Source organism: Antribacter gilvus, assembly GCF_003946865.1.
Taxonomy (GTDB): Bacteria; Actinomycetota; Actinomycetes; order Actinomycetales; family Cellulomonadaceae; genus Antribacter; species Antribacter gilvus.
In genome coordinates this window covers 115,343-171,738 of sequence record NZ_QXTH01000008.1, presented here as the reverse complement: position 1 = coordinate 171,738, position 56,396 = coordinate 115,343, and the positions used below count along the sequence as shown (strand labels likewise).

At 72.7% G+C, this 56,396-nt stretch carries 53 protein-coding genes and 1 tRNA gene (2 of these 54 running past the window's edge); 27 read left to right on the top strand and 27 right to left on the bottom strand.

The genetic code is table 11. The features are described 5' to 3' along the window. The 3 genes in view from rsgA to D1350_RS14915 are tightly spaced (at most 26 nt apart) and all read right to left on the bottom strand, a layout consistent with a single transcriptional unit that may run on beyond the window. A protein-coding gene (rsgA, locus tag D1350_RS14925) for a ribosome small subunit-dependent GTPase A (RefSeq protein ID WP_125776820.1) crosses the window boundary here: on the bottom strand, positions 1-514 show its 5' end (the start). It extends 554 nt beyond the left edge of the window; only the first 514 of its 1,068 coding nucleotides appear in the window; the start codon lies at positions 512-514; its stop codon lies off the left edge, out of view. 10 nt (positions 515-524) lie between these two features. Then, a complete protein-coding gene (gene aroA, locus D1350_RS14920; RefSeq protein ID WP_125776819.1) occupies positions 525-1,847 on the bottom strand; it encodes a 3-phosphoshikimate 1-carboxyvinyltransferase in 1,323 nt (440 codons plus the stop codon). A 26-nt stretch (positions 1,848-1,873) separates the two neighbouring features. After that, entirely contained in the window at positions 1,874-2,377 is a 504-nt protein-coding gene (locus D1350_RS14915) for a DoxX family membrane protein (protein ID WP_125776818.1), read from the bottom strand. Between the two features lie 93 nt (positions 2,378-2,470). Between D1350_RS14915 and D1350_RS14910 the strand changes: the two genes are divergently transcribed. Beyond that, on the top strand, positions 2,471-3,286 hold the full coding sequence (locus tag D1350_RS14910; protein WP_276313754.1) for a sigma-70 family RNA polymerase sigma factor: 816 nt from the start codon (positions 2,471-2,473) through the stop codon (positions 3,284-3,286). Further along, positions 3,283-3,579 (top strand): mycothiol system anti-sigma-R factor, encoded by a 297-nt coding sequence (rsrA, locus tag D1350_RS14905; RefSeq protein ID WP_125776817.1) that lies wholly within the window; start codon positions 3,283-3,285, stop codon positions 3,577-3,579. Before D1350_RS14910 ends, rsrA begins: the two co-directional genes overlap by 4 nt. A gap of 78 nt (positions 3,580-3,657) precedes the next feature. Here rsrA and D1350_RS24925 read toward each other — a convergent pair whose 3' ends face one another. After that, positions 3,658-3,732, bottom strand: a complete 75-nt coding sequence (locus D1350_RS24925; protein WP_098459088.1) for a 50S ribosomal protein bL37 — start codon at positions 3,730-3,732, stop codon at positions 3,658-3,660. A gap of 181 nt (positions 3,733-3,913) precedes the next feature. On the opposite strand from D1350_RS24925, the gene D1350_RS14900 reads away from it, so the two are divergent. The 3 genes from D1350_RS14900 to D1350_RS14890 are packed head-to-tail and all read left to right on the top strand — an operon-like array spanning position 3,914 to position 6,194. Continuing rightward, positions 3,914-4,732, top strand: coding sequence for a DUF4097 family beta strand repeat-containing protein (locus D1350_RS14900; RefSeq protein WP_125776816.1), 819 nt, complete (start codon positions 3,914-3,916; stop codon positions 4,730-4,732). Beyond that, positions 4,732-5,397 carry a PadR family transcriptional regulator gene (locus D1350_RS14895; protein ID WP_125776815.1) on the top strand — a complete coding sequence of 222 codons (666 nt, stop codon included), beginning with the start codon at positions 4,732-4,734 and terminating at the stop codon, positions 5,395-5,397. Before D1350_RS14900 ends, D1350_RS14895 begins: the two co-directional genes overlap by 1 nt. Next, on the top strand, positions 5,397-6,194 hold the full coding sequence (locus D1350_RS14890; RefSeq protein WP_125776814.1) for a DUF4097 family beta strand repeat-containing protein: 798 nt from the start codon (positions 5,397-5,399) through the stop codon (positions 6,192-6,194). The genes D1350_RS14895 and D1350_RS14890 overlap by 1 nt, the downstream gene beginning before the upstream one ends. A 91-nt stretch (positions 6,195-6,285) precedes the next feature. On the opposite strand, the gene D1350_RS14885 is transcribed toward D1350_RS14890, so the two are convergent. The 3 genes from D1350_RS14885 to D1350_RS14875 all read right to left on the bottom strand — a co-directional run bounded on the left by D1350_RS14885 (position 6,286) and on the right by D1350_RS14875 (position 9,326). After that, entirely contained in the window at positions 6,286-7,515 is a 1,230-nt protein-coding gene (locus D1350_RS14885; protein WP_125776813.1) for a HupE/UreJ family protein, read from the bottom strand. A 122-nt stretch (positions 7,516-7,637) separates the two neighbouring features. Beyond that, entirely contained in the window at positions 7,638-8,243 is a 606-nt protein-coding gene (locus D1350_RS14880) for a GDSL-type esterase/lipase family protein (RefSeq protein ID WP_240644118.1), read from the bottom strand. Positions 8,244-8,381: 138 nt separating this feature from the next. Beyond that, positions 8,382-9,326, bottom strand: a complete 945-nt coding sequence (locus D1350_RS14875) for an aldose 1-epimerase family protein (RefSeq protein WP_240644117.1) — start codon at positions 9,324-9,326, stop codon at positions 8,382-8,384. Between the two features lie 129 nt (positions 9,327-9,455). Between D1350_RS14875 and D1350_RS14870 the strand changes: the two genes are divergently transcribed. Continuing rightward, positions 9,456-10,451 (top strand): aldo/keto reductase, encoded by a 996-nt coding sequence (locus tag D1350_RS14870; protein WP_125776942.1) that lies wholly within the window; start codon positions 9,456-9,458, stop codon positions 10,449-10,451. Positions 10,452-10,539: 88 nt separating this feature from the next. On the opposite strand, the gene D1350_RS14865 is transcribed toward D1350_RS14870, so the two are convergent. From D1350_RS14865 to D1350_RS14855, 3 genes are all read right to left on the bottom strand, one after another. Next, positions 10,540-14,304 (bottom strand): multifunctional oxoglutarate decarboxylase/oxoglutarate dehydrogenase thiamine pyrophosphate-binding subunit/dihydrolipoyllysine-residue succinyltransferase subunit, encoded by a 3,765-nt coding sequence (locus D1350_RS14865; RefSeq protein WP_240644116.1) that lies wholly within the window; start codon positions 14,302-14,304, stop codon positions 10,540-10,542. Positions 14,305-14,679: 375 nt separating this feature from the next. Further along, positions 14,680-15,765 carry a sensor histidine kinase gene (locus D1350_RS14860; RefSeq protein WP_125776810.1) on the bottom strand — a complete coding sequence of 362 codons (1,086 nt, stop codon included), beginning with the start codon at positions 15,763-15,765 and terminating at the stop codon, positions 14,680-14,682. A gap of 34 nt (positions 15,766-15,799) precedes the next feature. After that, entirely contained in the window at positions 15,800-16,567 is a 768-nt protein-coding gene (locus D1350_RS14855) for a response regulator transcription factor (protein WP_125776809.1), read from the bottom strand. A 156-nt stretch (positions 16,568-16,723) separates the two neighbouring features. Between D1350_RS14855 and D1350_RS14850 the strand changes: the two genes are divergently transcribed. The 3 genes from D1350_RS14850 to D1350_RS14840 all read left to right on the top strand — a co-directional run bounded on the left by D1350_RS14850 (position 16,724) and on the right by D1350_RS14840 (position 20,292). Next, on the top strand, positions 16,724-18,109 hold the full coding sequence (locus D1350_RS14850) for a hemolysin family protein (protein WP_125776941.1): 1,386 nt from the start codon (positions 16,724-16,726) through the stop codon (positions 18,107-18,109). Continuing rightward, the gene (locus tag D1350_RS14845) at positions 18,106-19,203 is read left to right on the top strand and encodes a hemolysin family protein (protein WP_125776808.1); all 1,098 of its coding nucleotides are present in this window, start codon (positions 18,106-18,108) and stop codon (positions 19,201-19,203) included. The genes D1350_RS14850 and D1350_RS14845 overlap by 4 nt, the downstream gene beginning before the upstream one ends. Positions 19,204-19,452: 249 nt before the next feature. Further along, positions 19,453-20,292 (top strand): M15 family metallopeptidase, encoded by an 840-nt coding sequence (locus D1350_RS14840; protein ID WP_125776807.1) that lies wholly within the window; start codon positions 19,453-19,455, stop codon positions 20,290-20,292. A 20-nt stretch (positions 20,293-20,312) separates the two neighbouring features. Here the strand turns inward: D1350_RS14840 and D1350_RS14835 are convergent, their stop codons facing one another. Beyond that, entirely contained in the window at positions 20,313-20,966 is a 654-nt protein-coding gene (locus tag D1350_RS14835; RefSeq protein ID WP_125776806.1) for a CYTH domain-containing protein, read from the bottom strand. Between the two features lie 137 nt (positions 20,967-21,103). On the opposite strand from D1350_RS14835, the gene D1350_RS14830 reads away from it, so the two are divergent. Further along, positions 21,104-21,610 (top strand): NlpC/P60 family protein, encoded by a 507-nt coding sequence (locus D1350_RS14830; protein WP_125776805.1) that lies wholly within the window; start codon positions 21,104-21,106, stop codon positions 21,608-21,610. Positions 21,611-21,841: 231 nt separating this feature from the next. Here the strand turns inward: D1350_RS14830 and D1350_RS14825 are convergent. Next, a tRNA-Arg gene (locus D1350_RS14825) sits at positions 21,842-21,914 on the bottom strand. 161 nt (positions 21,915-22,075) lie between these two features. On the opposite strand from D1350_RS14825, the gene argS reads away from it, so the two are divergent. Together argS and lysA are read left to right on the top strand one after the other, a co-directional pair. After that, positions 22,076-23,764 (top strand): arginine--tRNA ligase, encoded by a 1,689-nt coding sequence (gene argS, locus D1350_RS14820; protein ID WP_125776804.1) that lies wholly within the window; start codon positions 22,076-22,078, stop codon positions 23,762-23,764. Then, positions 23,761-25,140: a diaminopimelate decarboxylase gene (lysA, locus tag D1350_RS14815; protein ID WP_206074553.1), complete on the top strand. Its 1,380-nt coding sequence runs from the start codon at positions 23,761-23,763 to the stop codon at positions 25,138-25,140. Before argS ends, lysA begins: the two co-directional genes overlap by 4 nt. 84 nt (positions 25,141-25,224) lie before the next feature. Here the strand turns inward: lysA and aceB are convergent, their stop codons facing one another. Together aceB and aceA are read right to left on the bottom strand one after the other, a co-directional pair. After that, positions 25,225-26,967, bottom strand: a complete 1,743-nt coding sequence (gene aceB / locus D1350_RS14810; RefSeq protein WP_125776802.1) for a malate synthase A — start codon at positions 26,965-26,967, stop codon at positions 25,225-25,227. 67 nt (positions 26,968-27,034) lie between these two features. Then, positions 27,035-28,414 carry an isocitrate lyase gene (gene aceA, locus D1350_RS14805; RefSeq protein WP_240644115.1) on the bottom strand — a complete coding sequence of 460 codons (1,380 nt, stop codon included), beginning with the start codon at positions 28,412-28,414 and terminating at the stop codon, positions 27,035-27,037. A gap of 167 nt (positions 28,415-28,581) precedes the next feature. Between aceA and D1350_RS14800 the strand changes: the two genes are divergently transcribed. After that, on the top strand, positions 28,582-30,153 hold the full coding sequence (locus tag D1350_RS14800; protein ID WP_240644114.1) for a helix-turn-helix transcriptional regulator: 1,572 nt from the start codon (positions 28,582-28,584) through the stop codon (positions 30,151-30,153). Positions 30,154-30,225: 72 nt separating this feature from the next. Here D1350_RS14800 and D1350_RS14795 read toward each other — a convergent pair whose 3' ends face one another. The 3 genes from D1350_RS14795 to D1350_RS14785 all read right to left on the bottom strand — a co-directional run bounded on the left by D1350_RS14795 (position 30,226) and on the right by D1350_RS14785 (position 33,148). Beyond that, on the bottom strand, positions 30,226-30,828 hold the full coding sequence (locus D1350_RS14795; RefSeq protein WP_125776801.1) for a hypothetical protein: 603 nt from the start codon (positions 30,826-30,828) through the stop codon (positions 30,226-30,228). 103 nt (positions 30,829-30,931) lie between these two features. Continuing rightward, positions 30,932-31,687: a PDDEXK family nuclease gene (locus D1350_RS14790; protein ID WP_125776800.1), complete on the bottom strand. Its 756-nt coding sequence runs from the start codon at positions 31,685-31,687 to the stop codon at positions 30,932-30,934. A 207-nt stretch (positions 31,688-31,894) separates the two neighbouring features. Next, on the bottom strand, positions 31,895-33,148 hold the full coding sequence (locus D1350_RS14785; RefSeq protein WP_125776799.1) for an extracellular catalytic domain type 1 short-chain-length polyhydroxyalkanoate depolymerase: 1,254 nt from the start codon (positions 33,146-33,148) through the stop codon (positions 31,895-31,897). 166 nt (positions 33,149-33,314) lie between these two features. Here D1350_RS14785 and D1350_RS14780 point away from each other — a divergent pair, with 166 nt between their 5' ends. Genes D1350_RS14780 through D1350_RS14720 form a run of 13 tightly spaced genes read left to right on the top strand, consistent with a single transcriptional unit; the run spans position 33,315 to position 45,575 of the window. Next, positions 33,315-34,523: a substrate-binding domain-containing protein gene (locus D1350_RS14780; protein ID WP_125776798.1), complete on the top strand. Its 1,209-nt coding sequence runs from the start codon at positions 33,315-33,317 to the stop codon at positions 34,521-34,523. A gap of 1 nt (position 34,524) precedes the next feature. Continuing rightward, a complete protein-coding gene (locus D1350_RS14775) occupies positions 34,525-35,286 on the top strand; it encodes an ABC transporter ATP-binding protein (RefSeq protein ID WP_125776797.1) in 762 nt (253 codons plus the stop codon). Continuing rightward, a complete protein-coding gene (locus D1350_RS14770; RefSeq protein WP_240644113.1) occupies positions 35,283-36,026 on the top strand; it encodes an ABC transporter ATP-binding protein in 744 nt (247 codons plus the stop codon). Before D1350_RS14775 ends, D1350_RS14770 begins: the two co-directional genes overlap by 4 nt. Next, positions 36,023-36,895 carry a branched-chain amino acid ABC transporter permease gene (locus D1350_RS14765; RefSeq protein WP_125776795.1) on the top strand — a complete coding sequence of 291 codons (873 nt, stop codon included), beginning with the start codon at positions 36,023-36,025 and terminating at the stop codon, positions 36,893-36,895. Before D1350_RS14770 ends, D1350_RS14765 begins: the two co-directional genes overlap by 4 nt. After that, on the top strand, positions 36,892-37,947 hold the full coding sequence (locus D1350_RS14760; RefSeq protein WP_125776794.1) for a branched-chain amino acid ABC transporter permease: 1,056 nt from the start codon (positions 36,892-36,894) through the stop codon (positions 37,945-37,947). Before D1350_RS14765 ends, D1350_RS14760 begins: the two co-directional genes overlap by 4 nt. Beyond that, positions 37,944-39,521, top strand: coding sequence for a class I adenylate-forming enzyme family protein (locus D1350_RS14755; protein ID WP_125776793.1), 1,578 nt, complete (start codon positions 37,944-37,946; stop codon positions 39,519-39,521). Before D1350_RS14760 ends, D1350_RS14755 begins: the two co-directional genes overlap by 4 nt. Further along, a complete protein-coding gene (locus D1350_RS14750) occupies positions 39,518-40,150 on the top strand; it encodes a TetR/AcrR family transcriptional regulator (RefSeq protein WP_206074552.1) in 633 nt (210 codons plus the stop codon). The genes D1350_RS14755 and D1350_RS14750 overlap by 4 nt, the downstream gene beginning before the upstream one ends. Next, the gene (locus tag D1350_RS14745; protein WP_125776792.1) at positions 40,147-41,085 is read left to right on the top strand and encodes an alpha/beta fold hydrolase; all 939 of its coding nucleotides are present in this window, start codon (positions 40,147-40,149) and stop codon (positions 41,083-41,085) included. Before D1350_RS14750 ends, D1350_RS14745 begins: the two co-directional genes overlap by 4 nt. Beyond that, positions 41,082-41,849, top strand: coding sequence for a 3-hydroxybutyrate dehydrogenase (locus D1350_RS14740; protein ID WP_125776791.1), 768 nt, complete (start codon positions 41,082-41,084; stop codon positions 41,847-41,849). Before D1350_RS14745 ends, D1350_RS14740 begins: the two co-directional genes overlap by 4 nt. After that, positions 41,846-42,640 carry a CoA transferase subunit A gene (locus D1350_RS14735; RefSeq protein WP_420807815.1) on the top strand — a complete coding sequence of 265 codons (795 nt, stop codon included), beginning with the start codon at positions 41,846-41,848 and terminating at the stop codon, positions 42,638-42,640. The genes D1350_RS14740 and D1350_RS14735 overlap by 4 nt, the downstream gene beginning before the upstream one ends. A gap of 3 nt (positions 42,641-42,643) precedes the next feature. Further along, positions 42,644-43,312, top strand: coding sequence for a CoA transferase subunit B (locus D1350_RS14730; RefSeq protein WP_125776790.1), 669 nt, complete (start codon positions 42,644-42,646; stop codon positions 43,310-43,312). Beyond that, positions 43,309-44,391, top strand: coding sequence for an alpha/beta fold hydrolase (locus D1350_RS14725; protein ID WP_206074551.1), 1,083 nt, complete (start codon positions 43,309-43,311; stop codon positions 44,389-44,391). Before D1350_RS14730 ends, D1350_RS14725 begins: the two co-directional genes overlap by 4 nt. Beyond that, positions 44,388-45,575, top strand: a complete 1,188-nt coding sequence (locus D1350_RS14720) for an acetyl-CoA C-acetyltransferase (RefSeq protein WP_125776789.1) — start codon at positions 44,388-44,390, stop codon at positions 45,573-45,575. Before D1350_RS14725 ends, D1350_RS14720 begins: the two co-directional genes overlap by 4 nt. A gap of 23 nt (positions 45,576-45,598) precedes the next feature. Here D1350_RS14720 and nhaA read toward each other — a convergent pair whose 3' ends face one another. Beyond that, on the bottom strand, positions 45,599-46,876 hold the full coding sequence (gene nhaA / locus D1350_RS14715) for a Na+/H+ antiporter NhaA (RefSeq protein ID WP_206074550.1): 1,278 nt from the start codon (positions 46,874-46,876) through the stop codon (positions 45,599-45,601). 166 nt (positions 46,877-47,042) lie between these two features. Continuing rightward, positions 47,043-47,603 (bottom strand): DUF1697 domain-containing protein, encoded by a 561-nt coding sequence (locus D1350_RS14710; RefSeq protein ID WP_125776788.1) that lies wholly within the window; start codon positions 47,601-47,603, stop codon positions 47,043-47,045. Positions 47,604-48,062: 459 nt separating this feature from the next. On the opposite strand from D1350_RS14710, the gene D1350_RS14705 reads away from it, so the two are divergent. Continuing rightward, entirely contained in the window at positions 48,063-49,322 is a 1,260-nt protein-coding gene (locus D1350_RS14705; RefSeq protein WP_240644136.1) for a PhoH family protein, read from the top strand. An 87-nt stretch (positions 49,323-49,409) separates the two neighbouring features. On the opposite strand, the gene D1350_RS14700 is transcribed toward D1350_RS14705, so the two are convergent. The 8 genes from D1350_RS14700 to D1350_RS14665 all read right to left on the bottom strand — a co-directional run. Next, positions 49,410-50,162 (bottom strand): GOLPH3/VPS74 family protein, encoded by a 753-nt coding sequence (locus D1350_RS14700; protein ID WP_125776786.1) that lies wholly within the window; start codon positions 50,160-50,162, stop codon positions 49,410-49,412. Positions 50,163-50,230: 68 nt separating this feature from the next. Continuing rightward, a complete protein-coding gene (locus D1350_RS14695) occupies positions 50,231-50,722 on the bottom strand; it encodes a YxiG-like protein (RefSeq protein WP_125776785.1) in 492 nt (163 codons plus the stop codon). Beyond that, entirely contained in the window at positions 50,719-51,351 is a 633-nt protein-coding gene (locus tag D1350_RS14690) for a hypothetical protein (protein ID WP_125776784.1), read from the bottom strand. Before D1350_RS14690 ends, D1350_RS14695 begins: the two co-directional genes overlap by 4 nt. A gap of 25 nt (positions 51,352-51,376) precedes the next feature. After that, positions 51,377-51,670, bottom strand: a complete 294-nt coding sequence (locus D1350_RS14685) for a helix-turn-helix domain-containing protein (RefSeq protein ID WP_125776783.1) — start codon at positions 51,668-51,670, stop codon at positions 51,377-51,379. Between the two features lie 124 nt (positions 51,671-51,794). Further along, positions 51,795-52,517 carry an ABC transporter ATP-binding protein gene (locus tag D1350_RS14680; protein ID WP_206074549.1) on the bottom strand — a complete coding sequence of 241 codons (723 nt, stop codon included), beginning with the start codon at positions 52,515-52,517 and terminating at the stop codon, positions 51,795-51,797. After that, positions 52,517-53,452, bottom strand: coding sequence for an ABC transporter ATP-binding protein (locus D1350_RS14675; RefSeq protein ID WP_125776782.1), 936 nt, complete (start codon positions 53,450-53,452; stop codon positions 52,517-52,519). Before D1350_RS14675 ends, D1350_RS14680 begins: the two co-directional genes overlap by 1 nt. A gap of 30 nt (positions 53,453-53,482) precedes the next feature. Then, positions 53,483-56,188 (bottom strand): FtsX-like permease family protein, encoded by a 2,706-nt coding sequence (locus D1350_RS14670; RefSeq protein WP_125776781.1) that lies wholly within the window; start codon positions 56,186-56,188, stop codon positions 53,483-53,485. After that, positions 56,185-56,396 carry the 3' portion of an FtsX-like permease family protein gene (locus tag D1350_RS14665; RefSeq protein WP_125776780.1) on the bottom strand. 3,136 nt of this gene lie beyond the right edge of the window, so 212 of the gene's 3,348 nt are visible here — the last part of the coding sequence; its start codon lies off the right edge, out of view — the gene reads right to left on this strand; its stop codon occupies positions 56,185-56,187. The genes D1350_RS14670 and D1350_RS14665 overlap by 4 nt, the downstream gene beginning before the upstream one ends.

Below are 56,396 nucleotides of genomic sequence, written 5' to 3'. Positions count from 1 at the left end.
GGGGCTCGTAGAGGTCGCGGAGCACGTCGGGCGAGGCCAGGTCCGCCTTGGTGAGGCACAGGAGCACGTCCATGCCCGCGTCGTACGCGGCGACGACGCAACGGTCGATCATGCCCGTGCGTGGCTCGGGCTGAGCGAGGGCTGTGACGATCACGAGCTGGTGCGCGTTGGCGACGACGATCCGCTCGTACGGGTCGGTGTCGTCTGCGGTGCGTCGCAGGGTCGAGGTGCGCTCCTGGATGCGGACGATGCGCCCGAGGGAGCCTTCCTCGCCCGAGACGTCCCCGACGACGTCGACGAGGTCGCCCACGACGACCCGCGTGCGACCCAGCTCGCGCGCCTTCATGGCGAGCGTCGCGTGGTCGTCGACGAGGAGCGTATACCGGCCCCTGTCCACGCCGGTGACCATCCCCGTGGCGGCGTCCGCGTGCTCCGGGCGCTGCTTGGTCCGCGGGCGGGAGCCGTGCTTCGAGGGACGGGACCGGAAGTCGGACTCGTCGCGTGCTCGTGCCATCAGGAGGCCGTCACTCGGAGGAACCGGTCCCGGCGAGCATGCCGAGCCACATCCCGGTGAAGCCGGGCAGGGTCTTCGCGGTCGTGTCGACGTCCTCGACCCGGAGGCCCGCCACACGGAGGCCGAGGAGGGCCGCGGAGGTGGCCATGCGGTGGTCGGCGTACGTGCGGAAGAGGTCTCCGTGCAGCGGCCGCGGGGTGATGACCAGCCCGTCGCGGGTCTCCTCGCACTGCCCGCCGAGCCGCGTGATCTCGCGCGCCAGGGCCGCCAGGCGGTCGGTCTCGTGACCCCGGAGGTGCGCGATCCCGCGGAGCCGGGTGGGCGAGTCGGCCAGCGCCGCGAGAGCGGCGAAGGTGGGTGCGAGCTCGCCGCCGGCGCGGAGGTCGACGTCGATGCCGTGGATCTCGCCGGTGCCGGTCACCGACAGCACGTCCCCGTCGAGCGAGGCGGTGCCCCCCATCCGGGTGAGCAGGTCCGGAACCATGGCGCCCGGCTGGGTGGTCGAGGCGGGCCAGCCGGGGACCCGCACGGTGCCGCCGGCCACGAGGGCGGCGGCGAGGAACGGGGCGGCGTTCGACAGGTCCGGCTCGACCCGGGTCGTGCCGGCCCGGACCGGGCCGGGCGCGACCTGCCAGATGCCGTCCCGGCTGTCGTCCACGGTGACGCCCGCGGCGCGAAGGGTCTCCACGGTCATCTCGATGTGCGGCAGGCTCGGGAGGGTGGTGCCCACGTGGCGCAGGGTGAGTCCCTGGTCGAACCGGGCGGCGGCGAGCAGCAGGCCGGAGACGAACTGTGACGACTGCGAGGCGTCCACGTCCACGGAGCCGCCGCGCACGTGACCCCGGCCCACGATCGTGAAGGGCAGGTGACCGGGTACCGGGTCGCCGCTCTCGTCGTGCACCGGGACGTCGAGCACGTTCAGGGCCGACAGCACCGGGCGCATGGGGCGGACCCGGGCCGAGGGGTCGCCGTCGAACCGCACGGGCCCGTCGGCCAGCGCCGCGACGGGCGGGAGGAAGCGCATGACGGTGCCCGCCAGCCCGCAGTCCACGGCCGTGTCACCGCGGAGCGGCCCTGGCGTGACGTGCAGGGTGCTGGGCAGGTCGCCCACCTCGACGGAGGCGCCGAGCGCGCGCAGGGCGCCGATCATCAGGTCGGTGTCGCGGCTGCGCAGCGCACCCTGCAGCGCACCCGGCCCGTCGGCCAGGGCGGCGAGCACGAGGAGGCGGTTGGTCAGCGACTTGCTGCCGGGCACGTCGACGCTCGCGTCCAGCGTGCCGCCCGCGAGGGGGGCTTCCCAGGCGGGGGCGGTGGTCGTCGGCGTGTCCGTCATGTGCCGAGGTTATCGTGGCCGACCGCTCAGTCCCCCTTCAGGGCCCCCTTGACCGCCTTCTGCGCGTCCTTTGCGGAGCGGGCCGCCGCCCGCGTCGCCCGCGCGTTCGCCACGCGCCACGAGACGCCGGGCCGGCCCTCGAGGTCGGCGCCCGCGATGAGGGCCGCCCCGATGGCCCCGAGATTCCGGGCGAACCGCTCCGTCCGGGCCGTCCGCTCGTGCTTCGGGGCGGTGAACGGCTGGTTCACGACGGCCAGCGGTACGGTCAGCAGCGCCAACGCCACGGCGGACAGGCGTGGCGCCTTGCCGAGGCCGAGGAGCAGCCCGAAGAACGCGGTGGCGGCGCCGTGGACCCGCACGGCAGCGACGACCTGCTTCTCGCTGAGCGGCGGACCGCCGAGCGCCTGCGTCACCAGGTCCGACCCCTCCCGCGCGGCGCGCACGTGCTCGTGGGGGTTCCGCGCGGCCTGGACCCCGTCGTAGACGTACCAGGAGGCCAGCATCGGCCTCGCCATGTGTCGCAGCAGCATGCCCACCACCCTGGCAGAGGTCGGCCCCGATCGCAGCCCTTCCGCGCCGACCGCGGGAATGTCGCGCGGCGCGTCGCCGTTCTACGGGGCGTGATGCCAGCTCTCCAGACCGCCGGCGCACCGGTCACCACCGGTGTCGCGACACCCGCGGTGCCCCTGTTCTCCGTGCCGGACCCGTTCCCGACGCCGCACAAGAGCGACGTCACAGTGGACTCGCGGGACGCGGCCTGGCGCGCACGGCTAGGCTCGACGGCGATGACCGAGAACCCGGTGGACCCTGCGCCCACGGACGACGAGGACACGGACCGTTCCCCCACAGGGGAGGACGCCGCTGCCCGTGGCGTGCGCTTCGAGCGCGACGCGCTGCAGTACCTGGACCAGCTCTACTCGGCGGCCCTGCGCATGACGCGCAACCCGGCCGATGCCGAGGACCTCGTGCAGGAGACCTTCGCGAAGGCCTTCGCCGCGTTCCACCAGTACCGCCCGGGTACCAACCTGAAGGCGTGGCTGTACCGCATCCTCACGAACACCTTTATCAACAGCTACCGCAAGAAGCAGCGCGAGCCGCAGCAGTCCCAGGCCGAGGAGATCGAGGACTGGCAGATCGCGCGGGCGGCCTCGCACACCTCGCAGGGGCTGCGCTCCGCCGAGGCCGAGGCGCTCGACCGCCTGCCGGACTCCGACGTGAAGCGCGCTCTCGCCGAGCTTCCCGAGGATCGCCGCATGGTTGTCTACTACGCGGACGTCGAGGGCTTCCCTTACAAGGAGATCGCGGAGATCATGGGGACACCGATCGGCACGGTGATGTCTCGGCTTCACCGCGGGCGACGGCAGCTGCGTGAGCTGCTGGCCGACTACGCGACCGAACGAGGACTTGTGGCGACCAAGGCGCCCGGAGGTGGGCAGTGAACGAGCAGGAGCAGGACGGCAGCCAGGCCGTCGAACCGATACCGCACGACACGGCGGGCAGCTCGGAGTGCGAGCACGCGCTCGGGCACCTGTACGAGTACCTGGACTCGGAGATGACGCCGGACGACGAGCTGCGGATGCGGGCCCACGTCGCGCACTGCTCCCCGTGCCTCGCGGAGCTGAGCGTCGAGGAGCTGGTGAAGCAGCTCGTGAAGCGCTCCTGCCACGAGCGGGCGCCCGAGACGCTGCGGCTGCGGATCCGCGAGCAGCTCACCGGGATGACCGCCACCTGATGGCATGACGAAGGGCCGGAACCTCAAGGTTCCGGCCCTTTCGCGTACGCGAGCGGTGCGGCCTGGTGGCCGACCGGCTCAGGCGTTGGGACGACGACCGTGGTTGGCGGCGTTGCCCTTGCGGCTACGGCGCTTGCGACCGCGCTTGCTCATAGCTGTCTCCTGACAGGTGACCGGATGTATTCGTCCTATCGTCCCACACGGCACCCCCGCGATCGAACCTGAGGGGTTGTCAGCGGACAAGACGCGATATAACGTGTCTCTCGGAACGCGATATATCGCGTGGGTCGCGGGAGTCGCACCCTGCAAGATCGCACCCGACAGAGGAGCCGGCATGCCGAACGAGACCTGGACCGTCGACGGGCCGCAGACCATCGAGCTCGAAGGGGTCACCGACCTTGCCGCCCACGTGGTCTCCGGGCGTCTGGACGTCGTGGCGCACGACGAGCCGGTGGTCCGCATCGAGGTGCACTCCCTCGACGGCCGCCCGCTCAACTTCCGCCGCGAGGGCGGCAAGCTCAGCTTCGGCCACGAGACGCTGACCGGCTGGCAGTCGTTCCTCGCCAAGTTCCGCGACTTCGCCGGGCGCGCCTCCGCGGACGTCCACGTCGCGGTGCCACGGGGCACCGTGGTGCGGATCGGCACCATCTCCGGCGAGGGCCTGCTGGCCGGGACCACTGCGGGGGGCAAGGCCTCCACCGTCTCCGGGTCGCTCATCGTCACGCGCACCAGCGGGCCGCTCAAGGTCTCCACCGTCTCGGGCGACATCACGGTGCGCGACCATGACGGCAACCTGACGATCGGCACCGTGTCCGGCGAGGTCGCGTTCAGCGGCTCGGCGGAGGAGGTGTCGTCCACCTCGGTGTCCGGCGGGATCACGCTCGACCTCACCACGCAGCCGCGGCGGATCAAGGCGAGCACCGTCTCCGGCGAGCTCATGGTGCGGGTGCCCGACGCGGGCGCCGTCGACGTCAACGTCTCCGGCATCGGCGGCCGTGTCACGGTCGGCGGGTACCAGGTCAGCGGCGGGGGCACCGTCCGGTCCACCCGCCCGGCGCAGACGCAGCTGAAGGTGTCGTCCGTCAGCGGCGACGTCACGGTCCTCGACGGCGACCACGTCGCCCCGGACGTCGCCCCGGACGTCGCGGTCTGATGCCCCCCGTCTTCGCCCACGGCGAGCTGCGCCTGTACCTCCTGGCGCTGCTGGTCGCGGGTCCGCGCCACGGATACGAGCTGATGACCGAGCTCGCCGAGCGCTTCGGCGGTACCTACCGGCCCAGCGCCGGCACCATCTACCCCCGGCTGGCGCGGCTCGAGGAGGAGGGCCTGGTCCTCCGCTCCGACACAGGGCGTCGGACCACCTACGAGCTCACGCCCCAGGGACGAGCCGAGGTCGCGGCGCGCTGGGAGGACATCCGCCGGCTCGAGAGCAGCGTGGCCGAGACGGTCCGCGCCCGGGCGGACGCCCTGCGGGCGGACATCATGTCCACCATGAACGGCCTGCGTGCCGAGCTCGCCGCGGCGGCGCAGGAAGCCCGTGCCCGGCCGCGGCCCGGCCCCGACGTCCCGCCCGACCCCGCCCGTGCGGGCTCCTACGCCCTCCGTCAGGAGGCCGAGATGCTCGTCCGCCGGTTCCGTGACGACCTCCTCACCGACCTCCGGGAGGCCGACGTCGCCGGCGCCGTGTCCGCCCTCACCCTCGAGACCCTGCGGACCGTGCTGGGATCCGCACGTGCCGCAGTCCGCGCCACGCTGCCCGCAACGCGTGGTGGCACCAGAATGGCCCCAGACCAGAACCCCACGAACGGAGCATCCTGATGAGCACCGAGTCCTGGAGCGTCGCCGCCCCCCAGACCATCGAGGTCGCGGACGTACGCACCCTCACCGTCCGCCTCACCAACGGCCGTGCCGAGGTGGTCGCCGACCCGAACCGGACGTCCGGCGCCCTCGTCGAGGTCCTCGACGTGTCGTCCCGGCCGCTCCAGGTGCTCGCCGAGCACGGGAGCCTGAGGATCGCCTACGACTTCCCCGGGGTCGAGGGGTTCGTGGACCGGTTCCGCGGCCTCAAGGACCAGGACGCCGCGACCATCCGGGTGACCGTGCCCGTGACGTCGTCGGTCGACGTCGCCGGCGTGGGCGCCGAGGTGGTCGTCACGGGCGCGCAGGGCCGCACGCAGGCGCGGACCGTCAGCGGAGCCCTCAACGTCCTCGGTACCACCGGCACCCTGGCCGTGAAGTCCGCGTCCGGCGCGATCACGGTGAGCGAGCACTCCGGTGACGTCACCGTCGCCACGATCTCCGGCTCGGTCGCTCTCTCGGGTGCGCTCGGCCGCGTCACGGTGAACGGGGCGTCCGGCTCGGTCGACGTGACAGCCCAGGGCACCACGCCGCTCGTGACCGCCAAGACCGTGTCGGGGGCGATCGGCGTGCACCTCGACGGCGGCTCGAACGTCAACGTCCGGGCGCGCAGCGTCACCGGCAAGGTGATGATCGACGGCGCCCCGGCTGCCTCCAGCGCCCAGCGCACGGTGGTCGTGGACCACGCCGAGCCGGGTGCCGCGGCCTACGTGTCGACGAGCACGGTGTCGGGCGCGGCGTCGGTCACCCGCGGCTGATCTCCGAGCGCCGAGGTAGTGCGCTGGTCCGGTGTCTCCACGCCCTTTGGCGGGCAGGCGCCGGACCAGCGCACTACCTCGGCGGATCGCGTCACGCGAGGAGCCGTTCCGCCGTCCAGAAGAGTCCCGTCGCCACGATGGCCGCCGTCGCCAGGCCGAGGGTCCACCGCGCGGCCCGCGGTGCCCGGCGGCGCAGCAGCGCGACCAGCGGGAACACCACCGCGACGATCCCCAGCTGCACGGCCTCGATCCCCACGTTGAAGGCCAGCAGCGACCACAGCAGGTCCCACGACCAGCGCTCGTCGATGCCGAGCGCCCCCGCGAAGCCGAGCCCGTGCAGCAGCCCGAACGCGAAGACGACGGCGAGCCGGGTACGGGGGGCGGCCGGACCGCCGTCGGGCGCCGCTGTGGCTGTACGCCCGACCGGCTCGGCGTAGCGCCTGCCCCACCGCCGGAGCTCCGGCCACAGGCTCGCCCCCGCCACCACGGCGATCGACAGCGCGATGAGCGGCTCCACCACGGCGCCCGGCACCTGGACCACCCCCAGCGCCGCCAGGAGGAACGTGACGCTGTGCGCGGCGGTGAAGGCCGTGGCGGTCCACACCACCTCGCGGAGGGTCCGCGCGCCGACGACGAGCGCGAGCAGGAACAGCAGGTGGTCGGGCCCGAGGTAGAGGTGCTCGGCGCCCAGCAGGAAGAACTCCCCGAGCTGCTTCAGCAGCCGGTTCTCCCCGGTCACGACCTCAGGGTGGTCGGCTGTCAGCGCGGCCGAGCCGTGCTCGCCGTCGAGCGAGAACTCCACGATCGTGCGGGTCGAGTGGACAAAGCTCTCCGCGTCCGGGAAGAGCGCCGACCACACGGCGTGCGAGCCCTCCGGCTCGCCGTCGCACGCGAAGGCGACAGGCAGGTGCGCGTAGACCACCTCGCCCCGCTCCACGAGCGAGGCCTCGCCCACGTCGGGCTCGCACGGCGCGTCGCGGTACCTGACGCCGAACCGCGCCGTGACGTAGCCGGCCACGGCGTCCGCGTTGGTCTCGAGCTGCCGCTGCTGCTCGGCGGGCCCCGTCGCCTCGTACGCCTCGGCGGTGAGCCACGCGGACTTCATCAGGAGGTCGTACTCGAGGTCGAGCGTGACGTCGACGTCGGCCCCCGAGCCGGCGCGCACCTCGGCGAAGGCGGTGCTGGTCACGTCGTGGGCGGCAGCCGGCTGCCCGACGGCGGCGGTGCCCGCCACCGCGGCGAGCGTCACCAGGGCGGTGGTCAGGAGGGCACGGAGGCGGGCGCGGAGGGCCGGGCGGGGCAGCGGACGGGGAGCGGGCACCGCGTCAGGTAACACGGCGCCGGACCGGGCGATCAAGCCACGACCGCCCGGTCCGCCCACTGTTCATCGAGTGTTCCGCCGCCTGTTGCCTCGGGCGAGGAACCCCGCCTCGGGCGAGAAGCTCAGCCCTCGTCGTGCGGGAGGCCCAGCCAGGCGTGCCAGCCCGTGTGCAGCACGAGCCACGCCATGAGGCCGTAGCCCGCCTGGCCCGGGTAGGTGCTGCCGTTCTGCGCCAGGTCCGCCAGCCACTGCTCGTGCGCCGCGAGCGGCGTGAACGTGTCGACGTACGGGACGCGGCGCCGGCTCGCCACATCCGCGAACGCGTCCGAGAGCTCGAGGATGCGGTCACCGTCCTCGGGCCGCCCGGGCGGCGGCCCGACGACGAACGCGGGGATCCGGTGGGAGTCGGCCACGTCGAGGATGTTGGCAAGGTTCAGGCGCGACCGGGCGACGGACAGGTTGGAGGCCACGTCGTGCCGGCCGAGCGCCACGACGAGGCGGTTCTCCACCTCACCCTCGGGGCCGAAGCGCGCCGCGGTCTCGCCCTCCCAGCGGGCGCTCAGCTGGGTGGTGGTCTCGCCCGGGATAGCGAGCGAGAACACCATGGACGGCCGGTCGAAGTGCGTGCGCGCCACGACGCGGCCGGTCCAGCCGAGCGCACGGGCGTCGCCCACGCCCACTGCCAGCTCGTCACCGACGACGCAGATGCGCACCTCGCGTTCCTGCACGGACCTCTCCTTGCCTCGCTCGGCCGCCTGTACCCGACACCGGGGACGGCCGGTCCCATTCTCAGGTACTGGGGAGCGACGACCTGGGATTTCGTGACGCGCGCCGCGGTGCGCGAGGACACGCTACCGGAGCGTCACTCACCGGACGGTGATGCCCCATCGCACCTCGTGGGTGGCTCCGGGCGCGAGGCGGACCAGCCGGTCGCCGCTGACGAACGCGTCGGCGGCGCAGCTCATAGGCTCCACGGCCATGCCCATGCGCCGGTAGTCCGGGTCGATGTGGTCGCCGGAGCAGATCTGCCACACGTCCATGGAGTCGTCCATCCACACGGCGACGGTGCGGCCGTCAGGCCCGGTGAGCGTGCCCCAGGAGAGGCCGTCGGCGTCCCGGACGGCGTCCACGTACGCGTCGTCCAGGTCGAGCCCGGTCGCCGTGCGCGGCTCGCGCAGGTCGAAGTCGCCCGCGGCGGGCTCGGTGCCGGTCGGCAGGAGGCGGTCGTCCGTGGTGACGCGCGTCACGGCGTCGAGGTGCACGGTGCACTCGTCGAGCGGGGCGCCCCCCGTCGAGAGCCACGGGTGGAACCCGGCACCGTAGGGAGCGGTACCGGTGCCGACGTTCGTGGTGGACAGGCGGATCTCCAGCCCGGCGTCGGACAGGGAGTACCGGATCCTCGAGACGATCTGGAACGGGTAGCCGGGGCGCGCGGCGAGCGCGAGCGCGAGCTCGACGAACGAGCCCTCGTGCGCCACGACGGTCCACCGCTCCCAGGCCGCGAGGCCGTGCAGCGCGGTGTTCCGGGCCACCTCGGTGATCGGCAGCTGGAGCGGCTTGCCGTCCACCTCGTAGGCGCCGTCGCGCAGGCGGTTCGGCCACGGCAGCAGCACCGCACCGTTGTAGACGGGGTTGATCTGGTCCGCCGAGAACGGGACGACGGCGTGCCGGCCGTCCACGACGTATTCACGGAGGGTGGCGCCCACCTCGGTCACGGTGGCGCGGTGTGCGCCGTGCGCGATGCGGTACTGGTCGCCCGACGGGTGCGGTGCGCTCTCCACGTCCGGGAGAGCGGGGTCTGCGGTAATCACACTCACACCGTAACGGGTAAGCCCTTTCGCCAGGCGCCACGTAGCGTAGGACAGCAGACTGGCCTGGACGTCCGGCTCTGTGCCGGGCCCCCCGCGGGCGCCCTGCCCGCACCACAGCATGGAGGAATGATGGAAAAGCAGGTTCTCGGACGGACCGGCCGGCTCGTGCCGGTCGTGGGCCTGGGCACCTGGCAGCTCGGCGCGGACTGGGGCGAGGTCAGCGAGGCGGACGCTCGCGCCGTCCTCGACGCGGCGCTGGAGTCCGGCGTCACCTTCTTCGACACCGCGGACGTCTACGGCGACGGCCGCAGCGAACAGGTGATCGGCGCCTTTCTCAAGAGCCACCCCGATGCCGGGATCACGGTTGCCACGAAGATGGGCCGTCGTCTGCCGCAGAAGCCGCAGAACTACGTCCTGAAGAACTTCCGGGAGTGGACCGACCGGTCCCGGCAGAACCTCGGGGTCGAGCGCCTCGACCTGGTGCAGCTCCACTGCCCGCCGACGGCCGTCTACTCCAAGGACGAGGTCTTCGACGCGCTCGACACCCTCGTCGAGGAGGGCGTGATCGCCCACTACGGCGTGAGCGTCGAGAAGGTCGAGGAGGCGCTGACCGCGATCGCCCGTCCCAACGTGGCGAGCGTGCAGATCATCCTCAACGCTTTCCGCCTCAAGCCGCTCGAGCAGGTGCTGCCGGCGGCGTCGGCGGCCGGCGTGGGGATCATCGCCCGGGTGCCGCTGGCCTCGGGCCTGCTCTCCGGCCGCTACACGCGCGAGACCACCTTCGCGAAGGACGACCACCGCACCTACAACCGGGACGGCAGCGCGTTCGACGTGGGGGAGACCTTCTCGGGTGTGCCCTACGACGTGGGCGTCGAGGCGGCCGCTCGCTTCACCGAGCTCACCGAGCAGAGCCTCGGTGGGGAGCTCACGCCCGCCCAGGCCGCGGTCGCGTGGGTGTGGCAGCAGCCGGGCGTGTCCACGGTCATCCCGGGCGCGCGGAACCCGGAGCAGGCGCGGGCGAACGCCGCGGCCGGGAGCGCCGGCACCCTCGGCCCGCTCTTCACGTCGGGCGTGCGGGAGGTCTACGACGAGCTGATCTCGAAGCACGTGCACGACAAGTGGTGACGTAGCCACCCGGGCGGACGACGAACGCCGTGGTCACCTTCCGTACGGAAGGTGACCACGGCGTTCGTCGTCGTCGGCCCGGAGCGCGTCAGGAACGCGCGGCGAACGCCTGCTCGATGAGCGTGGCCTGCTGTGCCTGGTGCCGCTTGGCCGTGCCGGCCGCCGTCGAGGCGGACGCGGGGCGCGAGACGACCTTGACGTACGGGACGTCCATCGGCAGCGCCATGTGCACGAAGGACCAGGCGCCCTGGTTCTGCGGCTCGTCCTGGACCCAGCGGATCTCCGCGTTCGGGTACTTGGCGAGCTCGGCGCGGATCTGCTCCTCCGGGAACGGGTAGAGCTGCTCCAGGCGGACGATCGCCACGCCTGCGTCGCCGCGCTTGGCGCGCTCGGCGATCAGGTCGTAGTACACGCGGCCGGTGCAGACCAGCACGCGGTCCACCGACGCCGCGTTCGCGGTGGTGTCGGCGAGGACCGGCTCGAACGTGCCGTCGGTGAAGTCCTCCACCGCCGAGGCCGCGGCCTTGAGGCGGAGCAGCTGCTTGGGCGTGAACACCACCAGGGGGCGGCGCGGACGCTGGTACGCCTGGCGGCGCAGCAGGTGGAAGTACGACGCCGGCGTGGACGGCTGCGCCACCGTCATGTTGTTCTGGGCGCACAGCTGGAGGAAGCGCTCGATGCGGGCGGACGAGTGGTCCGGCCCCTGGCCCTCGTAGCCGTGCGGCAGGAGCATGACGACGGACGACGACTGCGCCCACTTCTGCTCGGCCGACGAGATGAACTCGTCGATGACCGTCTGGGCGCCGTTGACGAAGTCGCCGAACTGCGCCTCCCACAGCACGAGCGCGTCGGGGCGCTCCACCGAGTAGCCGTACTCGAAGCCGAGGGCCGCGTACTCCGACAGCGAGGAGTCGTACACCCAGAACTTCGCCTGCTCGTCGGACAGGTACAGGAGCGGGGTCCACTCGGCGCCGGTGTCGCGGTCGTGGAGCACCGCGTGACGCTGCACGAACGTGCCGCGGCGCGAGTCCTGGCCCGCGAGGCGCACCGGGGTGCCCTCCATGAGCAGCGAGCCGAAGGCCACCAGCTCGCCGAAGCCCCAGTCGATACCGCCCTCGGTGGACATGACCTGACGCCGCTCGAGCATCTGGGCCAGCTTGGGGTGGATCGTGAAGCCCTCCGGCGGGGAGGTGTGGACCTGGCCCACACGCTGCAGCACCGCGGGGGAGACGGCCGTCTGCCAGCCCACCATGGTGCCGGCGTCCTCGAGCTGCGACTCCGGACGCTCCAGGCCCTTGATGTGCTCGGTCTGGGGCGCCGGGGTGAACCCGGCCTTGGTCTCCGTGAAGACGCGCTCGAGCTGCTGCTGGTAGTCGGCCAGCGCGTGCTCGGCCTCCTCCACGGTGATGTCGCCGCGGGAGACGAGGTTCTCCGTGTACAGGGTCCGCACCGAGCGCTTGGCCTCGATGAGGTTGTACATGAGCGGCTGCGTCATCGAGGGGTCGTCGCCCTCGTTGTGACCGCGGCGGCGGTAGCAGATCATGTCGACGATCACGTCGCGGCCGAACTGCTCGCGGTAGTCGAACGCCAGCTCGGCGACGCGCGCGCACGCCTCCGGGTCGTCGCCGTTCACGTGGAACACCGGGATCTGGTAGCCCTTGGCCACGTCCGTCGCGTACGTCGTGGAGCGCGACGACATCGGGCCGGTGGTGAAGCCGACCTGGTTGTTGATGATGACGTGGATGGTGCCGCCGGTGCGGTACCCCCGCAGCTGCGACAGGTTCAGCACCTCGGGGACCACGCCCTGGCCGGCGAAGGCCGCGTCGCCGTGGACCAGGATCGGCAGCACGGAGAAGCCGTCGTTGCCCAGGTCGATGCGGTCCTGCTTGGCGCGGACGATGCCCTCGAGCACCGGGTCCACCGCCTCGAGGTGCGACGGGTTCGCGGCGAGGTAGACGCGCGTGGTGGCGCCGGTCTCGGCCGTGAACACGCCCTCGGTGCCCAGGTGGTACTTGACGTCGCCGGAGCCCTGGACGCTCTTCGGGTCCAGCTGGCCCTCGAACTCCTTGAAGATCTGGGCGTAGTTCTTGCCGGCGATGTTGGCCAGCACGTTGAGGCGGCCGCGGTGGGCCATGCCGATGCCGACCTCGTCGAGCCCGCCCTCGGCGGCCTTCGACAGGATCGTGTCGAGCAGCGGGATGAGCGACTCGCCGCCCTCCAGCGAGAACCGCTTCTGGCCCACGAACTTGGTCTGGAGGAACGTCTCGAACGCCTCGGCGGAGTTCAGGCGGCGCAGGATACGCAGCTGGTCCTCGCGGGGCGTGCGGGCGTAGCCGGACTCGAGACGCTCCTGGAGCCAGGTGCGCTGTGCCGGGTCGGCGATGTGCATGTACTCGAAGCCGATGGTGCGGCAGTACGAGTCGCGCAGCAGGCCGAGGACGTCGCGCAGCGTGGACTTGGGGCGGCCGCCGAAGCCGCCCGTCGGGAACGTCCGGTCCAGGTCCCAGAGCGTGAGGCCGTGGTTCTGGATGTCCAGGTCGTGGTGCTTGCGCTGGCGGTAGGCCAGGGGGTCCGTGTCGGCCATGAGGTGGCCGCGCGAGCGGTACGACTGGATGATCTCGGCGATCTTGGCGGGCTTGGCCGCCTCGACGTCCGCGTCCACCGTGTTGTCGCGCACCCAGCGGACCGGCTCGTACGGCACGCGCAGGGCGGCGAACACCCGGTCGTAGAAGCCGTCGAGGCCGAGCAGCTTGCCGGCGAGGACCTTGAGGAACTCGCCGGACTGCGCGCCCTGGATGATGCGGTGGTCGTAGGTCGACGTGATCGTCAGGACCTTCGACACGCCCATGCGGGCCAGCTGCTCCTCGGACGCGCCCGCGAACTCCGCGGGGAAGTCCATGGCGCCGACGCCGATGATGGTGCCCTGGCCCTGCATGAGCCGCGGCACGGAGTGGACGGTGCCGATGCCGCCCGGGTTGGTCAGCGAGATCGTGGTGCCCTGGAAGTCCTCGACGGTCAGCTTGCCGCCGCGGGCCTTGCGGACCAGCGCCTCGTACGCCGCCCAGAACTGGGCGAAGTCGAGCTCGTCGGCCTTCTTGATGCTCGGCACGAGCAGCTGGCGCGAGCCGTCCGGCTTGGCCAGGTCGATCGCGAGGCCGAAGCCGACGTGCGCGGGCTGGACGATTCCCGGCTTGCCGTCCACGAGCTGGAAGTGCGCGTTCATGACCGGCATGTCGGCGAGGGCCTCGACCAGGGCGTACCCGATGAGGTGCGTGAACGAGATCTTGCCGCCACGGCCACGCTTGAGGTGGTTGTTGATGACGATGCGGTTGTCCACCATGAGCTTGGCGGGCACCGCGCGCACCGATGTGGCGGTCGGGACCTCGAGGGAGGCCTCCATGTTCGTGACGACGCGCGCGGCGGGGCCGCGCAGCTTCTCCACCGCGTCGACGGCGGCGTCGTCGTGCGGCTTGCGCTTCGCGGTCGCCACGTCGGCATAGTCGGCGGTGGCGGGCTGCGCCGTCGCGACGACGATCTTGCTCAGCGCGGCGTTCACGGTCGGGTCGGCCGGCAGGACCTGCTCGCGGGGGCGCTGGGCCTCCTCAGCGGCGGCGGTGCCGGGAGAGGGCTTGGTGGCCGACGCCGTACCGTCAGCGGGTGCACCGTCCTGGGCAGGCGCGGGAGCGCCCTCGGACGGAGCTGCCGGGGCCGGTCGTGCGCTGCCGTCGCCCCCCGGGGTGTAGTTCTCGAAGAACTCCCACCACGCGGGATCGACCGCGTTCTTGTCCTTCAGATACTGCTCGTAGAGCTCGTCCACGAGCCATTCGTTGGCTCCGAACGACGAGCTCGACACGCTGATCGACTCTGAACCAGCCTTCGGGGACACGCGCGGATCGCCCACCTTCACCACATTGCACTCTGCTAGGGAGTGCGGTCGTCGAATGTATCGTTCTCAGTCGTGCTCCCGCGGTGCGGTCGCACGTTGTCCAAGCCGTTCAAGACTAGGCCCTCACGGCCTGTGATAGGGCGTCCCAGGCGAGTTCGTCAGGCGCACGGAACCGCACATGGTGACACTTCGTCACGATTTCTGAACGCCCGGCAAAACCCCGGCAATGCGCGGACGATTTGTCCTCTACCGCGGGTGATGGCTTGCCCGTGGCCTGCTAGCGGTTCGTCGTGCGCCTGTGACGGAGATCACGGGAACCGGATGGTGCCCTGCGACGGGGTCTCACCCGTCGGTGGTGGTCGCGACGCCCGGCGCGGGGCGGGCGCGGGCCGGGAGCGTGATGCGCATCGTGGCGCCCTGGTCGGAGTCGGCGACCTCGACGTGGCCGCCGTGCAGATCCACCGCCCAGCGGGCGATCGCGAGACCGATCCCCGTGCCGCCGCTCGACCCGACGGTCCCCGAGGCGCCCACCGGGTGGCTCGACGAGCCACGCGTGAACCGCTCGAAGATCCGCTCGCGGTCCTCCTTCGCGATACCGGGTCCCTGGTCGCTGACCTCGATCACCACGGCGTCGCCCGAGGGGTAGGCGTCGAGCCGGACGACCCCGCCGTGGGGCGAGTGCCGGATCGCGTTCTGGAGCAGGTTGGTGACCACCTGGTGCAGCCGCTCGGCGTCGGCCTCCAGCACCAGGTCGTCCGGGGTCACGTCCACCACGTAGTGCAGGCCCTTGGCGGCGTCGACCATGGACAGGCCCTGCGCGCAGTCCTCCAGGAAGTCGCCCACCGGGACCTCCGAGATGGCGAGGGCCGAGGCCCCGGCCTCGATGCGGGACAGGTCCAGCAGGTAGGAGACGAGGCGGGTGAGCCGCTCCGTCTGCGCGAGGGCCTGCTCCAGGGCGGCCGGCGTCGGCTGCGACACGCCGTCCACCATGTTCTCGAGCTGGGCCTGGAGGGCGGCGATCGGGGTGCGCAGCTCGTGCGAGACGTTCGCGATCAGGTCGCGCCGCGTCTGCTCCACGGACGCCAGGTCCTCGGCCATCATGTTGAACGCCGCGGACAGCCTGCCGACCTCGTCCTGGCTCGTCGCGCGCACCCGGGTCGTGTAGTCGCCCTCGGCCATCGCCTGGACGGCCGCCGTCATCTCGCGCAGCGGGGAGGTCATGCCACGGGCCAGGATCTGGGTGAGCAGCAGCGACAGCAGGATCGCGAGCGGGAACGTGCGGCTGGGGCCCAGGCTCGCCTGGAGCCCCAGCCAGGTGATGAGCACGGCGAGCGTGACCGTCGCCGCCACGAGGACGCCGAGCTTGGTCTTGAGGGAGCGCAGCGGGTCGAGGGGACGAAGGTCGCGCAGGTCGCGGCGAGGTGGCATCAGGTGGTGGCGCTCGTGGCGTTCTCGGCGACGCTCACAGCGCCGGCGGCTCGAAGGCGTAGCCGACGCCGTGGACGGTCCGGATCAGGTCCGGGCCGAGCTTGCGGCGCAGCGCCTTGATGTGGGAGTCCACGGTGCGGGTGCCGCTCGCGTCGGCCCAGTCCCAGACCTCGGCGAGCAGGCGCTCGCGCGTGAGGACGGTCTTGGGCGAGCCGGCGAGCATCACGAGCAGCTCGAACTCCGTGGGTGTGAGATGCACCTCGTCGCCGCCGCGGTACACACGGCGCTGGGCGCGGTCGACGGTCACGTCGCCCATGATCATGGGCGGGTCTGCGGGCGTGGCCGCGGCGGCCTGCGCCGCGCGGTCCACGCGGCGCAGCAGCGCCTTGATCCGGGCCACCAGCTCACGCATCGAGAACGGCTTGGTCATGTAGTCGTCCGCGCCGACGCCGAGACCCACCAGCATGTCGGTCTCGTCGTCGCGGGCGGTGAGCATGAGGATCGGCACGGGCTGTTCCGCCTGGATGCGGCGCGTGACCTCGAGGCCGTCGATCCCCGGGAGCATCACGTCCAGCACCACGAGGTCGGGGCGCAGGCGGGCGGCCGCGTCGACCCCGGAGAGCCCGTCGCGCGCCACCTCCACGCGCCATCCCTCGGCGGAGAGCCGCTGGGCGATCGCCGTGGCGATCGTGGGCTCGTCCTCGACGACGAGGACGGTGGCCGTCTGCTGGCCTGTGCTGGCCGAGGACGGCGCGGATCCCGGGAACGGGGTGCCCGGCGACTGGGGCGTACCAGAAGACATAGGACCAATCTTGCACCTACGAGCCTGACAGGACACTGAGACTCGGCTGTTACGTCGGACGAAAGGACGCGCCGGGCTGCTCTGCGGGCGGCCTCCGTCCGCTGCGAACGCTAGGATCGTTGCCACCATGATCGAGCGATATTCGTGGAGCACCCTGTGGTAGGCGACTGGTTGATGGTCGCGCTCGGGGTGCTCCTCACTGCAGGCACAGCTGTCTTCGTGGCCGGTGAGTTCTCCCTGGTCACCCTAGATCCCGCCGTCCTGGGCGGAGACGACGACCAGGAGGGCGACAGAGCCCGGCCCGGCGTCACCGTCGCGAGAAGGCCGGCACCGAGCAGGCGTGACGCGGCGGTCCGCGCCGGGCTGAAGAACCTGTCCACGGAGCTCAGCTCCGCCCAGGTCGGCATCACGCTGACCACCATCCTTCTCGGCTACACCGCCCAGCCCGCACTCGACTCCCTCCTGGAGTCGGCGTTCGGCAACGTGCCCGTGCCCGGAGCCGTGGCGGGCGTGCTCGCCGGCGTGCTGGCGCTGCTGCTCGTCAACGTCTTCTCGATGGTCTTCGGCGAGCTGATCCCCAAGAACTTCGCGCTCTCCGCGCCGCTCGCGACCGCCCGCCTCGTCGTCCCGCTGCAGCGGGCCTTCACCATCGGCTTCAAGCCGGTCATCGCCGTGCTGAACGGCTCCGCGAACGCGATCCTGCGTCGCGTCGGTGTCGAGCCCCGTGAGGAGCTGTCGGGCGCCCGGTCCGCCTCCGAGCTGGCGTCGCTGGTGCGGCGCTCCGCCGCGGAGGGCACGCTCGAGCGGTCGGTCGCCACGCTGCTGACCAACTCCATCGAGCTCGACGAGCTCTCCGCGGTGGACGTCATGACCGACCGGATGCGCATGGTCGTGGTGCACCGCGACACCACCGCGGAGGAGGTCGTGGCGCTGGCCCGCAGCACCGGGCACTCCCGGTTCCCGGTGATCGGCGAGGACCGCGACGACGTCGTCGGCCTCGTGCACCTGCGCCGCGCCGTCGGCGTGCCGCACGACCGCCGGTTCGACGTGCCCGCCGCCGCGCTCATGGTCGACGCGCCACGCGTCCCCGAGACCGTCCGCCTCGGCCCGCTCCTGGTGGAGCTCCGCGGGTTCGGCCTGCAGATGGCGGTCGTCGTGGACGAGTACGGCGGCACGTCCGGCGTCGTCACCCTGGAGGACGTCGTGGAGGAGCTGGTCGGCGAGGTGTCGGACGAGCACGACCCCCGCCGCGCCGGCGCGGCTCGTGCCGCCGACGGATCGTGGATCGTCCCGGGCGTCCTGCGCCCGGACGAGCTGGAGGAGACCACGGGCATCGACCTGCCCGAGGACGGCGCCTACGAGACCCTCGGCGGCCTCGTCATGGCCCGCCTGGGCCGCGTCCCTGTGGTGGGCGACGCGATCGAGGTCGACCGTGTCTCGCTGCGGGTCGAGGCCATGGCCGGCCGCCGCGTCGAGCGCCTGCGCGTCCGGGTGGCCGAGCCTGCCCCGGACGCCTCCGACCGTTCGGAGGAGGTCCGATGAGCACCTCGACCGCCCTCCTGATCGGCCTGCTCCTCCTCGCCGGGAACGCCTTCTTCGTCGGCGCCGAGTTCGCCGTCCTCTCCGCGCGCCGGAGCTCCATCGAGCCCCTCGCGGCCGCGGGCGACCGGCGGGCCACGACGGTGCTCTGGGCCATGGAGCACGTCTCGCTCATGCTCGCGTGCGCCCAGCTCGGCGTCACCGTCTGCTCCACGGGCCTCGGCATCGTGGCGGAGCCGGCCCTCGCCCACCTCCTCGAGGGGCCGCTGCACGCGCTCGGCGTGAGCACGGCGCTCACCCATCCCATCGCGCTGGTCATCGCGCTGTCCGTCGTCGTCTACCTGCACGTGGTGCTCGGCGAGATGGTTCCCAAGAACCTCGCGGTGGCCGGGCCGGAGAAGGCCGTCCTGTGGTTCGGGCCGCCGCTCGTGATGCTCGGCCGGGTGCTGCGCCCGCTCATCGGCGCGCTCAACTGGATCGCCAACCACGCCGTCCGCCTCGCGGGCGTCGAGCCCAAGGACGAGGTCGCCTCGGCGTTCACGGCCCAGGAGGTCCAGTCCATCGTGGAGCACTCGGCCGCGGAGGGCGTCCTCCAGGACGAGCAGGGCCTCCTCTCGGGTGCGATCGAGTTCTCGTCCCGCACGGCGGGCGACGTGATGGTGCCCGTGACCCAGCTCGTCACCGTGCCCGACGACACCACGCCGGACGAGGTGGAGCGCCTCGTCACCCGGTACGGCTTCTCCCGCTTCCCGGTCGTCGCGGGCCTGCACCCCCTCGCCGAGGGCGAGACGGGGCCCGAGGACGACCCGGACGCCGTCGGCCGCCTGGTGGGGTATCTCCACCTCAAGGACGTGCTGTACGCGACCAACGGCGACCGGTACGACCCGGTCGCCCCGTGGCGCGTGCGGGCGCTGGCCGCCGTGCGTCCCGACGACGAGGTGGAGGAGGCGCTGCGCGAGATGCAGCGCTCCGGCTCCCACCTCGCCCGGGTCGACGGGGCCGACGGCGCGGTCCTGGGCGTCGTCTTCCTCGAGGACATCCTGGAGGAGCTCGTGGGCGAGGTGCGTGACGCCATGCAGCGACGCCGCTTCGCCTGACGGATGTCGCCGATACGACCCGGGCGGGTTTGCGACTTCTGTAACCGGGCGTCGTGACGCTATCGTGACCCAGACGCCGCGTGATGTGGACGACACATCCAGGTCACAGGCGTATGGCACCTTCGGGTGCCGGGGTGGTTACCGCCAGGGGGCGGGATACCACAGCCACGTCTTGGCACCTTCGCCAGGCCGTGGTTAGTGTCGGACGAGCCGCGAGGGGCCGCGGGCGCAACAGACCACGGAGGGGTAGTGGAGTCAGCGGCTGTCTCGGGCGATCAGCCCGCGCTCGTCTCACGGCGCGCCCGGCGTGAGGCGGAACAAGGGCCCGGTCGAAGTACCGCCGGCCGACGGAAGCCCGAGAAGCCTTCGGCGAACCAGCGCACCCTCCAGCAACGTTGGCTCCCCAAGACCGCCGTCCTCGGCACCCTGGCCGCCGCCACCATCGCGGCGCCGCTCTCCCCGCCGGCATCGGCCGGTGACACCCCGTTCGCACTCGACCAGGCCAACGTCGGCCCGTCCACGCTCGACGTCGTGACGATGCCGGGGACCGCGCCCGCCACCTCGTCCGCCGTCGCCGCCGCGCCGAAGGTCACGCGGAGCGACGTCACGGTGAGCCGCACCTCCGAGCGCAACCCGCTCCCGAACTGCGACCCGAACGCACCGGTCGAGGGCACCAACGGCAGGCTCGCCGACCACTCCCTCTGCGAGATCTGGCAGCAGGGCGACTCCCTCCGCCCCGATGCCGCCATCGCCCTGTCGTCGCTCAACGAGAACTTCCGTGCGGCGTTCGGCCGGGACCTGTGCCTCGTCGCCACCTACCGCTCGCTGTCGATGCAGTACTCCGTCAAGGCGTCCCGCGGCTCGTACGCCGCGTCGCCGGGCAGCTCGATGCACGGCTGGGGCCTCGCGATCGACCTCTGCTCGCAGGAGACCGGCTCCGCCGACGTCTACCGGTGGCTCAACGCCAACGCTCCGGCGTACGGCTGGCAGAACCCCTCCTGGGCCAAGCGCGGCGGCGTCGGCGCGTACGAGCCGTGGCACTTCGAGTTCGTGCCCGGTGTCCAGGAGAAGGGCAAGTGGTACGGCTGAGGCCTACGTGCCGCTGAGCCTCACGTGCTCAGGTGCTCGTTGTCGCCGAAGTCCTGGCTGAACCGCGGCCCCGTCGCCGCGAGCTCGGCGGCGAACGTCGTGGACCACGCGCGGTACGGGTCCACCGCGAGGGACTCGTTGGAGAAGCGGCGGTCGTCGGTGATCTCCGTGACGCAGAAGTCCGGGATCTGCAGGTCCGTGACCGGCCCCGAGCGTTCGCACTCCGCGACGATGAGCGGATGGTTGGCGCCGCCGAAGACGTCGATCGACCACCCGTCCGCGCCCAGCCACACCGCGTAGCGCGTCTTCACGATCGGGTTGCCGCCCCGCCTCACCAGCTCGACCGCCACCAGCGGGTCGAGCTCCCGCTCCGCCTCGTAGCGGGTGCCGCCCACGGACGGGCCCTTGACCGTGACGGCGGCGAAGTCGACGGTGTCCCGGAACCTGTCGAGGACGTCCGGGGCCTCTGTGGCCTCGTCCTGCCGCACGTCGACGTCGGACACCTGGACCCGGACGCGCAGCGCGTAGCCGCCGTCGGACAGGAAGTAGGACTGCACGATCAACGTGGGTGCGTCCCGCAGCGGCGCGGGAAGCTCCCGGACGAAGAAGCGGCGCTCGAACTCGAAGTCCTCGTAGCCCGTGTCCTGCGCCGATGCGGGCCGGTGCTCGCTCATGACGCCCCTCAATGGTTGACGGGTGCGGATCCGGCGAGTCTACTCGGGCGGGAAATCCCGTGCTGACGGGAAATCCCTTGCTGAGGAGCGCCGGTGCCGGGCTAGCGTTCGGCGTCCGTTCCTTCACGAGGGAGACCATGGAACACGACTGGCAGCGCTACATCGACAACGCCGTCGCCTGGGCGCACGCTGCGCTCGGCTCCACCGCCTACACCACGCGGTGCCTCGCGTTCGTCGAGGACGCCTACGAGCGGTCCAACGAGGTCGAGGTCTTCGGCGGCGACTCCGCGCGGGAGTCGGCCGAGCTCTACGCGGCGCACGAGAGCTCCGGGGAGCCGCCGCGAGGCGCCTTCGTCTTCTACGACAACACCGGCGAGCTGCTCGGTACCCGGCAGAACTGGGGGCACGTGGGGCTCAGCCTCGGTGACGGCCTGGTGATCCACGCGTGGGACCGCGTGCGTCTCGATTCCTACCTGGCGGTGCAGGACCTCGCCGGCCCGCCCGGCTGGGACTCCCCGCGGCTCGTCGGCTGGACGCCGGTCGAGCGGATCTTCGAGGGGAGCCGGCCCCGGGTCTGGGTGGGCGACGCCGCCGAGGCCGCCGAGCGGATGGCGCGGGAGCGGTTCGGGGAGGCGAAGCGGTGAAGCCGGCGGAGATCGTCGTCCTGCTGTCGCGGGGCCCGAAGGACGCGTCGCTGCCCGGAGGCCTCTGGTCAGGGAGCCTGTGACCGTGCCGATCTCATTGGTCCTGCTACCTGTGGTTCATCGGCGACTGACGGCAGATTGTCAGGCGGCGGCTCGAAGTGGCCTCGCGGACGGGGGAACGGAGAAGCCCCCGACCGGCGTAAGTGCTGGTCAGGGGCCATCTTCCGAAGGTGCGCCCGATAGGATTCGAACCTACGACCTTCTGCTCCGGAGGCAGACGCTCTATCCACTGAGCTACGGGCGCGCGGTGCTGGTTCCAGGACCGGCACGGTGCACGAGAATACCAGCAGTCGGCCGGTTCGTCCGCATCGATTGAGCGTGGCGGCCGTTGCAGGCGAGGCGCCGCCCGTTCCGGGCTGTGGAAACCCGGGGCGTCGCCCCCGGCCCGGCCGATAGAATCGGCGGGTGACCCCCGACGAGCTCTCACGAGCACTCAGCGCTGCCCTTGCCGCGGCCGTTGCCGACGGCACCCTCGCCCTGCCAGCTGACGCGATCCCCGCGTCTGTCCACGTGGAGCGACCCCGGCAGCGCGAGCACGGCGACTGGGCCACGAACGTCGCGCTGCAGGTCGCCAAGAAGGCCGGCACCACGCCGCGTGCCCTGGCGGAGGACCTGGCCGCGCGCCTGAGCGCCACGCCGGGCGTGAAGTCGGTGGACGTCGCCGGTCCGGGGTTCCTCAACATCACGCTCGACGCCGCGGCGGCGGGCGAGCTGGCACGCAGCATCGTCGAGGCGGGTGCCGACTACGGCCGCAACGCCCAGGAGGCCGCGACGCGGATCAACCTGGAGTTCGTGTCGGCCAACCCCACCGGGCCCATCCACATCGGTGGCGTCCGCTGGGCGGCCGTGGGCGACTCGTTGGCGCGCATCCTGGAGGCGTCGGGCGCCGAGGTGACCCGCGAGTACTACTTCAACGACCACGGCGCGCAGATCGACCGGTTCGCGCGCTCGCTGCTCGCGGCGGCGACGGGCCTGCCTGCCCCCGAGGACGGCTACGGCGGCGCGTACATCAGCGAGATCGCCCAGGCGGTCATCACCGACGCTCTCGCCGCCGGTGACACGGACCCGCGCGAGCTCCCGGACGACGAGGCGCAGGAGGTCTTCCGTGCCCGCGGCGTGGACCGCATGTTCACGGAGATCAAGCAGTCGCTGCACGACTTCGGCGTCGACTTCGACGTCTACTTCCACGAGGACTCCCTGCACGAGTCCGGAGCGGTGGAGCGCTCCGTCGAGCGCCTCAAGGCCGACGGGCGCATGTTCGAGAAGGACGGCGCGCTCTGGCTGCGCACCACGGACTACGGCGACGACAAGGACCGCGTCGTCATCAAGTCCGACGGCGAGGCGGCGTACATCGCGGGTGACATCGCCTACTACCTGGACAAGCGTGAGCGCGGGTTCGACGACGTCATCATCATGCTCGGGGCCGACCACCACGGGTACGTGGCCCGCATGATGGCGGTCTGCGCGGCGTTCGGCGACACGCCCGGCAAGAACATGCAGATCCTCATCGGCCAGATGGTGAACCTGGTCAAGGAGGGCCAGCCGGTGCGGATGTCCAAGCGCGCAGGCACGGTCATCACGATCGACGACCTCGTGGGCGCCGTCGGCGTCGACGCGGCGCGCTACTCGCTCGCCCGCTACTCGGCCGACTCGAACCTCGACCTCGACCTGGACCTGCTGACCAGCGCCAAGAACGAGAACCCCGTGTTCTACGTGCAGTACGCGCACAGCCGCACGGTCCAGATCGCCAACAAGGCGGTGGAGCGTGGCGTGCGCCGCGAGGACGGCTTCGACCCGTCCCTGCTCCACCACGAGTCGGAGTCCGTGCTGCTGGGCCGCCTGACGGAGTTCCCGCGGGTCGTGGGCCAGGCGGCCGAGCTGCGCGAGCCGCACCGCGTGGCCCGCTACCTGGAGGCCCTCGCAGGCGACTTCCACTCCTGGTACAACGACGACGAGAAGCTGCGCGTCGTCCCCTACCCGGACGAGGAGGTCACGGAGGACCACCGCGCCCGCCTGTGGCTCAACGACGCGGTGCGCACCGTCCTCGCGAACGGCCTCGGTCTGCTGGGCGTGAGCGCCCCGGAGCGTCTGTGAGCGGCCACCCCGGGGAGCCCTGGTCCCGCGGTGCGCGCCGCACGGCCGACGGCGCCCTCGAGGTGGCCGGTCTGGACCTGCGCGACCTCGCGGCGGAGCACGGCACACCCGCGTACGTGCTGGACGAAGCCGACTTCCGCTCCAGGGCCCGTGCCTACCGGACGGCGTTCGAGCAGGCGTTCGCCGCGGTCGGGGCGGGCGTCGACGTGTACTACGCGGGCAAGGCGCTCCTGACCGTCGCCGTCGCTCGCTGGGCGCGCGAGGAGGGTCTGCGGGTCGACACGGCGTCGGGCGGCGAGCTCGCCGTCGCGCTCCGCGCCGGAGTGCCGGGCCCCGAGCTCGGCCTGCACGGCAACAACAAGTCCGACGCAGAGATCCAGCGGGCGCTGGACGAGGGCGTGGGCCGGATCATCGTCGACTCGCTGGCCGAGATCGAGCGGGTCGCGGAGCTCGCGCGAGAGCGCGGCGCCGTCGCCCCCGTGATGGTCCGCGTCACCACCGGGGTGCACGCAGGCGGCCACGAGTACATCTCGACGGCGCACGAGGACCAGAAGTTCGGCCTGTCGATCGCTCCCGGTACCGGAGCCGACGGCGACTCCGCCGCGATGACGGCGCTGCTCGCGGTGCTGAGCCACCCGGAGCTGAGGCTGCTCGGCATCCACTCGCACATCGGCTCCCAGATCCTCGACCCGGAGGGCTTCGAGGTCGCGGGCCGCGCGGTGCTGCAGCTGCGCGCCGACCTCGCGGCGCGCGCCGGCGTGCTCGTCGACGAGGTGGACCTGGGCGGCGGCTACGGCATCGCGTACCTGCCGGGCGAGGTGGCGATCGACCCTGAGCGGGTGGCGAAGGACGTGGCGCAGGCTGTGGCCGCCGTCGCCAACGAGCTCGGCACCCCGTTGCCCCGGTTCTCCATCGAGCCGGGCCGCGCCATCGTGGGGCCGGCGGGCCTCACGCTGTACACCGTCGGCACGGTCAAGCCCGTGGTCGTGGGACAGGACGCGACGGGGGAGCCGTTCACCCGCACCTACGTGTCGGTGGACGGGGGGATGAGCGACAACATCCGTCCCGCGCTCTACGGCGCGCGGTACCACGCCGAGCTCGCGAACCGGACCTCCTCTGCCGACCCGGTGCTTGCCCGTGTGGTGGGCAAGCACTGCGAGAGCGGCGACATCGTAGTGCACGAGGTCCAGCTCCCGGGCGACGTCCGCGCGGGCGACCTCCTCGTCGTCGCGGCGACCGGTGCGTACGGCCGCTCGATGGCGTCGAACTACAACCTGCTCCCGCGGCCGCCCGTGGTCGCCGTGACGGCTGGGGCTTCCCGGGTGCTGGTGCGGCGGGAGACGATCGACGACCTGCTGGCCCTGGACGAGGGCTGATCCGGGGTCGGCGCACGAGGAGGGCGGGAACCATCACCGGGTTCCCGCCCTCCTCGCCACACGGGGCCCGTGGGCCCCGCTACCTCACGGCTGGTCCACCAGGGACCCGACCAGGAACCTCGCGTAAGCGTCCAGCGTGAGGAAGTCCGGGAAGTCCTCCCCGAGGGAGACCTCGCGGAAGACGGTGACGGCGTCGTCCACCCGGTTGCCCTCGGGGCGGGGCAGCTCCGCGGAGATCTCGGCCAGCAGGCCCTCGACGCGCTCGTGGGTGACGGGCGCGCCGTCGTCGTCGGTCCGGGTCCCGGACGCGATCCACTGCCACACCTGCGACCGCGAGATCTCCGCGGTCGCGGCGTCCTCCATGAGGTTGTCGAGAGCGGCGGCGCCGACCCCGCGCAACCACGACTCGATGTAGCGGACCCCCACGGACACGTTGGCGCGGAGCCCCGCCGACGTGACGGTGGCGCCCGCCCGGCGCAGCGAGGCGACGTCCAGCAGGTCGTGCTGGCCCACGTTCACCTCGGGGCGGAGACGGCTCACCTGGTTCGGTGCGTCGCCGAGGACGGCGTCGAGCTCCGCACGAGCGACCGGGATGAGGTCGGGGTGGGCCACCCAGGTGCCGTCGAAGCCGTCGCCGGCCTCACGCCGCTTGTCGGCGCGGACCTGCTCGAACGCCCGCTCCGTCACCTCGGGGGACCGGCGGTCCGGGATGAAGGCGCTCATGCCGCCGATCGCGTGGGCTCCCCGCTTGTGGCAGGTCTGCACCAGCAGCTCGGTGTACGCCCGCATGAACGGGGCGGTCATGGGGACCTGCGCGCGGTCGGGCAGCACGTAGGAGTCGCCGCGCGTGCGGAACGACTTGATGACCGAGAAGAGGTAGTCCCAGCGGCCGGCGTTGAGGCCGGCGCAGTGCTCCCGCAGCTCGTAGAGGATCTCCTCCATCTCGAACGCGGCGGGGAGCGTCTCGATCAGGACCGTCGCGCGGACGGTGCCGCGCGGGATCCCCAGCGTGTCCTGGGCGAGCGCGAACACGTCGTTCCAGAGCCGGGCCTCGCGGTGCCCCTCCAGCTTGGGGAGGTAGAAGTACGGCCCGCGGCCGCGCTCGATCAGCTCGCGCGCGTTGTGGAAGAAGTACAGGCCGAAGTCGACGAGGCTCGCTGACGTGCAGCCGGTCACGCCGTCCCGGTCGGTGTACCGCAGGTGCTTCTCCACCAGGTGCCAGCCGCGGGGGCGGAAGACGATGGTGGGGAGGTCGGCGAGGTCGGGTGACCGCAGGTCGTACCGCTTGCCCGCCTCGTTCGTGAAGGTGAGCGTGCCGCGGACCGCGTCGTGGAGCGACAGCTGCCCCTCCACCACGTTGCGCCACGTGGGGGACGAGGCGTCCTCCTGGTCCGCGAGCCAGACCTTCGCGCCCGAGTTCAGGGCGTTGATGGTCATCTTCGGGTCCGTGGGGCCGGTGATCTCGACGCGCCGGTCGTCGAGGCCCGGCGCGCCCGCGCTGCCCGCCACCCGCCAGGCCGGGTCGTCCCGGACCGGACGGGTCGACGCCCGGAAGTCCGGGTCGGCGCCCTCGGCGAACTCGTCGCGCCGCGCGCGGCGGGCGGCGAGGAGCTCGTGGCGGCGGGCCGCGAACCGGTCGTGCAGCAGGGCGAGGAAGGCGAGCGCCTCGGGGGTGACGATCTCGTCGTAGCGCGCGCCGAGCGTCCCGTTCACGGTGACGGTGCCCGCCGAGCGGGAGCCCGGCGGGATGCCGATCCCGGACAGGCCGGCGGTCGCGTCGTAGGGGCTGACCCCGCCCGGGGCAGGGGGGTTGGTGGTGGCGGTCATGATGTCCTCCGCGGGGTAGGTGGTCGGGCGCGGGCTGCGCGGCGCGGGCGAGGCGCCGCGGGGCGGCCTAGTGGAACTGGGCGGTCTCGGTGGAGCCGGCGAGGGCGAGCGTCGCGGCGTCCGGGTTGAGGGCCGTGGCCACGCGGTCGAAGTACCCGGTGCCCACCTCGCGCTGGTGCTTGGTGGCCGTGTAGCCGCGCTCCTCGGCGGCGAACTCGGCCTCCTGCAGCCGCACGTACGCCGACATCTGCTCCCGCGCGTACCCGTGGGCCAGGTCGAACATGGAGTAGTTGAGGGCGTGGAAGCCGGCGAGCGTGATGAACTGGAAGGAGAAGCCCATGGCGCCGAGCTCGCGCTGGAACTTTGCGATCGTCGCGTCGTCGAGGTGCTTCTTCCAGTTGAACGACGGCGAGCAGTTGTACGCGAGCATCTGGTCCGGGAAGTCGGCCTTGACCGCCTCGGCGAACTTGCGGGCCAGCTCGAGGTCCGGCGTGCCGGTCTCCATCCAGATGAGGTCCGAGTACGGCGCGTAGGCCTTGGCGCGGGCGATGCAGGGCCCGATGCCGTTGCGCACCTTGTAGAAGCCCTCGTTGGTGCGCTCGCCGGTGACGAACGGCTTGTCACGGTCGTCGACGTCGGACGTGATGAGCGTCGCCGCCTCTGCGTCCGTGCGGGCGATGATCACCGACGGCACGTCGGAGACGTCGGCCGCGAGGCGTGCCGCGTTGAGCGTGCGCACATGCTGCTGGGTCGGGATGAGCACCTTGCCGCCGAGGTGGCCGCACTTCTTCTCCGAGGCGAGCTGGTCCTCCCAGTGCACGCCGGCGGCGCCGGACGCGATCATCGACCGCATGAGCTCGTAGGCGTTCAGCGGGCCGCCGAAGCCGGCCTCCGCATCTGCCACGATGGGGGCCAGCCAGTCGCGGGTGGGGGTGCCGTTCTCCTCGACGTCGATCTGGTCGGCACGCAGCAGCGCGTTGTTGATGCGCCGCACGACCGCCGGGACGGAGTTGGCCGGGTAGAGCGACTGGTCCGGGTAGGTCTGCCCGGAGAGGTTCGCGTCGCCGGCGACCTGCCAGCCCGAGAGGTAGATGGCCTGGAGCCCGGCCTTGACCTGCTGCACGGCCTGGTTGCCCGTGAGGGCGCCGAGCGCGTTGATGTAGTCCTCCTCGTGCAGCTGGCGCCACAGGCGCTCCGCCCCGCGCCGCGCCAGCGTGCACTCCTCGCCGACGGAGCCGCGCAGCGCCACGACGTCCTCCGCCGTATAGGTGCGCTCGATCCCCGTCCAGCGCGGGTCGGTCGCCCAGGAGCGGCGCAGGTCGTCGGCAGTCTGCACCTGGTCGCCGGCGCGCTTGCCCGACGACGTTGCGGTCGCCTCGGGCGCGGTCGTCGCCTTCTGCGGCTCCTCGGGGAGCGAACGGCGCGTGACGATGGTGGGGGTGCTCATGGCGTGACCTCCTGGGTGAGGCACCCGGTGCGACCGGGTGGTGCGGAACGTCCGGCATGCCGCGTCAGCGGCGCCGTAGGACGACCATCCGTCACGCGACAAGCCCCTCGCTAGGCAGTTGCATGCAGAAGATTCCCGAAAGTTCTGCTGGACGGAAGCAGTGGCGTATGTCACGCTCAGACATGGCCATCTCGACGGAGAATCGTGGAACCGGACGAAACGCCCTCGTCTCACCGCTGCGGGCCGGCGTGGTGCAGCCGGGTGCGCGGCCGGCGTCGGGCACCTCGGAGGCGCCTGAGGCCGAGCCGGACGCCCTGACGATCGGGCGGCGGATCCGCCACCTGCGCACCGCCAAGGGCATGACGCTCGAAGACCTGGCGAACGCGGTGGGGCGGGCGCCGTCTCAGGTGAGCACGCTGGAGAACGGCAAGCGGGAGCCCAAGTTCTCGCAGCTCCAGGCGGTGGCGCGGGCGCTCGGCGCGAGCGTGGACGAGCTGCTGTCGCCGGAGCCGCCGTCGCACCGGGACGGCCTCGAGATCGAGCTGGAGCGGGCACAGCGCGGGCCCCTGCTCGCCTCGCTCGGCGTGAACGGCCTGCGGGTCGGCAAGTCGCTGCCCACCGACGCGCTCGAGGTGATCCTGGCGCTGCACCGCGAGCTGGAGCGGCTCCACACCCAGCGGGCCGCCACGCCGGAGGAGGCGCGGCGCGCCAACGCCGAGCTGCGCGCCATGATGCGCGAGAGCGACAACTACCTGCCCCACCTGGAGGCTGTCGCCAAGGGGCTGCTCGCCGACGTGGGGCACTCCGGCGGGCCCATGCCGCAGCGCGTGGCGGCCGAGATCGCCGAGCACCTCGGGTTCACCCTCCACTACGTGGGCGACCTGCCGCACTCGACGCGTTCCGTGATCGACACCCGGCACCACCGCGTCTACCTGCCGTCGAACGGGATCCGGGGGCGGTCCAACACCCGGTCCGCGCTGCTCCAGGCGCTCGCCTCGCACGTTCTCGGGCACACCGAGCCGCGCGACTACGGCGAGTTCCTGCGTCAGCGCGTGGAGGCCAACTACCTGGCTGCGGCGCTGCTCGTGCCCGAGCGCACCGGCGTGAAGTTCCTGCGCGACGCCAAGGAGGTGCGCGCCATCGCTATCGAGGACCTCCGTGACACGTTCGCCGTCTCCTTCGAGACGGCGGCGCACCGGTTCACCAACCTGGCCACGCACCACCTCGGCATCCCGGTGCACTTCATGAAGGTCCACGAGTCGGGGATCCTGCACAAGGCGTACGAGAACGACGGCGTGAAGTTCCCCGCCGACGCTCTGGGGGCCGTCGAGGGGCAGCACGTGTGCCGGCAGTGGACCGCGCGCGTCGTGTTCGGCGTCGAGGACCGGTTCAACCCGTACGCGCAGTACACCGACACCGCGACCGGGACGTACTGGTGCACGTCCCGGGTGGAGGGCACGTCCGACGGCGCGTTCTCCGTGTCCGTGGGCGTGCCGTTCGCGCACGTGCGGTGGTTCCTCGGGCGTGACACCACGAAGCGGGCCACCTCGAAGTGCCCCGACGAGTCGTGCTGCCGACGTCCTCCGGCCGTGTTGGAGGAGCGGTGGGGCGACTTCGCGTGGCCCTCTGCCCGGCCCCACGCGTCCATGCTGGCGGCGATGCCGGCGGGCGCGTTCCCGGGCGTGGAGACCACCGAGGTGTACCGCTTCCTGGACCGGCACGCACCGGCGGAGTCCTGAGATGCGCGCCAGACTGCTTCCAGACTCGTCTACGGGTCGGTAGGCGGTCCTGGAAGCAGTCCGGCGCGTTCGTCAGAGCCCGGCGGTGTTGACAGCGCGAGCGAAGGAGTCGACCAGGGCCGCACGGTGGGCCGGCGCATGCGCGACCGCCCAGTCGGCGAGATCCTCCAGGAACGTTCGCAGGTCTTGCTTCACGCCGTCCAGGAGCCGGTGGAGGTCATCCACACCGAGTTCGATGACGCGGCGGCCGGGCTCATCATCGTCGGTGAACAAGTGGACTGCGTTCCCCTCGATCACGGCTTCCGGGGACGGGTCGTGGCCCAGGAAGACGCCTCCGGCCGTGCCCCGGAGCAGGTCGCGCAGGCCAGAGGCCTCGTCGAGGTCGGAGCAGCAACCGGGTTGCAGTGCGACGCCCGTCGTCGTGTCGGTGACCCGGTACCCGCCGAAGGCCACGGGCTGGTCCTTGAGGAGCACGGTCCGCAGGAACTCGCTCGCCGAGGCGGCGGGCGTGCTCCGAGGTTCGTCGTTCGAGTAGGCGAAGGACTGGACCGCGAGGCCGATCTCGGCGTCGAGCAACCCGCCGCGGAGCGGCAGGTATCCGTGGGCGGCTGCGACTGGCCAGAGCGTGAAGGGCTCCGGTGTGCCGACCTCCAGGACGGCCTCCATGACGATCACGCCGCTCATTCTTCCGGGCCTGTGGTGGTGAGATGCGCGCCAGACCGCTTCCAGGCTCGTCTACGGGTTGGTAGGCGACCCTGGAAGCGGTCTGGCGCGCATCTCACGTGCTCAGCCGGGCGATCGCCGTGCGAACCTCCGCACCGACCGTCCCGCGGCGGCGGAGATGGTCGTACGTGAAACGGAGCACCACGATGTTCCCGCCCGAGACCAGGTCGTTCTGACGTTGCGCGTCCCTGGTGCGGGCCTCGCGGGAGCTGTGGAACTCGTCGCCGTCGATCTCCACGACCAGCCAGCGGTTCCTGGGGAGCCGCCATACCAGGTCCGCTCTGCCGAGGAACCGCCCTCGATCGTCGAAGAACTCGCGCTGGAGGTCGTGGGGTGGCACTCCGGCGTCGACGCACTCCAGCCTGGCGAAGGTCTCGAGCGGGGACTCGGAGCGGCCGTCCACCTCGGTGAACCAGCGGTGTACGGCCTTCGCCCCGGGCCGACCGCGGAGCAGGTCGTGCAGCACCGGAAGGTCCTCGGCGCGGAGCCGGCCGGTGTTGAGGAGATGGTCCAGCACGGCCACGGCGCGTTCGCGGGGCAGCGTCGGGAGTGCCTGGGCCAGAGCGACGAGAAGGATGACGCACCGTCGTGACGGGTCGATGTCGTCCGGGTGCAGGGCATAGCCCCGGAGCCGGACACCCGGCGCGACACAGGTCGACCTCTTCGGGACCAGCGCGGCTTCGGGCTCGATGTGCAGGGGCAGCCCCTGCACCCCCAGGAGGGCCAGGGCGCACTGTCCGACGGCGACCGAGTGTGGCCCGCATGCGAGCAGCGCGATCCAGGCCGACCGGCGCCGGAGGCGATCGAGCACGCCAGGCTCGCGGCGGTCCGACGGCGAGGGGCGCCCAGCGAGGCCGCCTCTGGCGTCGTCTGTGTACGACGACGCCATCGAGGCCGCTGTGGTCGGACTCGCCGCCGCTGAACGAGGTCAGGTGTGCGCGCCAGACTGCTTCCAGTCGCGTCTACCGGTCGGTAGGCGGTCCTGGAAGCAGTCTGGCGCGCACCCCATATCAGGGGGTCAGCAGGTGGTTGCCACGTCGAAGCGGCCGCCTGCCGACTCCTGCAGGGTGGTCACGGTCGCGTCGCCCTGGCCCAGGTAGTCCAGGGAGCCGTTCGCGTAGTACGGGTTGTACGGGTTCACGCCGTACGACACCGCCCTGCCAGCAGCCTTGTGGGCCGCGTTCGTCGCCGAGCCGCAGTACAGCCCGGGAGTCGGGGTGGGAGTGGGAGTGGGCACCGGCGTCGGCGTCGGGGTCGGCACCGGGGTCGGCGTCGGCCCCGCACCACCCCGGTCCACGCGCCGGTTGTTGTCGAAGAAGAAGTCCGTCACGTACGCCGGGTAGTTCACCGACGACGTCGTCACGTACGAGCCGCCCGGCCCGCCGCCCGCAGGCCAGGCGTGGCCCACCCCGGAGTTGGCGATGAGCGAGACGCGCGGGCCGGAGGCGTCGGACCACAAGGTCCCGGTCCCCGCGAGGTTGGACCCGGCGAGCGACGACAGCGAGAACGACGACTGGCTGGAAGCGCCGTAGATGGAGGCCATGACCTGCGCGTTCAGGGTGTTGTACCCGGGGGCGACGGTCGTGTCGGAGGTCCCGTACACGACCGACGTGAGCTGCGTGGAGAAGCCGGAGGTGTGCGTCCCGGCGAAGCGGGTGCACGTGGACTTCGCGGTCGCGGCGCTCACCGCCACGGAGGAGATCTGCCCGGAGGTGGTGCCCACGGTGGGCCCGGCGTTGATGCCGACGCCGGCGAACACGTCAGGGGCGAGGCAGCCCATCACCATGGTCTCGCCGCCGCCGGAGGAGAGGCCCGAGAGGTAGACCTGGTCGGGGTCGATACCCAGGGACGCGTCGCCGAGGAGCGAGGTCACGAGGGCGAGCAGGTTGTCGTCGTGCCGCGACGGGGACGTCCGCGAGTGGTTCGTGTCGTAGTAGTCCCAGCAGCCGAGGATCACGCCGCCGTTCGGTGCGGCGGGAACGGCCACGACCATCCCGTACTGGTCGGCGGTGGCGGCCCAGTTGCCGCCGTTCTTGAGCACCGACGACGTCTGCGCGCAACCGTGCAGGTTGATCATCAGGGCCCGTCCGGCAGGCAGCGACGGCGCCGTCGACGGGGTGTAGAGCTCGACGGTCATGCCGCCGGCGGAGCGCTGGGACCACGCGCCTGCTGCCGCGGCGGGCGCGCTGACGGCGACCGCCGGCAACAGGAGCGCGAGGGACGTGGCGGCGGTGAGCAGCCCTGCTGCTACCCGCCGGTGGGGTCGAACCATGGGGGACCTCCTCGTTGAGGTGCGAAGTTGGCTGGACCTTAGGTGCAACCTGAATCACCTGTCAACGAAACGGGCACTTGACATCTACCCGCCCACGGGGCCACGATTCCCAAAACCTGAATCGCCTCTCAGTTTCGAGGAGCGACCACCCGACGAAGGGCAGATCATGCGGACGAGGAAGTCCCAGGTGCTGGCTGTCGCGGCCCTCACCGTCGCGAGCCTGGCGCTCGCGGCCTGCGCGCCGAGCGACACCACCGGCACCACCCCCGCCGGTTCCGGCGAGACGGCGGAGGCCACGCCGATCGACATCGGCATCATCTACTCGGAGTCCGGGGCGCTCGCCGCCTACGGCAAGGCCTACAAGGAGGGCTTCGAGGCCGGCATCGAGTACGCGACGGAGGGCACCGGCGAGGCCGGCGGCCACGCGCTCAACATCACGTTCCACGACGACGCGGGCGACCCCGACAAGGCCGTCACGCAGGCGAAGGACCTGATCGGCAAGGGCTACAAGGTGCTGGGCGGCACCGTCGTGTCGGGCGTGGCCCTCAAGCTCGCCGAGCAGGCCGAGCAGAACAAGGTCCTGTACGTCTCGGGCCCGGCCGCCGCCGACGCGATCACCGGCGTCAACCGCTACACGTTCCGCTCCGGCCGCCAGTCGCTGCAGGACGTCGCCACCGCAGGCACCTTCGTGGACCCGTCGGGCGCGAAGATCGTCGTGTTCGCGCAGGACAACGCGTTCGGCCAGGGCAACCTCGCGGCCGTCGAGGCCGTGCTCGGCGCCAAGGGCGCCACGGTGAGCAGCGTGCTGGTCCCCGAGGACGCCACGGAGTTCACGCCGTTCGCCCAGAAGGTCACCGCCGAGCAGCCCGACCTGGTCTTCGTGGCCTGGGCCGGCGCCACGTCCGGCGCGATGTGGCAGGGCCTGGACCAGCAGGGCGTCCTCGACGCCACCACCGTGGTCACGGGCCTGGGTGACGTCTCCACCTACGGCGCCTACGGCGAGGCAGCGGCCAAGGTCAGCTACCTGAACCACTACTTCCCGGGCGCCTCGGGCACCGACGTCGAGAAGGCGATGCTGGACACGGTCGCCGCCGGTGGCGGCACGCCCGACCTCTTCACGCCGGACGGCTTCGTCGCGGCCCAGATGATGGTGCACGCGATCGAGGAGGGCGGCGACGACGTCGAGGCCATGGTCGACGCGCTCGAGGGCTTCAGCTTCGAGGGCCCGAAGGGCACCACGACGGTCCGTGCCTCGGACCACGCGCTCGTCCAGCCGATGTACCAGGTGAGCCTCGTCAAGGACGGCGACGTCTGGACGCCCGAGCTCATCGAGTCCGTCGGCGCGGACACGGTCGCACCGGCCGAGGTGAAGTGACGTGACGGGAGGCGAGCCGACGGCGCTCGAGGTCCGCGGCCTGGGGCTGCGGATCGGCGGGGCGCGGATCCTGCAAGGGGTCGACCTGGCGGTGCGGCAGGGTGAGCTGGTCGGGGTCATCGGACCCAACGGTGCCGGCAAGACCACGCTGTTCAACCTGGTCAGCGGGGTGCACCGGCCCACGGAGGGCCAGGTGCTGCTCGGCGGCCAGGACGTCACGGCGGCGCCCGTCGCCGCACGCGCACGTGCCGGGCTGGGCCGGACGTTCCAGACGTCCAGCCTGTTCCCGCGCCTCAGCGTGCTCGAGAACGTCCGGCTCGCCTCCCAGGGTCGCCTCGGCGGCGCCCTGTCGGTGCTGCGGTTCCCCCGGAGCGGCGATGCTGCCACCCGGGACGCCGCGGAGCACCTCGCCACGGTGGGTCTCACCCACCGGGCCGACGCCGCCGCGGGTGACCTCTCCCACGGCGACAAGCGCAAGCTCGAGATCGCGGTGCTGCTCGCGATGCGGCCTACGGTGGTGCTCCTCGACGAGCCCATGGCCGGCGTCGCGACAGCGGACGTGCCCGGGCTCTGCCAGGTCATCAAGGACCTGCACGGCACCGGCTGCACCGTCCTGATGGTGGAGCACCACATGGACGTGGTGCTCGGCCTGGCCGACCGCGTGGCCGTCATGCACCACGGCGAGCTGCTCGCCTGCGACACCCCGGAGAAGATCATGGCCGACCCGACAGTGCAGTCCGCGTACCTGGGCGACGTCGCATGAGCGGGCAGAGCATGAGCGGGCCCGTCCTCCAGGTGAAGAACCTCTCCGCCCGCATCGCGGGCCAGCAGGTCGTCGAGGACGTGACGTTCGACGTCCCGGCCGTCGGTGTGACCGCCGTGCTCGGCCGCAACGGCGTGGGCAAGACCTCGACCCTCAGGGCGGTGCTCGGTCTGATCGAGCGCAAGGGCGAGGTCCTGCTCGGTGGCGAGCGCGTCGACGGGGACCGCACCGACAAGATCGTGCGCCGCGGCGTCGGCTACGTGCCCGAGGACCGCGAGGTCTTCGCGGGCCTGACGGTCGCGGAGAACCTCCGGCTCGCCGAGCGCGCCGGTCCGAACGGCACCAGCCCCGAGCGACGGGCCCTGGTCGCCGAGCTCTTCCCCGACCTGGTCCAGCGGGCGGAGCAGCGGGCCGGCACGCTCTCGGGCGGTCAGCAGCAGATGGTCTCGCTCGCCCGGGCCCTGCTCAACGACAACATCCTGCTCCTCGTGGACGAGCCCACCAAGGGCCTCGCCCCGAGGATCGTGGGCGAGGTGGCCGAGGCGCTCGCGCACGCCGCCACGACCGTCCCGATCCTGCTCGTGGAGCAGAACCTCCAGGTCATCGAGCGGCTCGCCGACACCGTCGTCGTCATCGACGCGGGCCGCGTGGTCCACACGGGCCAGGCCGCCGACCTCCTCGGCGACCCCGACCGGATCCAGCGCCTGCTCGGCGTGCACGCCGGAGAGGAATCACTGTGAGCACCCTCGTCCTCCTGCTGGTCACGGGTCTGGGCCTCGGCGGCCTGTACTTCCTCGTGGCCTCGGGCCTGTCCCTGATCTACGGCCTGATGGGCGTGCTGAACTTCGCCCACGGCTCGTTCCTCACCCTGGGGGCGTTCGTCGGCGTCGGGGTGGCCCGCCTCGTCGGCACCGACACCTGGGCGGGCCTCGGGCTCGCCCTCGTGGTCGGCGCCGCGACCGGCGCCGCCGCGGCGGCCCTGACCGAGCTCGGCCTCATCCGGCCGCTCTACGAACGGCATATCGAGCAGGTGCTCGTCACCGTGGGACTGTCGCTCGCGACCGTCGCGCTGTTCGAAGGCATCTGGGGCCCGGACGCGCAGTACCTCACCGGCCCGCCGTGGCTCGAGTCCACGACGACGCTCGCCGGTGCCCGCATCCCCAACGTCGCCTTCGTCACCTTCGTGGCGGGTGCGCTCGTCCTCGCGGGCATCGTGCTCTTCCTCAAGCACACGCGCTACGGCCTCATCATCCGCGCCGGCGTGGAGAACCGCGCCATGGTGACCGCCCTCGGCATCGACGTGCGCCGCGCGTTCACCCTGGTCTTCGCCGTGGGCGGCGCGGCCGCCGGCCTGGGCGGCGTGCTCGCCTCCCAGTACTTCGGCTACGTGTCCCCGCACCTGGGCGGCAACCTGCTCATCTTCGCGTTCATCGTCACGGTGATCGGCGGGCTCGGCTCGCTCACGGGCGCCGCGGTGGCGTCGGTGGTCGTCGCGGTGCTCCAGCAGCTCACCAACTACTACCTCGGCTACGGCGACCTGGTCGTGGTGCTCCTCCTGGCCGTCGTGCTGCTGGTGCGCCCCTCCGGCCTGCTCGGGAGGAAAGCATGACCCGCACCCGCTGGATCCGTCTCGCCGCCGCCCTCGGCGGCCTCGTCCTCGTCGCCTGCCTCCCGCTGCTCGCGATCTACGTCCCGGGCGTGCTGCCCGGCCCCACGTACATGCCCGGCACGCTGCAGCTCCTCGCCCTGTGCTGGCTGACGGCGGCCCTCGCCCTGAGCTACCACCTCCTGTTCGGCGTGGTGGGGCTCATGAGCTTCGGGCACGCGCTGTACTTCGCGGCGGGGGTCTACGGCCTCGCGATCGTGCTCGAGCGCACCGACCTCCCGCTGCTCGGCGCCGCGGTGGTGGTGCTCGCGGGCGGCGTGCTCCTCGCGTACGTGCTCGGTGCCATCTCGCTCCGCGTCACCGGCATCTCCTTCGCCATGGTCACCCTCGCGTTCGCCCAGGCGGGCAACGTGCTGGTCCGCCGCAACCCCGGCGACCTCACCGGCGGCGAGGAGGGCCTCGCCCTCGAGACGCAGTTCGTCCCCGACGCGCTCGTCGGCGTGGTCAACACCCGGAACCTCTACTGGCTGGCGCTCGCGGTCCTCGTGGTCGTGTACCTGGTGGTGCTCTGGATCGAGCGGTCCCGCGCCGGCCACGTCGCCGCCGCCGTCCGGGAGAACGAGCTGCGCGTCCGCGTCGTCGGCGGCCGGCCCTACGCGGTCAAGCTGCTCGTCTTCGTCCTGGCCGCCGGCCTCGCGACGGTCGTGGGCATGGCCTATCTGCTGCTCCAGTCGGGCGCGGTGCCGCGGGCGTCGTCGTCGGAGTTCACCCTGACCTTGCTGGTCATGGTGGTCCTGGGTGGCGTGGGCTCCCGCTGGGGGGCCATCGTGGGGGCCGTGCTGTACACGATCCTGGACCAGCGCCTCGGCGAGCTCGCGGGCTCCGAGGCCGTGGAGGCCCTGCCTGCCGTCCTGCGCGTCCCGCTGTCCGAGCCGATGTTCCTCCTCGGGGCGTGCTTCATCCTCGTGGTCATGTTCGTCCCCGGCGGCCTGGCGGGCGCGGCGGGTCGGCTCACCCAGGCAGGCGCGGCCCGACGGCGGGCGGTGGCGGCGTGAACGCGCCCGACGGCCTGCACACCCTCGGCCGGTGGACCCGCGACCGGGCGCTGGCGACGCCGGACCGTGTCGCCGTCGACGACCGCGGCGTGACGCTCCGCTACCGCGACCTGCACGACCGGGCCACCGCGCTGGCGCGCCGGTTCCGGGAGGCGGGCTACGGCGTCGGCGACCGGATCGCGACCGTGACCGGCAACAGCGCCGACCATGTGGTGCTGTTCTTCGCCTGCGCGCAGGCGGGGCTGGTCCTCGCGCCGCTGTCGTGGCGGCTGACGCCGCGGGAGCTGGCGGCGCAGCTCGACCAGGCCGACCCGGCGCTGGTGCTGGTGGAGCAGGAGTTCGCGGCGCTCGCCTCGGCGGCGCTCGACCGGCTGCCCCTGCCGCCGCTCCGCACCGAGCTGGGGCGCAGCGGGGTGGAGGCGCACGTGCCGCGCCCGACCCGTCGCCTGGCAGCAGCCCAGCCGGTAGCCCGCGAGGTGCGCGACGACGACCCGCTCCTGCTCGTCTTCACCTCAGGCACGGGCGGCAACGCGCGCGGCGCGCTCCTGACCCACGCGAACTGCTTCTGGACCAACCTGTCGTTCTCCCGCACGGCCGAGCTGAGCAGCGCCGACGTGGTGCTCTCGGTGCTGCCCCAGTTCCACGCCGGCGGGTGGAACATCCAGCCGCTCCTCGCCTGGTGGACCGGCGCCACGGTGGTGCTCGAGCGCACCTTCGAGCCCGAGCGGGTGCTCCAGCTCGTCGCCGAGCGCCGCGTCACCACGATGATGGGCGTCCCCACGCACTACCTCCTGCTCGCGGAGCACCCGGGGTTCGCGGACGCCGACCTGTCGTCGCTGCGGCACGCCGTCGTGGGTGGCGCCCCGATGCCCGAGCCGCTGCTGCGGGCCTGGTACCGCCGGGACGTCCAGCTCACGCAGGGCTACGGCCTCACCGAGGCCGGCCCCAACGTGCTCTGCCTGCCCGACGACGTGGCCCGCACCCACGTGGGCTCCGCCGGAGTGCCCTACCCGCACGTCGAGGTGGCCCTGGCCGACCCGGCCACGGGGGAGCACCTCGACGGGCCCGCCACGGGCGAGCTCCTGGTGCGCGGCCCCGGCGTGTTCGCCGGGTACTTCCGCGACCCGGAGGCAACGGCCGCGGCGTTCGTAGGTGGCTGGCTCCGCTCCGGCGACCTCGTGGAGCGGGACGCCGACGGCTACTACCGCGTGCTCGACCGCCTCAAGGACGTCTTCATCACCGGCGGCGAGAACGTGACGCCCGCAGAGGTCGAGGCGGTGCTCCGGCGGCACCCCGGCGTGGCCGACGCCGCGGTGGTGGGCGTCCCGGACGAGCGCTGGGGCGAGGTGGGGCACGCGTTCGTGGTGCCCCGGCCCGGCCGGCTGACCGACGCCGAGGAGCTCGAGGCGTTCTGCCGGCGCGAGCTGGCGGGCTTCAAGGTGCCGCGGGCGTTCGACCTCGTGCCCGACCTGCCGCGCTCGTCGCTCCACAAGATCATGCGGGCCGCGCTCGCCCCGCCCCCGGCCGGGACCCCGGCCGACGACCAGACCCACACCCACGAGGAGGCCCGGTGACCGACCCGAAGCCAGTGCCGCGCACCACCAAGGGCACCCGCACGCGCGGACGCCTCCTCGCGGCGGCGGAGCAGGTGTTCGCCGACCTGGGCTTCCACGACGCCTCGATCGTCAAGATCACCGAGGCGGCGGGCGTGGGCCAGGGCACCTTCTACCTGTACTTCCACAGCAAGATCGACGTGTTCGACGAGGTCGTGGAGGATCTCAACCGGCGCGTGCGGCACGCGATGATCGAGGCGTCGTCGCGCGCCACGAACCGGATCGACGCCGAGCGGGCGGGCTTCGCGGCCTTCTTCGCGTTCACCGCCGAGCACCCGGCGCTCTACCGGATCGTGCGGCAGGCGGAGTTCGTCTCGCCGGGCGCCCTGCGCAAGCACTACACGCGCATCGTCGAGGGCTACATGACCGGGCTCGCCAAGGCGCGCGCCGAGGGCCAGATCGGCGACATCGACCCCGAGGTGGCGGCCTGGGCCCTGATGGGCATCGGCGAGATCGTCGGCATGCGCTGGGTCCTGTGGGGCGACGACGTCCAGCCCGGCGGGCCGACGTCGACCCTCCCGCCCGACGTGTTCGAGCAGGCGATGCGCTTCATCGAGCGGGCGCTCGCGCCCGAGGGGGAGAACCGATGACCAGGACCACCACGCACAGCTACACCGACCTCGACGTGACGGTGGCCGGCGGCGCGCTGCGCGTCGGCGTGTGGGAGCCCGAGCCGTCGTCGGCGTCGGACGCCCCGACCCCGACCGTGCTCGCGGTGCACGGCATCACCGCCTCGCACCAGGCGTGGCCGGCGGTGGCGGCGGCGCTGCCGGGCGTCCGCGTCGTGGCGCCCGACCTGCGCGGCCGCGGCCGCAGCAACCACCTGCCCGGCCCGTTCGGGATGGGCGCGCACGCCGACGACCTCGCGGCGGTGCTGAAGGCCGTGGCCGCCGGCCCGGTCGTGGTGCTGGGGCACTCGATGGGAGGGTTCGCCTCGGTGGTGCTGGCGCACCGGTACCCGCACCTGGTGTCGCGGCTCGTGCTGGTGGACGGCGGCCTGCCGCTGCCGCCGCCCGCCGGCCTGCCGGAGGGTGCCACGCACGAGGAGGTGCTGCAGGCGCTGCTCGGCCCGGCGGTCGAGCGGCTGGGGCGCACGTTCGCGTCCCGCGAGGCCTACCGGGACTTCTGGCGGGCGCACCCCGCGTTCGCGGGCGCCTGGGACGAGGTGGTCGAGGGCTACGTCGACTACGACCTCGTCGAGACGGGCGCGGGCCTGCGCCCGGCCACCAGCCCGGAGGCCGTGGCGCACGACTCGCTCGACCTCTACGAGGGCGGGCCCCTCATGGAGGCCCTGCTCGGTCCCGACCCGGTGCGCGTGCCGATCACGCTGCTGCGCGCCCCGCGCGGGCTGCTCGACGAGCCGGGCGGGCTGTACCCCGCGGCCACCGTCGAGGACTGGACCGGGCGGCTGCCCGGGCTCGTCGTCCGCGAGGTGGCGGGCGTGAACCACTACACGATCATCATGTCCCCGGCCGGCGTGGCCGCCGTGGCGGAGGAGATCTCGACGGTCGAGGAGGACCGATGAGCCAGAAGCTCGATCGCCCGCAGAACCTGGAGGGCCGCAGGGCCCTCGTCACCGGCGGCGCGAGCGGCATCGGCGCGGCCTGCGTCCGGGAGCTCGCCGCGCGCGGCGCGCACGTGACGGTGGCCGACGTCGCCGCGGGGCCCGCCGAGACGCTCGCCGCCGAGGTGGGCGGCGAGGCCTGGGTGGTGGACCTGTCCGACACCCGGGCCCTCGACGGCCTCGCCCTCGACGCCGACATCCTCGTCAACAACGCCGGAATCCAGCGGGTCAACCCCATCGAGGACTTCGACCCGGAGGACTTCCGGCTGATCCACCGCATCATGCTGGAGGCGCCGTTCCTGCTGGTGCGGGCCGCGCTGCCCGGCATGTACGCGAAGGGCTGGGGCCGGGTGGTGAACCTGTCCTCGGTGCACGGGCTCGTGGCGTCGCCGTTCAAGTCGGCGTACGTGTCGGCCAAGCACGGGCTCGAGGGGCTGTCGAAGGTGATCGCCCTCGAGGGCGGCGAGCGGGGAGTGACCAGCGTGTGCATCAACCCGGGCTACGTGCGGACGCCTCTCGTGGAGAAGCAGATCGCCGCCCAGGCGAAGGTGCACGGCATACCCGAGTCTGAGGTGGTGGCGAAGGTGATGCTCGCCGAGTCCGCGGTGAAGCGGCTCGTGGAGCCCGAGGAGGTAGCGTCCCTGGTGGGCTGGCTGACCGGGCCGGACGCGGCGATGGTCTCTGGTGCGTCATGGACGATGGACGGAGGATGGAGCGCGCGATGACTTCGATGACGAAGGATCTCGGCAAGGGTCTGGACAAGGTGGTGGCCTCCGCGGCCGAGGCGGTCGCGGACATCCCCGACGGTGCCTCGCTGGCCGTCGGCGGGTTCGGGCTGTGCGGCAACCCGATCGCGCTGATCGAGGCCCTGCTCGCGCAGGGCACGCGCGACCTGTCGGTGGTCTCGAACAACTGCGGCGTGGACGACTGGGGCCTCGGCGTCCTGCTCGGCGCCGGACGGATCCGCAGGATGACCTCGTCGTACGTGGGCGAGAACAAGGAGTTCGAGCGGCAGTTCCTGTCCGGGGAGCTGGAGCTGGAGCTCACGCCCCAGGGGACGCTCGCGGAGAAGCTGCGCGCCGGCGGCGCGGGCATCGCGGCCTTCTTCACGCGCACCGGCGTGGGCACGCAGGTCGCCGAGGGCGGTCTGCCGCAGCGGTACGACGGCGCCGGCGGCATCGCCGTGGCGTCCTCGCCCAAGGAGGTGCGGTCGTTCGGCGGCGCCGAGTACGTGCTGGAGGAGGCGATCTCGACCGACTTCGCGCTCGTGCACGCCGAGAAGGGCGACCGGCACGGGAACCTCGTGTTCAACAAGTCGGCACGCAACTTCTCGCCGCTCGCGGCGATGGCGGGGCGCCTGTGCATCGCGCAGGTCGAGGAGCTCGTGGAGCCGGGCGAGCTCGACCCCGACCAGGTGCACCTGCCGGGCGTGTACGTGCACCGCGTGGTCGAGGTGGGCCGGGACGTCGAGAAGCGGATCGAGCGGCGTACCGTACGAACGAACGGGGAGGGCTGAGCGATGGCGCTCACACGACAGGAGATGGCCGCGCGCGCCGCGCGCGAGCTGCAGGACGGCTGGTACGTCAACCTCGGCATCGGCCTGCCGACGCTCGTGCCGAACTACGTCCCCGCCGACCAGTACCTGGTGCTGCAGTCGGAGAACGGGATCCTCGGCGTGGGGCCCTACCCCACCGAGGACGCGGTGGACCCGGACCTGATCAACGCCGGCAAGGAGACCGTCACCGTGCTCCCGGGCGCGGCGTTCTTCGACTCGGCGCTGTCGTTCGGCATGATCCGCGGCGGCAAGATCGACGCGGCGGTGCTGGGCGGCATGCAGGTGTCGGCGGGCGGCGACCTGGCGAACTGGATGATCCCCGGCAAGATGGTCAAGGGGCCCGGCGGCGCGATGGACCTGGTGCACGGCGCCGGGCTCGTCATCGTCCTCATGGACCACACGGCCAAGGACGGCTCGCCGAAGATCCTGCGCGAGTGCTCGCTGCCCCTCACCGGGCGCGGGGTCGTCGACCGCATCATCACGGACCTCGCGGTCATCGACGTGACGCCGGACGGCCTGGTCCTCCGCGAGGTGGCGCCGGGCGTCTCGGTCGAGGACGTGGTGGCAGCGACCGAGCCGGAGCTGACGGTGGCGGACGACGTGATCGTCACTCCCGGGGTCGGTGCGGCGTGACCCGCCAGATCAAGCACGCCGGGATCGCCACGTCCCGAGGGAAGGAGCACGTCCGCCGCGTCACCGTCGACGACGTCCCGCGTGCGACCGTCCTGTTCGTGCACGGCAACTGCTCGTCGTCGGCCTTCTGGGACTCCGTCCTGCTCGCGCTGCCCGACGACGTCGCGGGCGTCGCCGTGGACCTGCGCGGCTACGGCGACTCCGAGCCGCGGCCCATCGACGCGACCCGGGGGGTCCAGGACTTCGCCGACGACCTCGAGGCGCTCGCGGGCCATCTCGCCCCCGCCCTCGACGGCGGGCCGCTCCTGGCCGTCGCCCACTCGGCGGGCGCTGCCGTGGTGCTGCAGGCGGCGACCGACCACCCCGACCTGTTCGCGGGGATCCTGCTCGAGGCGCCGATGTCGCCGTACGGGTTCGGCGGCACGCACGGCCCGGACGGCGCACCGAACGCGCCCGACTTCGCCGGTTCCGGCGGCGGCACCGCCAACCCGGACTTCGTCGCGGCGATCGCGGCGGGGGACCGGTCGGACGGTCCCGGCTCACCCCGCGACGTGCTCCGGCGCTTCTATGTGGCCGACCCGGCGTCGCTCGGCGACGACGAGGAGGCCCTGCTCGACTCCGTGCTGAGCACGCGGACGGGTGACGACTTCTACCCGGGCGACACCACGTCGTCGGACACCTGGCCGTTCCTGGCGCCCGGGACGCGGGGGATGAACAACGCGATCTCCCCGAAGTTCTGCGACGTCTCCGGCTTCGCGCGGAGCGGCGCCACGGCGCCGGTGCTGTGGGTGCACGGGGCGGTGGACGCGATCGTGTCCGACACCTCGGCGCTCGACCTGGCGCAGCTCGGCGCCGTCGGCGTGGTCCCCGGCTGGCCAGGGGCGGACGCCGCGCCGCCGCAGCCCATGGTCGGCCAGACGCGGGCCGTGCTGGACCTTTATGCGGCGGCCGGAGGGTCGTACCGTGAGGTAGAGCTCGCTGGCGTGGGGCACAGCCCCCACCTGGAGGCTCGCGAGGAGTTCCTGTCGTTGCTGGTGGGCCTCGTGGACGAGGTCGCAGACCCGAAGGAGGACCGATGAGTGCCGACGACGTGGTGATCGTCTCGGCGGCGAGGACGCCGCAGGGTCGCATGCAGGGCTCGCTGGCGGCGCTGTCCGCCGCGGAGCTGGGGTCCGTGGCGGCGCGGCGGGTGCTGGAGGCCGCGGGCCCGGTCGCGGCCGACGTGGACGCCGTGATCTTCGGCCAGGTGATCCAGGCCGGCGCGGGGCAGAACCCCGCACGGCAGACCGCGATCGGCGCCGGCGTGCCGTGGACCGTCCCGGCGATCACCATCAACAAGGTGTGCCTGTCCGGTCTCACGGCGGTGATCGACGGTGCGCGGCTGCTGCGCACCGGCGAGGCGCGCGCCGTGCTCGTGGGCGGCCAGGAGTCGATGACCAACGCGCCCCACCTGGTGAAGGGCGCCCGCGGCGGCCTCGGCTACGGTACGGCCGAGCTGCTCGACGCGACGGCGCACGACGCGCTGACGGACGCGTTCGACAGCGTCTCCATGGGCGTCTCCACCGAGGGCCACAACACCGGCGAGGTGTTCGTCTCCCGTCAGGAGCAGGACGAGATCGCCGCGGAGTCGCACCAGCGTGCGGCAAAGGCCTGGGCCGACGGCGCGTTCGACGCCGAGCTGGCGCCGGTGTCGGTGCCGCAGCGGCGCGGGGAGCCCGTCGTCGTCGCGACCGACGAGGGCGTGCGGCCCGACACGAGCACCGAGAGCCTCGCGCGCCTCCGGCCCGCCTTCTCCGCCGACGGGACGGTCACGGCGGGCAACGCCTCGCAGATCTCCGACGGTGCTGCCGCGCTGGTGCTCACCACGCGCGGCCGGGCCGAGGCGGCGGGCGTTCCGGTGCTCGCCACCGTGCGGTCCGCGGGCCAGGTGGCCGGGCCCGACACGTCGCTGCACTCGCAGCCCGCGCGGGCGGTCGAGGCCGCGCTGGCCCGCGAGGGCTGGACCGTCGGGGACCTGGACCTTGTCGAGATCAACGAGGCGTTCGCCGTGGTGGTGGCCGTCTCGGCCCGCGCCCTGGGCGTGCCGCTGGACCGCGTGAACGTGCACGGCGGCGGGATCGCGCTGGGCCACCCGGTGGGTGCGTCCGGCGCACGGATCGCCGTGCACGCCGTCCACGAGCTCGCGCGCCGCGGCGGCGGCCGGGCGGCCGTCGCGCTGTGCGGCGGGGGCGGTCAGGGCGAGGCGCTGCTGCTGGAGGCGTAGGACCCCGAGGGCCGCGAGGAGCCTCAGTGCTCCTCGCGGTCCTTCTCGTCGCCGATCCGCACCAGCACCTCGTCGGCCACGCCGTCGAGGTTCATGTCCGCGGAGCGGGCGGTCCGGGCGTCCCAGCGCAGCGTGATCGCGCCGAGGACGGCGGCCAGCACCGAGGCGCCCAGGACGGCCGCCTTGGCGCCCGCGGTGTGCTCGGACCCGTGCGCGAACGAGAGCTCGGCGATGAGCAGCGAGACCGTGAAGCCGATGCCGGCGAGGAAGCCGACCGGCAGGAGGTCGCGCACGCCCAGCCCGTCCGGCAGCCGCAGCGGCGTGATGCGTGTGAGCAGCCAGGTGGTGCCGAGCACGCCCACGAGCTTGCCGAGGATCAGGGCGGCGGCGATGGCGAGCACCACCGGCTGGCCCAGCACCTCGCTGAGCCCGCCGCCCTCGGACAGGGAGACCCCCGCCGCGAAGAAGGCGAAGATCGGGAGCGCGAGGCCGCTCGAGACGGGCCGGAGGTCGAACTCCATCCGGTGCACGCGGGTGTCGTCCTCGCCCCAGATCACCGTGGCCGGCACGACGAAGCCCAGGAGCACGCCGGCGATCGTGGCGTGGATGCCGGACGCGTGCATGAGCGCCCAGGTCACCAGGGCGACGGGCAGCAGCACGTACCAGAGGTTGCGCCGGCGGCGCACGAGCCAGGCGAACACGCCGACGCCCACGACCGCCGCGCCGAGCGCCAGCCAGTGGATCTCGCTCGTGTAGAAGATGGCGATGACGATGATGGCCAGCAGGTCGTCTACCACGGCGAGGGTCAGCAGGAACGTGCGGATCGCGACCGGCAGGCCCTTGCCGAACACGGCGAGGACGGCAAGCGCGAACGCGATGTCGGTGGCCGTGGGGATCGCCCAGCCGTGCAGCGCGGCCCGGTCCCCGAGGCCGAGGAGGAACGCGACGTAGATCGCCGCCGGCAGCGCCATGCCGCCCACCGCGGCGAGCATCGGCACGCCCGCCTGCTGAGGGCTGCGGAGCGAGCCGGCCACGAACTCGTGCTTGAGCTCGAGACCCACCACGAAGAAGAAGATGGCGAGGAGCCCGTCGGCCGCCCAGGCGGTGAGCGGGAGGTCGAGGTGGACGTGCCACGTGCCGAGGTAGGCCGGGCCGATCACCGTCTCGGACAGCGCCTGATAGCCCTCGCGCCAGGGCGAGTTGGCCCACACCAGGGCGATCACCGCGGCCCCGATGAGGAGCGCCCCGCCGGTGGTCTCCCGCGTGATCCAGCTGCGGGTCCTGCGCCGGGCGCGCTTCACGGCGTCGAGCTTGGGGTGAGCGGAGGGCTGAGGGGTGTGCGACGAGGCCACGTGGTCTCCAGTCCGATAGCAGAACAGCGGCGTGAAGGGTCCACGCCGCGACGCCGACCAGACTTCCCGGCACACCTGGGTACAGCGTACCGGGCTCGCGACCCGCCGTGTCGCGTCACCCCTCCAGGTCGCGGGTCATCTCCAGCAGCCGGGTGACGGTGTTCCAGTTGCGTCCGGTGAGCATCGTCCCGGCGGCCTTGTCGAGCACGTCCGCCGTGAGGCGCGAGGTCCCGATCCCGTCGACGTAGTGGACGTAGACCACGCCCTCGGCGACGGCGATGCGTTCCCGGCCGGGGTGGCGCAGGTCGAGGCGGGCCACGCCGGCCTCGTCCACCGGGCCGAACGGCACGTGGGCCTGCAGGTGGGACGGGTCCTCCCGCGCCGCGGCCGGGAACGGGTTGTCGCGGACCACGGCGGCGAGGCGCGTGGCGGAGAGCGCGACCGCGGGCACGTCCAGGTCCAGGCGGGAGGTGAGGCCGTCGTGCACGAGGCGAGCGACGTCGTCGGCCACCGTGGCTCCCGACGTGCCCGGGGTGACCACGAGGTTGCCGCTGGTGAGCAGCGTGCGGACGTCGGCCAGGCCGGCGTCCTGCGCGACGCCGCGCAGGTCGGCGGCGGGCACACGCCGGTGGGGGCCGAGATTGACCCCGCGGAGAAGGACGACGAAGGCGCTCATGTTTTCATCCTGCCGCAGGCAGCCGCTCCTGTGCACGGGCGCCGTCGAACCGTTATCACCAGTCAACTTGACCAAGTCTTGGTTGTTTGGTCAAGTTGTTACCAACATGTGAACAGTGGGTGACATCTTGCGACGCGCCGGTATCGAGGTCTGGCAATGAGCGGGGTGCGCGCGTAGTTTCGCGAGCAGGGACGACACCCAGTCGTCCTCCGGGAGGCCAACCTTGGAGTATCCGCTCCGTGCAGGAGGGCCGGCCCCGGCTCTGCGGCACGTGGCTGTGCCCGGAACCCGGTCGCCCGCCCCCACGTTCGACGCTCAGGCGTCGGAGGGAGTCCTGCTGTGGTCTCTTCCGCAACCAGCCCCACGCCCGTGACCGCGACCGCCGAGCCCGGTGGCGCGGACGGCGACAGGCGGACCTTCGTCATCGACACCTCTGTCCTGCTGAGCGACCCCCGAGCCATGTTCCGTTTCGCCGAGCACGACGTCGTGCTCCCGGTGGTCGTGATCACCGAGCTCGAGGGCAAGCGTCACCACGCCGAGCTGGGCTACTTCGCCCGCAGCGCCCTGCGCCTGCTCGACGACCTCCGCATCAAGTACGGCCGCCTCGACGCCCCCGTCCCGGTCGGCGACGCGGGCGGCACCCTGCGCGTGGAGCTGAACCACATCGACCCGATGGTGCTGCCCGCCGGGTTCCGCCTGGGCGACAACGACACCAGGATCCTCTCCGTCGCCGCCAACCTGGCGGCCGAGGGGGCGGTCGTGACGGTGGTGTCCAAGGACCTGCCCATGCGCGTCAAGGCCTCGGCCGTCGGGCTCGCGGCGGAGGAGTACCGGGCCGAGCTCGCCGTGGACTCCGGCTGGACGGGCATGCGGGAGATCGACATCGCGGACGAGCAGATGAAGTCGCTGTGGGAGGAGGACTCGCTCGACCTCGCTGAGCTCGACCCCGCCGTGGTCGAGGCGACCGGGCCGCTGGTGTGCCACACCGGCCTGGTGGTGCACTCGCCGCGCGGCTCGGCGCTCGGCCGCGTGACCGCTGACAAGCGGGTGCGTCTCGTCCGGGGCGACCAGGACGTGTTCGGGGTGCACGGCCGGTCGGCCGAGCAGCGCGTCGCGATCGACCTCCTGCTCGACGAGGAGATCGGCATCGTCTCCCTCGGCGGACGGGCGGGCACCGGCAAGTCGGCGCTCGCGCTGTGCGCGGGCCTCGAGGCCGTGATGGAGCGCGGCAAGCACCGCAAGGTCGTGGTGTTCCGGCCCCTGTACGCGGTGGGCGGCCAGGAGCTCGGCTACCTGCCCGGCAGCGAGTCCGAGAAGATGAACCCCTGGGCGCAGGCCGTGTTCGACACCCTGGAGGCCCTCGTCTCGAAGGAGGTCGTGGAAGAGGTCATCGCCCGCGACATGCTCGAGGTGCTGCCGCTGACCCACATCCGCGGGCGCTCGCTCCACGACGCGTTCGTGATCGTGGACGAGGCGCAGTCTCTCGAGCGGAACGTGCTGCTCACGGTCCTGTCCCGCATCGGGCAGAGCTCGAGGGTGGTGCTCACCCACGACGTCGCGCAGCGCGACAACCTGCGCGTGGGCCGGCACGACGGCGTGGCCGCCGTCATCGAGGCCCTCAAGGGGCACCCGCTGTTCGCCCACGTCACCCTGACGCGCTCCGAGCGCTCGCCCGTGGCGGCGCTCGTCACCGAGATGCTGGAGTCGCTGGAGGTGTAGGACGGCCGACGCCGGTGGCGCGCCTCCAGCGGGAGGTGCGTCACCGGCGTCGGGCCGGGGTCAGGCGGTGTCGCCGATCAGGCGGTGTCAGGCCGTGGGAGCCGGCTCGGCCGGGGCCGCAGCGGCCTCGGCGTCCTTGGAGGCGGCGAGGATGAGGGCGGCGGCGACGCCGGCGCCGACCACGGCGACCGTGGCGACGGTCGCCGCGATGGCCACCTGGGTGGCGACGGTGGCGAAGCCGTACTCGCTGCCGGCGATCTCCTCGGCGCGGTCCTCCGCGGCCTTGCGGTTCTCCTTGCCGACCAGGCCGCCGATGAGGCCGGAGCCGTGGAGGAGGGAGATCAGGGTCGCGGTGCGCTCGTCCGGCTCGGCGCCGTCGACGAGGACGGAGCGGAGGGTCGCGCGCAGCGCGGTCTCGTGGGCCGAGTCGGCGGCGGGCCAGCGGGTGATGGGGAGCATCGCGAAGAGCTTGCTCTCCTTCTTCTCCAGGATGCCGCGCTCGGCCAGGCCCGCGAGGAGGTTCTCCTCGGCGTCCTTGGAGATGGCCTCGACGACGGCCTGCGCCTTGCCCTCGGTGGCCAGCACGGCCTGGAGGGCGGCGTCGAGCGCCGGGTGGCCGGTGGGGTCGTTGTTGGTGACCCGGACGTACGCGTCGAGAGCCTGCTTGCGCTCCTCCTTCGTCGCGCCCGCCTCAGGCCCGCCCTTGACGAGCGTGCGGTTCGCGGCGGCGAGGTCGGCCATGAGGGCCCCCGCCAGGCGGACGCCGAGGTTGTCGACGCCGGCGGTCTTGCCCGTCTCGTCGTCGACGGACAGGAGCAGGAGGTCTTCAGCAATCAGCATGGCGGGATCGTATATCCGGCAAGGGAGACAGGAGTAACTTGTCCGCTCTCCGGGAAGGGTTCTCTCCGTCAGTCGTCGCCGACCGTGTAGGCCGACTCGCCCGCGGCGACCACCGAGACCTCCAGATCGGAGAAGACGAGGCGCACACGGTGCCCGTTGCCTTCGTAGAGCGCCTCGTGAAACGGGATCCCGACCCGGTCCGACCAGGACTTTGCATCCCCGGAACTCTCGACGACCGTGAACCCCGGATAGGCGCTCTGCAAGCTCACGCCCCACACGTAGCCGTCCAGCTCGTCGAATGCAGCGAGATAGGTCTCGTGGTCGAGAAGCCGCGGATCGAGGGACGTCTTCCAGATCTCGGCCGGCAGGGCGGTCAAGGCCTCCGCCACGACGCAGTGCGTGAACCGGTACCGTCGGTGCTCCGGCGGGACGCCGGTGGAGGGTGCCGCCTGAAGGTAGACGTAGAAGTCGTAGTCGCGCAGGTGCTTGGCGAACCCGTGGAAGACGACGGCGTGGTCGAACGCCTCGTCCAGGGCTGCTCGGATCTCGGCGCGGTTCACCGCGCGACGCCGGCACAGGAGCGGCAAGCGACGACGTCTGACGCGCGCCCGTCGTCGAGCACGGCGTGACAACGCACGCACCTGCTGCCACGGAACTCGATCGCGGGCGGGTTGTGCGCCGTGTCCGGCGTCGCAGGTCCGAAGAGGTCCCGGTGCGCCTCGAACAGGGCAGATAGGTGGACGGAGATCTCCTGCTCGTGGATCGACAACGGGTCGCGCGGCTCGCGTCCACGCGAGGCGCCAACCACTTCCAGGACCTCGCGGTACGTTTCGGCGGTGATGTGATGCTTCAGGAACAGACCCGGGTGGACCGCTGAGATTGCGAACCGAGCCAGGTCCTTCTCGCCAAAGTCCGTCACGTTCGCTGTCACGACGTAGTGTGCGCCGGCCTCGACCGCCGCGGCCAGGACAGGTTGGTCCTTCGCATCGGTGTCTTCGAGCTCGGCGGGCTCGTCGGGGTCAGCGGCGAAACGCCAGTCGTACCGCTGACGCAGCACCGAGACCGGAACATGCCCAGGGCTCTGATGGCGCTCTGCCTCTGCCTCGACCCACGGGCTGAACACCAGCTCGTAGTCCGCCAGCGGACGCGACAGGTACAAGATCGTGCGCGGTACCGGGGATGCGAGCACGTTGGCGTCGACGAAGGCCCGAAGCCTAAAAGTCGATGCCAAGGCCGTCCGCCATCTCTCGCACGTACACGCGCCGGAACCGCTCCACTTCATCCAGTGGGATTCGGTGACGGTTACCGCGACGCTCGGACCGGATCTCCCCTGCGAGGATCCGCCGCTGGATCGTCGCCCGCGACACCCCGATCGACTCGGCCATCTCCGCGGGCGTCATCGACGGACGCTCGAAGGTGACCCGCGCATGCTCGCCCGCGGCGAGATGACGGCGGATCACCGCCTCCCAGTCGTCCGGCGAACCCGGCACGATCTCCATCGCACTCATGACCTCAGGGTAGCTGAGTGAACAGATATCGGCCAGAACTGATCACGTTGACGGGGCGGCCCTGTTCACCCTCCCGGCTGTCGTGTCGGGCGTGCCCGGCCCTCGCGTACCCCGTGACTGTGGCCTAGGCAAGGCTTATCAAAGTGTCGTCGTGGAGCCGGCCGTCCTCCAGCCGCAGCACGCGGTCGGCCAGCGCCATGAACGTCGGGTCGTGGGTCGCCACCAGCGCCGTCATGCCCTCGGCCTCGACCACGCCGCGCAGCAGCGCCATCACCGCCAGCCCCGTCTCGGAGTCGAGCTGTCCGGTGGGCTCGTCCGCGATCAGCAGCTTCGGCGAGGCGGCCAGCGCCCGCGCGATCGCCACGCGCTGCTGCTGCCCGCCGGACAGCTCGCCCGGGCGCTGGTCGGCGTGGTCCCCGAGCCCTACCAGGTCCAGCAGCAGCCGCACCCGGGACTCGCGCTCGGCCACCGGCGCGCCCCGAAGCCGCAGGGGGACGCCCACGTTCTCGGCCGCGGACAGCGTCGGCACGAGTCCGAACGACTGGAAGACGAACGCCACGACGTCCCGGCGCAGCGCGTCGAGCCCGCGCTCGTCGAGCGACGACACCTCCCGCCCGGCGACCTCGACGCGCCCCTCGTCGGGACGGTCGAGGCCGCCCACGATGTTGAGCAGGGTCGTCTTCCCCGAGCCGGACCGCCCGACGACCGCGACGAGCTCCCCCGGCCGCACCTCGAACGACACGCCCTCGAGCGCGTGCACCGCGGCGGCGCCCCGCCCGTAGGTGCGCTGCACGCCCTCGACGCGGACCAGCGGCTCCGCCGTCGCCATCAGCTCTGTGGTGCTCATCAGCTCTCCCTCCCGGACCGGACCGTCACCTGGTGCTCCTCGAGCGCGAGGCGCACCCGCCCCACGAGGTCGAGCGCCTCGCGGTACTCGCGCGGCAGCTGCACGCGACCTGCCCGGTCGAGGACGGCGAACTCCTCCGCGACCGTGTGCTCCGTGCCGTCGTCGTGGGTGCGGGTGCTCCGCAGCACCTCCGAGCTGGTGCGGCCGTCGCGGATCGCCACCGTGCGTCGCACGTGCTCGCTCACGCTCGGGTCGTGCGTCACGACCAGGACCGTGGTGCCGAGCTCGGTGTTGACGGACCGCAGCGCCTCGAGCACCTCGGCCGACGTCGTCGTGTCGAGCTCGCCCGTGGGTTCGTCCGCCAGGAGCAGCGCCGGGCTGTTCGCCAGGGCGACCGCGATCGCGACCCGCTGCTGCTGCCCGCCCGAGAGCTGCCCCGGCCGTCGGTGCGCACAGTCCGCGACGCCCAGCGCCCCCAGCAGCTCGTGGGTGCGGGCGGCCCGCTCCCGCCGGGGCACGCCCGCCACCGACTGCGGGAAGTCGACGTTCTGCTCGGCCGTCAGGTACGGCACGAGGTTGCGGGCCGTCTGCTGCCAGACGAAGCCCACCGACTGCCGCCGGTACGTCACCCGCTGGGCGCGCGTCATCGCCGCGAGGTCCCACGGCCCCACCCGTACCCGCCCGGCCGTCGGCACGTCGAGGCCCGACAGGATGCCGAGGAGCGTCGACTTGCCCGAGCCCGACGCCCCGACGACGGCGACGAGCTCGCCCTCCTCGACGAGCAGGTCCAGGCCCTGCAGCGCCTGCACCTCGATCCCGTCCGACTGGTAGATGCGCACCAGGCTGTCGCAGACCACGAGAGCGCCGTCGCCGAACGTGCCCTCCGCCCGGACCGGCTCGGTCCTGGCCCCGGTCGTCGTCGCTGTCCCGCTCATGCCCGCCTCCTCGTTGGCCCCGTCATGTCCTCACCATGTGCGCAGCACGTCCCCGATCCGGACGTGCCGGCGCGAGCGCGCCTCGGCCGCCACGGCGGCGGCCAGGGCCGCTGCGGTCACGCCGACCACGAGCGCGAAGGGCCACCACGGGACGAGCAGGGCGGGGTCGCCCCCGCCGGCGAGCGACCCGAGGTCCTGCGCGGAGGTCAGCAGCACCGCGACGAGCACCCCTGACGCCAGGCCCGCGGCCACGGCCGCCGCCAGCACGGGCGCGAGCTCCGCCGCGGTCAGGGCCCGCCCCGCCGCGCGGGGCGTGCCCAGGGTGCGCAGCACCGCCAGCACCCGGGTCCGCTCAGGCGCGGTGGCGAGCACCGTCAGCGCCACCGCCGCGACGGCGAGAGCGGCGAGCATGCCCGCCGCGAGCAGGTAGAGCGTCACGAGGCCGACCGCGAGCGGGTCGGTCCGCAGCCCCGTCGCGCGCTCCTCGCGCGTCGTCACGGTGCCCGACGACGCCCCGGCGTCCCTCAGCTCCTCGACCGCGGCCTGGGCCCCGGGACCGTCGAGCCAGACGACGTCCACCGGCAGGTCGCCGGGGGCGAGCCCGAGCGACGCCGCCAGCGCGGCCCGGTCGACCACGACCACCGGCACGGTGGGTGGGCCTGTCACGTCGAGGTGAGGGCCGGTGGCGGCGAGGTCGAGCACGCCCGCGACCACGAGGGGAACCGTCGAGTCGAGCGCCCAGACGTCGGGCTCGAGCAGGCGTGCGGTGCGCTCCAGGCGGGGGTCCAGCAGCGCCGGGACGGGGCCGCCCAGGGCGGGCAGACCGGCGTCCGCCAGCGCGGTGAGCTGCGGGAAGGCCGCGGCGTCGACGACCAGGACCGTGGTCTTGAGGCCGCTGCCGCGCGCGAAGGTCCGCCGGGGGAGGACCGTGCCCGCCGCCGTGGTCACGTCAGGGCGTGGCGTGAGCGCGAGGGCCGCGAGGTCCTCGTCCGGCCCGTCGACGCGGGCCGCCGCGCCGACGACCACCGCGGCAGCGCCCTTCTGGGCCTGCTGGACGGTCGCCGCGGCCGCCGCGCACGAGACGGTGAGCGCCGCGGTGATCGTCAGGGCGAGCACGGGGGCGGCGGCACTCGCCCCGGACACCCCGCGAACCCCGGTCCGGCCGCCCGCCGCGCGCGAGGCGGCGACGAGCGGCACCAGGCCGCGGCCCCGGGAGGCCGCGCGCTCGGCCACGCCCAGCAGCAGGGGGAGGACCCGCAGCACCACCACCGTGCAGGCACCGGCCAGCAGGATCGGGGCGGCGGCGACGAGGGGGTCGCCGTCGGGCACGACACCGCGGAACAGCGCCGCGGCGACGGCCGCCGCGGCCAGGCCGACCACCGTGGCCTCGGCCGACGTGCGCCACGTGCGGCGCGCACGCGCGTCCCGCTCCCGGTCGCGCCGGTTGGCGGCCACACGGCGCCCCGCCCACGACGACGCCGCCACCCGCGCGGCGAGCACGACGGGCGCACCGGCGGCCACCGCGAGCACGGCGACGGCGGGCAGCGCCTCGGGGCCGGACGGGGGGCCGCCGGACGGCAGCGTCGCAGCGACCGCCGCGACGGCGGCGAGCACCGTCAGCGGGACCGACTCGGCGGCCGCGCGCAGGGCCACCGACGCGACCGACGCCCCGCGGGCCCGCTCCAGCTCCAGCACCTGGCGGCGGCGGGCCACGAGCAGGCTCGCAGCCAGGAAGAGGACGAGACCGCCGGCTGCCGCCAGGCCGGTCAGCACGGTGGCCGCCTGGCCGCGGGCCACCGCGAGCCGGGCGGCGTACGCGTCGAGGACGCCGTCGAGGACGGTCTCGACCATGGGGGTGCCCGCGGTCGTGCTCGCGAGGGCGTCCGGGGTGGTGGCCGCGCGGACGAGGTCGCTGCGCAAGGTCGTGGCGTCGTCGGCGCGCAGGGCGGCCTCGTCGAGGGGGAACCGCACCTGGATGGTCGCCGACCCGGAGGCCAGGACCTCCAGGGCGGTACCGAGCGACTCGGCGGGCAGCAGGGCGGAGGCTGGGCGCAGCGACGCGCCCTCGCGGAGGGGCCCGGGCGCGAGGAGGTCCCCGGCGTCGGTCCACGCCAGGTCGTCCGCGGCGACGGGCTCGAAGACGCCCGCCACGCGTGCGGTCAGGACCTCGGACGAGAGGGTCAGCATGTCCCCTGGGCCCACGCCCATGGCCTCGGCGGTCGCGGCGGAGAGACCCACCTCGACGGCCCGGGAGCCGCCGTCGTCCGGGGCTGCGCCGTCGTCCGGGGTCCCGGGCGCCCCGCCTGCGACCCAGGTGACGGCCGCGTCCGGGGCGTGCACGAGCCGGAGGGAGTAGGGACCCGCCGGGGTGAGGGTGTTCAGTCCGGCGGTGCGCAGGACGGAGACCGGGTCGCCGGTCACGGCGCGCAGGGCGGGGGGCAGGCCGCCGTCGGCCGCCGCCGTGAGGCTCTCGACGAAGGACTCGGGATGCCGCAGGTCCGTGCCCTCGCGCCCCACGTACCGGACGACGACGTCCGCGTCCCGCCCGGCGGCTGCCACGGCGGCGCGGAGGCCGTCGTCGGCCGCCCGGGTGAGAGCCAGCGGAGCGGCGAGGGCGCCGAGCGCGACCACGGCGGTGAGCGCCCCGTAGGCCGCGACGAACCCGGCGTGGCGCCGGGCGCGGTGCGCCGCGACGGGGAGGGCCTGGACGGTCGCGCGGAGGGCGCGGGCGGTCATCGGTCCGCCCCCAGCCGCAGCAGGTCGGCCGACGCCTGGCGAACCTGGGTGCGTGCCGTCCCCCCGACGGCGAGCGCGACGACGACGAGCGCCGCGCCGCCGAGCCAGGCCAGGCTCGCCCACGGCACGTCGAGGACGGGGTCGGGCACCGGCACGCGGCCGTCCGGTCCGACGGCGAGCGCGGTCGCCAGCAGCGCCGCGACCAGCG

Bases quoted from the DNA above. Each gene is read 5' to 3' on its own strand.
- aroA (WP_125776819.1), bottom strand. From the start codon at position 1,847: ATGACGGACACGCCGACGACCACCGCCCCCGCCTGGGAAGCCCCCCTC.
- D1350_RS14915 (WP_125776818.1), bottom strand. From the start codon at position 2,377: ATGCTGCTGCGACACATGGCGAGGCCGATGCTGGCCTCCTGGTACGTC.
- D1350_RS14910 (WP_276313754.1), top strand. From the start codon at position 2,471: ATGCCAGCTCTCCAGACCGCCGGCGCACCGGTCACCACCGGTGTCGCG.
- D1350_RS14900 (WP_125776816.1), top strand. From the start codon at position 3,914: ATGCCGAACGAGACCTGGACCGTCGACGGGCCGCAGACCATCGAGCTC.
- D1350_RS14895 (WP_125776815.1), top strand. From the start codon at position 4,732: ATGCCCCCCGTCTTCGCCCACGGCGAGCTGCGCCTGTACCTCCTGGCG.
- D1350_RS14890 (WP_125776814.1), top strand. From the start codon at position 5,397: ATGAGCACCGAGTCCTGGAGCGTCGCCGCCCCCCAGACCATCGAGGTC.
- D1350_RS14870 (WP_125776942.1), top strand. From the start codon at position 9,456: ATGGAAAAGCAGGTTCTCGGACGGACCGGCCGGCTCGTGCCGGTCGTG.
- D1350_RS14860 (WP_125776810.1), bottom strand. From the start codon at position 15,765: ATGCCACCTCGCCGCGACCTGCGCGACCTTCGTCCCCTCGACCCGCTG.
- D1350_RS14855 (WP_125776809.1), bottom strand. From the start codon at position 16,567: ATGTCTTCTGGTACGCCCCAGTCGCCGGGCACCCCGTTCCCGGGATCC.
- D1350_RS14845 (WP_125776808.1), top strand. From the start codon at position 18,106: ATGAGCACCTCGACCGCCCTCCTGATCGGCCTGCTCCTCCTCGCCGGG.
- D1350_RS14835 (WP_125776806.1), bottom strand. From the start codon at position 20,966: ATGAGCGAGCACCGGCCCGCATCGGCGCAGGACACGGGCTACGAGGAC.
- D1350_RS14830 (WP_125776805.1), top strand. From the start codon at position 21,104: ATGGAACACGACTGGCAGCGCTACATCGACAACGCCGTCGCCTGGGCG.
- aceB (WP_125776802.1), bottom strand. From the start codon at position 26,967: ATGACCGCCACCACCAACCCCCCTGCCCCGGGCGGGGTCAGCCCCTAC.
- aceA (WP_240644115.1), bottom strand. From the start codon at position 28,414: ATGAGCACCCCCACCATCGTCACGCGCCGTTCGCTCCCCGAGGAGCCG.
- D1350_RS14800 (WP_240644114.1), top strand. From the start codon at position 28,582: ATGTCACGCTCAGACATGGCCATCTCGACGGAGAATCGTGGAACCGGA.
- D1350_RS14785 (WP_125776799.1), bottom strand. From the start codon at position 33,148: ATGGTTCGACCCCACCGGCGGGTAGCAGCAGGGCTGCTCACCGCCGCC.
- D1350_RS14780 (WP_125776798.1), top strand. From the start codon at position 33,315: ATGCGGACGAGGAAGTCCCAGGTGCTGGCTGTCGCGGCCCTCACCGTC.
- D1350_RS14770 (WP_240644113.1), top strand. From the start codon at position 35,283: ATGAGCGGGCAGAGCATGAGCGGGCCCGTCCTCCAGGTGAAGAACCTC.
- D1350_RS14760 (WP_125776794.1), top strand. From the start codon at position 36,892: ATGACCCGCACCCGCTGGATCCGTCTCGCCGCCGCCCTCGGCGGCCTC.
- D1350_RS14745 (WP_125776792.1), top strand. From the start codon at position 40,147: ATGACCAGGACCACCACGCACAGCTACACCGACCTCGACGTGACGGTG.
- D1350_RS14740 (WP_125776791.1), top strand. From the start codon at position 41,082: ATGAGCCAGAAGCTCGATCGCCCGCAGAACCTGGAGGGCCGCAGGGCC.
- D1350_RS14735 (WP_420807815.1), top strand. From the start codon at position 41,846: ATGACTTCGATGACGAAGGATCTCGGCAAGGGTCTGGACAAGGTGGTG.
- D1350_RS14730 (WP_125776790.1), top strand. From the start codon at position 42,644: ATGGCGCTCACACGACAGGAGATGGCCGCGCGCGCCGCGCGCGAGCTG.
- D1350_RS14720 (WP_125776789.1), top strand. From the start codon at position 44,388: ATGAGTGCCGACGACGTGGTGATCGTCTCGGCGGCGAGGACGCCGCAG.
- D1350_RS14710 (WP_125776788.1), bottom strand. From the start codon at position 47,603: ATGAGCGCCTTCGTCGTCCTTCTCCGCGGGGTCAATCTCGGCCCCCAC.
- D1350_RS14705 (WP_240644136.1), top strand. From the start codon at position 48,063: ATGTTCCGTTTCGCCGAGCACGACGTCGTGCTCCCGGTGGTCGTGATC.
- D1350_RS14700 (WP_125776786.1), bottom strand. From the start codon at position 50,162: ATGCTGATTGCTGAAGACCTCCTGCTCCTGTCCGTCGACGACGAGACG.
- D1350_RS14685 (WP_125776783.1), bottom strand. From the start codon at position 51,670: ATGAGTGCGATGGAGATCGTGCCGGGTTCGCCGGACGACTGGGAGGCG.
- D1350_RS14680 (WP_206074549.1), bottom strand. From the start codon at position 52,517: ATGAGCACCACAGAGCTGATGGCGACGGCGGAGCCGCTGGTCCGCGTC.
- D1350_RS14675 (WP_125776782.1), bottom strand. From the start codon at position 53,452: ATGAGCGGGACAGCGACGACGACCGGGGCCAGGACCGAGCCGGTCCGG.
- D1350_RS14670 (WP_125776781.1), bottom strand. From the start codon at position 56,188: ATGACCGCCCGCGCCCTCCGCGCGACCGTCCAGGCCCTCCCCGTCGCG.